65 protein-coding genes and 1 tRNA gene (1 of these 66 running past the window's edge) are annotated in these 57,671 nt (G+C 40.5%); 17 read left to right on the top strand and 49 right to left on the bottom strand.

The window, feature by feature from the left end; all coding sequences use genetic code 11:
• The 17 genes from L1765_RS06315 to L1765_RS06235 all read right to left on the bottom strand — a co-directional run.
• Window positions 1-473, bottom strand: the start of a protein-coding gene (locus L1765_RS06315; RefSeq protein WP_407942212.1) for a UDP-N-acetylmuramoyl-L-alanyl-D-glutamate--2,6-diaminopimelate ligase. 1,009 nt of this gene lie to the left of the window's left edge; 473 of the gene's 1,482 nt are visible here — the first part of the coding sequence; its start codon is at window positions 471-473; its stop codon lies beyond the left edge, outside the window.
• A 246-nt stretch (window positions 474-719) separates the two neighbouring features.
• A complete protein-coding gene (locus L1765_RS06310) occupies window positions 720-2,642 on the bottom strand; it encodes a stage V sporulation protein D (protein ID WP_236405817.1) in 1,923 nt (640 codons plus the stop codon).
• 155 nt (window positions 2,643-2,797) lie between these two features.
• Window positions 2,798-4,927: a PASTA domain-containing penicillin-binding protein gene (locus L1765_RS06305; protein WP_236405797.1), complete on the bottom strand. Its 2,130-nt coding sequence runs from the start codon at window positions 4,925-4,927 to the stop codon at window positions 2,798-2,800.
• Window positions 4,928-4,977: 50 nt separating this feature from the next.
• Window positions 4,978-5,340, bottom strand: a complete 363-nt coding sequence (gene ftsL / locus L1765_RS06300) for a cell division protein FtsL (RefSeq protein ID WP_236405796.1) — start codon at window positions 5,338-5,340, stop codon at window positions 4,978-4,980.
• A 49-nt stretch (window positions 5,341-5,389) separates the two neighbouring features.
• Complete coding sequence (rsmH, locus tag L1765_RS06295; RefSeq protein WP_236405795.1) at window positions 5,390-6,319, bottom strand: 16S rRNA (cytosine(1402)-N(4))-methyltransferase RsmH; 930 nt, start codon at window positions 6,317-6,319, stop codon at window positions 5,390-5,392.
• Between the two features lie 12 nt (window positions 6,320-6,331).
• On the bottom strand, window positions 6,332-6,763 hold the full coding sequence (mraZ, locus tag L1765_RS06290; protein ID WP_236405816.1) for a division/cell wall cluster transcriptional repressor MraZ: 432 nt from the start codon (window positions 6,761-6,763) through the stop codon (window positions 6,332-6,334).
• 184 nt (window positions 6,764-6,947) lie between these two features.
• Complete coding sequence (locus L1765_RS06285) at window positions 6,948-8,207, bottom strand: adenosylhomocysteinase (RefSeq protein WP_236405794.1); 1,260 nt, start codon at window positions 8,205-8,207, stop codon at window positions 6,948-6,950.
• Between the two features lie 60 nt (window positions 8,208-8,267).
• Complete coding sequence (gene bshC / locus L1765_RS06280) at window positions 8,268-9,893, bottom strand: bacillithiol biosynthesis cysteine-adding enzyme BshC (protein WP_236405793.1); 1,626 nt, start codon at window positions 9,891-9,893, stop codon at window positions 8,268-8,270.
• Between the two features lie 234 nt (window positions 9,894-10,127).
• A complete protein-coding gene (locus L1765_RS06275; RefSeq protein WP_236405792.1) occupies window positions 10,128-11,732 on the bottom strand; it encodes an MDR family MFS transporter in 1,605 nt (534 codons plus the stop codon).
• Between the two features lie 34 nt (window positions 11,733-11,766).
• The gene (locus L1765_RS06270) at window positions 11,767-12,204 is read right to left on the bottom strand and encodes a MarR family winged helix-turn-helix transcriptional regulator (RefSeq protein ID WP_236405791.1); all 438 of its coding nucleotides are present in this window, start codon (window positions 12,202-12,204) and stop codon (window positions 11,767-11,769) included.
• A gap of 143 nt (window positions 12,205-12,347) precedes the next feature.
• Window positions 12,348-12,668 (bottom strand): rhodanese-like domain-containing protein, encoded by a 321-nt coding sequence (locus tag L1765_RS06265; RefSeq protein WP_407942211.1) that lies wholly within the window; start codon window positions 12,666-12,668, stop codon window positions 12,348-12,350.
• 51 nt (window positions 12,669-12,719) lie between these two features.
• Window positions 12,720-13,499, bottom strand: coding sequence for a sulfite exporter TauE/SafE family protein (locus L1765_RS06260; protein WP_236405789.1), 780 nt, complete (start codon window positions 13,497-13,499; stop codon window positions 12,720-12,722).
• Between the two features lie 43 nt (window positions 13,500-13,542).
• Window positions 13,543-13,770, bottom strand: coding sequence for a sulfurtransferase TusA family protein (locus L1765_RS06255; protein ID WP_236405788.1), 228 nt, complete (start codon window positions 13,768-13,770; stop codon window positions 13,543-13,545).
• Window positions 13,771-13,787: 17 nt separating this feature from the next.
• Window positions 13,788-14,930, bottom strand: coding sequence for an MBL fold metallo-hydrolase (locus tag L1765_RS06250; RefSeq protein ID WP_236405787.1), 1,143 nt, complete (start codon window positions 14,928-14,930; stop codon window positions 13,788-13,790).
• A gap of 17 nt (window positions 14,931-14,947) precedes the next feature.
• Window positions 14,948-15,343 (bottom strand): DsrE/DsrF/DrsH-like family protein, encoded by a 396-nt coding sequence (locus L1765_RS06245; RefSeq protein ID WP_236405786.1) that lies wholly within the window; start codon window positions 15,341-15,343, stop codon window positions 14,948-14,950.
• Entirely contained in the window at window positions 15,344-15,937 is a 594-nt protein-coding gene (locus L1765_RS06240; RefSeq protein WP_236405785.1) for a sulfurtransferase TusA family protein, read from the bottom strand.
• Between the two features lie 465 nt (window positions 15,938-16,402).
• A complete protein-coding gene (locus tag L1765_RS06235) occupies window positions 16,403-16,630 on the bottom strand; it encodes a hypothetical protein (RefSeq protein WP_236405784.1) in 228 nt (75 codons plus the stop codon).
• A gap of 215 nt (window positions 16,631-16,845) precedes the next feature.
• Between L1765_RS06235 and L1765_RS06230 the strand changes: the two genes are divergently transcribed.
• From L1765_RS06230 to L1765_RS06210, 5 genes are all read left to right on the top strand, one after another.
• Entirely contained in the window at window positions 16,846-17,355 is a 510-nt protein-coding gene (locus L1765_RS06230) for a hypothetical protein (RefSeq protein ID WP_236405783.1), read from the top strand.
• 240 nt (window positions 17,356-17,595) lie between these two features.
• Entirely contained in the window at window positions 17,596-18,528 is a 933-nt protein-coding gene (locus tag L1765_RS06225) for a YuzF family protein (RefSeq protein ID WP_236405782.1), read from the top strand.
• Window positions 18,529-18,599: 71 nt separating this feature from the next.
• Window positions 18,600-18,803, top strand: a complete 204-nt coding sequence (locus tag L1765_RS06220) for a hypothetical protein (protein ID WP_236405781.1) — start codon at window positions 18,600-18,602, stop codon at window positions 18,801-18,803.
• Window positions 18,796-20,175, top strand: coding sequence for an arsenic transporter (locus L1765_RS06215; protein WP_236405780.1), 1,380 nt, complete (start codon window positions 18,796-18,798; stop codon window positions 20,173-20,175). The genes L1765_RS06220 and L1765_RS06215 overlap by 8 nt, the downstream gene beginning before the upstream one ends.
• 17 nt (window positions 20,176-20,192) lie before the next feature.
• Window positions 20,193-20,864, top strand: coding sequence for a DUF2642 domain-containing protein (locus tag L1765_RS06210; protein WP_236405779.1), 672 nt, complete (start codon window positions 20,193-20,195; stop codon window positions 20,862-20,864).
• A gap of 167 nt (window positions 20,865-21,031) precedes the next feature.
• On the opposite strand, the gene ahbD is transcribed toward L1765_RS06210, so the two are convergent.
• From ahbD to L1765_RS06170, 8 genes are all read right to left on the bottom strand, one after another.
• Entirely contained in the window at window positions 21,032-22,111 is a 1,080-nt protein-coding gene (gene ahbD / locus L1765_RS06205) for a heme b synthase (RefSeq protein WP_236405778.1), read from the bottom strand.
• 160 nt (window positions 22,112-22,271) lie between these two features.
• Window positions 22,272-22,415 (bottom strand): hypothetical protein, encoded by a 144-nt coding sequence (locus L1765_RS06200; protein ID WP_236405777.1) that lies wholly within the window; start codon window positions 22,413-22,415, stop codon window positions 22,272-22,274.
• Window positions 22,416-22,428: 13 nt separating this feature from the next.
• Window positions 22,429-22,809 (bottom strand): DUF3397 domain-containing protein, encoded by a 381-nt coding sequence (locus L1765_RS06195; protein ID WP_236405776.1) that lies wholly within the window; start codon window positions 22,807-22,809, stop codon window positions 22,429-22,431.
• A gap of 189 nt (window positions 22,810-22,998) precedes the next feature.
• Window positions 22,999-23,925: a ketopantoate reductase family protein gene (locus L1765_RS06190; RefSeq protein ID WP_236405775.1), complete on the bottom strand. Its 927-nt coding sequence runs from the start codon at window positions 23,923-23,925 to the stop codon at window positions 22,999-23,001.
• A 144-nt stretch (window positions 23,926-24,069) separates the two neighbouring features.
• Complete coding sequence (locus L1765_RS06185; protein WP_236405774.1) at window positions 24,070-25,608, bottom strand: acyl-CoA carboxylase subunit beta; 1,539 nt, start codon at window positions 25,606-25,608, stop codon at window positions 24,070-24,072.
• 12 nt (window positions 25,609-25,620) lie between these two features.
• Window positions 25,621-26,394 (bottom strand): enoyl-CoA hydratase-related protein, encoded by a 774-nt coding sequence (locus L1765_RS06180; protein WP_236405773.1) that lies wholly within the window; start codon window positions 26,392-26,394, stop codon window positions 25,621-25,623.
• 49 nt (window positions 26,395-26,443) lie between these two features.
• Window positions 26,444-26,656, bottom strand: a complete 213-nt coding sequence (locus L1765_RS06175; protein WP_236405815.1) for an acetyl-CoA carboxylase biotin carboxyl carrier protein subunit — start codon at window positions 26,654-26,656, stop codon at window positions 26,444-26,446.
• 76 nt (window positions 26,657-26,732) lie between these two features.
• Window positions 26,733-28,079: an acetyl-CoA carboxylase biotin carboxylase subunit gene (locus L1765_RS06170; RefSeq protein ID WP_236405772.1), complete on the bottom strand. Its 1,347-nt coding sequence runs from the start codon at window positions 28,077-28,079 to the stop codon at window positions 26,733-26,735.
• Between the two features lie 358 nt (window positions 28,080-28,437).
• Here L1765_RS06170 and L1765_RS06165 point away from each other — a divergent pair, with 358 nt between their 5' ends.
• On the top strand, window positions 28,438-28,911 hold the full coding sequence (locus tag L1765_RS06165) for an N-acetyltransferase (protein WP_236405771.1): 474 nt from the start codon (window positions 28,438-28,440) through the stop codon (window positions 28,909-28,911).
• Between the two features lie 86 nt (window positions 28,912-28,997).
• On the opposite strand, the gene L1765_RS06160 is transcribed toward L1765_RS06165, so the two are convergent.
• From L1765_RS06160 to L1765_RS06150, 3 genes are all read right to left on the bottom strand, one after another.
• Complete coding sequence (locus L1765_RS06160; RefSeq protein ID WP_236405814.1) at window positions 28,998-29,645, bottom strand: RsfA family transcriptional regulator; 648 nt, start codon at window positions 29,643-29,645, stop codon at window positions 28,998-29,000.
• A gap of 117 nt (window positions 29,646-29,762) precedes the next feature.
• A complete protein-coding gene (locus L1765_RS06155) occupies window positions 29,763-30,539 on the bottom strand; it encodes an enoyl-CoA hydratase/isomerase family protein (RefSeq protein WP_236405770.1) in 777 nt (258 codons plus the stop codon).
• An 89-nt stretch (window positions 30,540-30,628) separates the two neighbouring features.
• Window positions 30,629-30,970 (bottom strand): Spx/MgsR family RNA polymerase-binding regulatory protein, encoded by a 342-nt coding sequence (locus L1765_RS06150; protein ID WP_236405813.1) that lies wholly within the window; start codon window positions 30,968-30,970, stop codon window positions 30,629-30,631.
• A gap of 341 nt (window positions 30,971-31,311) precedes the next feature.
• Here L1765_RS06150 and L1765_RS06145 point away from each other — a divergent pair, with 341 nt between their 5' ends.
• On the top strand, window positions 31,312-32,019 hold the full coding sequence (locus L1765_RS06145; RefSeq protein ID WP_236405769.1) for a helix-turn-helix transcriptional regulator: 708 nt from the start codon (window positions 31,312-31,314) through the stop codon (window positions 32,017-32,019).
• 76 nt (window positions 32,020-32,095) lie between these two features.
• Window positions 32,096-32,329, top strand: coding sequence for a DUF2626 domain-containing protein (locus L1765_RS06140; RefSeq protein WP_236405768.1), 234 nt, complete (start codon window positions 32,096-32,098; stop codon window positions 32,327-32,329).
• A 94-nt stretch (window positions 32,330-32,423) separates the two neighbouring features.
• Here L1765_RS06140 and L1765_RS06135 read toward each other — a convergent pair whose 3' ends face one another.
• From L1765_RS06135 to L1765_RS06110, 6 genes are all read right to left on the bottom strand, one after another.
• The gene (locus tag L1765_RS06135) at window positions 32,424-33,587 is read right to left on the bottom strand and encodes a class I SAM-dependent methyltransferase (RefSeq protein ID WP_236405767.1); all 1,164 of its coding nucleotides are present in this window, start codon (window positions 33,585-33,587) and stop codon (window positions 32,424-32,426) included.
• Window positions 33,588-34,050: 463 nt separating this feature from the next.
• Entirely contained in the window at window positions 34,051-35,073 is a 1,023-nt protein-coding gene (locus L1765_RS06130; protein WP_236405766.1) for an HD-GYP domain-containing protein, read from the bottom strand.
• Window positions 35,048-36,307, bottom strand: a complete 1,260-nt coding sequence (locus tag L1765_RS06125; RefSeq protein ID WP_236405765.1) for a CapA family protein — start codon at window positions 36,305-36,307, stop codon at window positions 35,048-35,050. The genes L1765_RS06130 and L1765_RS06125 overlap by 26 nt, the downstream gene beginning before the upstream one ends.
• Before the next feature lie 360 nt (window positions 36,308-36,667).
• A complete protein-coding gene (locus L1765_RS06120) occupies window positions 36,668-37,867 on the bottom strand; it encodes a 4Fe-4S binding protein (RefSeq protein ID WP_236405764.1) in 1,200 nt (399 codons plus the stop codon).
• 290 nt (window positions 37,868-38,157) lie between these two features.
• A complete protein-coding gene (locus tag L1765_RS06115) occupies window positions 38,158-38,310 on the bottom strand; it encodes a cbb3-type cytochrome oxidase assembly protein (protein WP_236405763.1) in 153 nt (50 codons plus the stop codon).
• A gap of 206 nt (window positions 38,311-38,516) precedes the next feature.
• Window positions 38,517-39,149, bottom strand: coding sequence for an MBL fold metallo-hydrolase (locus L1765_RS06110; RefSeq protein WP_236405762.1), 633 nt, complete (start codon window positions 39,147-39,149; stop codon window positions 38,517-38,519).
• A gap of 94 nt (window positions 39,150-39,243) precedes the next feature.
• Here L1765_RS06110 and L1765_RS06105 point away from each other — a divergent pair, with 94 nt between their 5' ends.
• The gene (locus L1765_RS06105; RefSeq protein ID WP_236405761.1) at window positions 39,244-39,840 is read left to right on the top strand and encodes a hypothetical protein; all 597 of its coding nucleotides are present in this window, start codon (window positions 39,244-39,246) and stop codon (window positions 39,838-39,840) included.
• Window positions 39,837-40,625 carry a class I SAM-dependent methyltransferase gene (locus L1765_RS06100; RefSeq protein WP_236405760.1) on the top strand — a complete coding sequence of 263 codons (789 nt, stop codon included), beginning with the start codon at window positions 39,837-39,839 and terminating at the stop codon, window positions 40,623-40,625. The genes L1765_RS06105 and L1765_RS06100 overlap by 4 nt, the downstream gene beginning before the upstream one ends.
• Before the next feature lie 317 nt (window positions 40,626-40,942).
• Here the strand turns inward: L1765_RS06100 and L1765_RS06095 are convergent, their stop codons facing one another.
• On the bottom strand, window positions 40,943-42,274 hold the full coding sequence (locus tag L1765_RS06095) for a PhoH family protein (RefSeq protein WP_236405759.1): 1,332 nt from the start codon (window positions 42,272-42,274) through the stop codon (window positions 40,943-40,945).
• Between the two features lie 148 nt (window positions 42,275-42,422).
• Here L1765_RS06095 and L1765_RS06090 point away from each other — a divergent pair, with 148 nt between their 5' ends.
• The gene (locus tag L1765_RS06090; protein ID WP_236405758.1) at window positions 42,423-42,983 is read left to right on the top strand and encodes a YhcN/YlaJ family sporulation lipoprotein; all 561 of its coding nucleotides are present in this window, start codon (window positions 42,423-42,425) and stop codon (window positions 42,981-42,983) included.
• 38 nt (window positions 42,984-43,021) lie between these two features.
• On the opposite strand, the gene L1765_RS06085 is transcribed toward L1765_RS06090, so the two are convergent.
• The gene (locus L1765_RS06085; RefSeq protein ID WP_236405757.1) at window positions 43,022-43,474 is read right to left on the bottom strand and encodes a pyridoxamine 5'-phosphate oxidase family protein; all 453 of its coding nucleotides are present in this window, start codon (window positions 43,472-43,474) and stop codon (window positions 43,022-43,024) included.
• A gap of 108 nt (window positions 43,475-43,582) precedes the next feature.
• On the opposite strand from L1765_RS06085, the gene L1765_RS06080 reads away from it, so the two are divergent.
• Window positions 43,583-43,933, top strand: a complete 351-nt coding sequence (locus tag L1765_RS06080) for a DUF5665 domain-containing protein (protein WP_236405756.1) — start codon at window positions 43,583-43,585, stop codon at window positions 43,931-43,933.
• 42 nt (window positions 43,934-43,975) lie between these two features.
• Entirely contained in the window at window positions 43,976-44,143 is a 168-nt protein-coding gene (locus tag L1765_RS06075) for a DUF2197 domain-containing protein (protein WP_236405755.1), read from the top strand.
• 25 nt (window positions 44,144-44,168) lie between these two features.
• Here L1765_RS06075 and L1765_RS06070 read toward each other — a convergent pair whose 3' ends face one another.
• The 5 genes from L1765_RS06070 to L1765_RS06050 all read right to left on the bottom strand — a co-directional run bounded on the left by L1765_RS06070 (window position 44,169) and on the right by L1765_RS06050 (window position 47,315).
• A complete protein-coding gene (locus tag L1765_RS06070) occupies window positions 44,169-44,444 on the bottom strand; it encodes a hypothetical protein (protein WP_236405754.1) in 276 nt (91 codons plus the stop codon).
• Window positions 44,441-44,758 (bottom strand): YlaH-like family protein, encoded by a 318-nt coding sequence (locus L1765_RS06065; RefSeq protein ID WP_236405753.1) that lies wholly within the window; start codon window positions 44,756-44,758, stop codon window positions 44,441-44,443. The genes L1765_RS06070 and L1765_RS06065 overlap by 4 nt, the downstream gene beginning before the upstream one ends.
• Before the next feature lie 19 nt (window positions 44,759-44,777).
• Window positions 44,778-45,617, bottom strand: a complete 840-nt coding sequence (locus L1765_RS06060) for a deoxyribonuclease IV (protein ID WP_236405752.1) — start codon at window positions 45,615-45,617, stop codon at window positions 44,778-44,780.
• Window positions 45,618-45,764: 147 nt separating this feature from the next.
• Window positions 45,765-46,169 (bottom strand): DUF2203 domain-containing protein, encoded by a 405-nt coding sequence (locus L1765_RS06055; protein ID WP_236405751.1) that lies wholly within the window; start codon window positions 46,167-46,169, stop codon window positions 45,765-45,767.
• A gap of 126 nt (window positions 46,170-46,295) precedes the next feature.
• Window positions 46,296-47,315, bottom strand: a complete 1,020-nt coding sequence (locus L1765_RS06050; RefSeq protein WP_236405750.1) for an ABC transporter substrate-binding protein — start codon at window positions 47,313-47,315, stop codon at window positions 46,296-46,298.
• A 169-nt stretch (window positions 47,316-47,484) separates the two neighbouring features.
• Between L1765_RS06050 and L1765_RS06045 the strand changes: the two genes are divergently transcribed.
• Window positions 47,485-47,561 (top strand) — tRNA-Pro (locus tag L1765_RS06045).
• Between the two features lie 100 nt (window positions 47,562-47,661).
• Here the strand turns inward: L1765_RS06045 and L1765_RS06040 are convergent.
• Together L1765_RS06040 and L1765_RS06035 are read right to left on the bottom strand one after the other, a co-directional pair.
• Complete coding sequence (locus L1765_RS06040) at window positions 47,662-48,552, bottom strand: NAD(P)-dependent oxidoreductase (protein ID WP_236405749.1); 891 nt, start codon at window positions 48,550-48,552, stop codon at window positions 47,662-47,664.
• Between the two features lie 238 nt (window positions 48,553-48,790).
• Window positions 48,791-49,390: a hypothetical protein gene (locus L1765_RS06035; RefSeq protein ID WP_236405748.1), complete on the bottom strand. Its 600-nt coding sequence runs from the start codon at window positions 49,388-49,390 to the stop codon at window positions 48,791-48,793.
• Window positions 49,391-49,551: 161 nt separating this feature from the next.
• Here L1765_RS06035 and L1765_RS06030 point away from each other — a divergent pair, with 161 nt between their 5' ends.
• Window positions 49,552-50,193: a DUF1054 domain-containing protein gene (locus L1765_RS06030; protein WP_329609993.1), complete on the top strand. Its 642-nt coding sequence runs from the start codon at window positions 49,552-49,554 to the stop codon at window positions 50,191-50,193.
• A 346-nt stretch (window positions 50,194-50,539) separates the two neighbouring features.
• Here L1765_RS06030 and L1765_RS06025 read toward each other — a convergent pair whose 3' ends face one another.
• Window positions 50,540-51,499: an NAD(P)H-dependent flavin oxidoreductase gene (locus L1765_RS06025; RefSeq protein ID WP_407942210.1), complete on the bottom strand. Its 960-nt coding sequence runs from the start codon at window positions 51,497-51,499 to the stop codon at window positions 50,540-50,542.
• Window positions 51,500-51,808: 309 nt separating this feature from the next.
• On the opposite strand from L1765_RS06025, the gene L1765_RS06020 reads away from it, so the two are divergent.
• Window positions 51,809-53,284, top strand: a complete 1,476-nt coding sequence (locus L1765_RS06020; RefSeq protein ID WP_236405746.1) for an aminotransferase class I/II-fold pyridoxal phosphate-dependent enzyme — start codon at window positions 51,809-51,811, stop codon at window positions 53,282-53,284.
• An 86-nt stretch (window positions 53,285-53,370) separates the two neighbouring features.
• On the opposite strand, the gene L1765_RS06015 is transcribed toward L1765_RS06020, so the two are convergent.
• From L1765_RS06015 to L1765_RS06005, 3 genes are all read right to left on the bottom strand, one after another.
• A complete protein-coding gene (locus L1765_RS06015; RefSeq protein WP_236405745.1) occupies window positions 53,371-53,502 on the bottom strand; it encodes a GapA-binding peptide SR1P in 132 nt (43 codons plus the stop codon).
• A 205-nt stretch (window positions 53,503-53,707) separates the two neighbouring features.
• Entirely contained in the window at window positions 53,708-54,022 is a 315-nt protein-coding gene (locus L1765_RS06010) for a DUF3055 domain-containing protein (RefSeq protein WP_236405744.1), read from the bottom strand.
• Between the two features lie 225 nt (window positions 54,023-54,247).
• Entirely contained in the window at window positions 54,248-54,787 is a 540-nt protein-coding gene (locus L1765_RS06005) for a MarR family winged helix-turn-helix transcriptional regulator (RefSeq protein WP_236405743.1), read from the bottom strand.
• A 168-nt stretch (window positions 54,788-54,955) separates the two neighbouring features.
• Between L1765_RS06005 and L1765_RS06000 the strand changes: the two genes are divergently transcribed.
• A complete protein-coding gene (locus L1765_RS06000) occupies window positions 54,956-55,384 on the top strand; it encodes a DUF1885 family protein (RefSeq protein WP_236405742.1) in 429 nt (142 codons plus the stop codon).
• Between the two features lie 172 nt (window positions 55,385-55,556).
• Here L1765_RS06000 and L1765_RS05995 read toward each other — a convergent pair whose 3' ends face one another.
• Both L1765_RS05995 and L1765_RS05990 read right to left on the bottom strand, forming a co-directional pair.
• On the bottom strand, window positions 55,557-55,991 hold the full coding sequence (locus L1765_RS05995; RefSeq protein WP_236405811.1) for a CBS domain-containing protein: 435 nt from the start codon (window positions 55,989-55,991) through the stop codon (window positions 55,557-55,559).
• Between the two features lie 146 nt (window positions 55,992-56,137).
• Window positions 56,138-57,343, bottom strand: coding sequence for an alanyl-tRNA editing protein (locus L1765_RS05990; protein ID WP_236405741.1), 1,206 nt, complete (start codon window positions 57,341-57,343; stop codon window positions 56,138-56,140).
• Between the last annotated feature and the right edge of the window lie 328 nt (window positions 57,344-57,671).

Genomic DNA, 57,671 nt, shown 5'->3' with positions numbered 1-57,671 from the left:
TGAAGTTCAAAAACATCAGGAGTGGTATTTTTCACCTCTTCTGTTTCATCTCCGATTTTCATATGAATTGTCCCAATCAGGCCAGTTTTTTTGCCATACTCTCTGAAGATAGCTTCCAGTAAATAGGTAACCGTCGTTTTCCCATTGGTTCCGGTTACTCCAATCAAATCCAAATGGTGGGTAGGCTGACCAAAAAAAGTATCGGCAACAATAGCCATCGCCCTTCTGACATCCGGTACAATGATCTGTGTCACTGGCACATCCAGGATTCTTTCTACCATAAGAGCTTTTGCCCCTAAAGATACCGCCTGATGAGCAAACTGATGTCCATCCGTTTTAAAACCAGGGATACATATAAATAAATCTCCCTCTTTTACCTTTCGGGAATCTACTGCCAAACCTGTAATCTCTATTTCATTGTCATGAACGATTTCTTTGATAAACAAATGTTTCACTAAATCCATTAACTTCACGGTATCCACCCCGTTTCCCTCGAATCAACATTCTGACGTGCAATCATTCGTTTCACTTTTAATCACTTCATGACCTGAGGACTACTTTACTAAGAATAGAACTAAACGCTCATGATCCTTCGGGTCATGTAAGTTTAGTTCCATCTGTTTAGTCAGGGTAAAGTGGCGAAAAGCACAAGTATAAATTGTCGACATTGACACGACCTGTGCCCAGCCATTGGCCCATCTATTATTTTATACACCTTTTTATTTTTTGTCACCCAAATAAATCCGGATGGTTGATCCCCTCTCTACTTTTGTTCCCGGTTGAGGTGATTGATAGAGTATGGTATTTCCGCTGCCGCTTGTATCAATTCTAAATGTGAAATAGCTTTCTTGAAGCTTATGAACAGGAACCCCCCTGAGATCAGGAACCTCAACCAATGGAATTTCGCCATAACGGTATTCCTTTGGAATTTGTTCCTTTCTGGGTTGAACATCCAGATATTGCAAGACATCAACCATCATGTTTCTAACGATAGGTGCCGCCACCACACCACCAAATTGGATTCCTTTCGGGTTATCCACGGCTGCATAAATTACAACTTTGGGATCGTCTGCCGGGGCAAATCCGATGAAAGAAACAATATGCTCATTGCTTAAGTAACCTCCTCCAGGGGCAGGTTTTTGGGCAGTCCCTGTTTTTCCGCCCAAACGGTATCCGTCAATATAAGCACGATATCCTGTTCCCTTGGCAACCACACTTTCCAGGGCCTTCCTTACCTGAGACGATGTTTCTGGAGATATGACCTGACGAATCAGTTTAGGGTTATTCATTGCAAGAACTTCATCGGTCTTTGGATCATGCCATTCTTTTGCAATATAAGGTTGAAACAATTTCCCTCCATTGATCGCTGCAGAGACTGCCGCCACTTGCTGGATTGGTGTTACCGCCACCCCTTGACCAAAAGACGTCGTTGCCAGTTCGACAGGACCAATTCTCTCAGGCTTAAATAAAATCCCAGTGGACTCCCCGTTCAGATCAATCCCTGTTTTTTGACCAAATCCAAAGTTGCGGATATATTGAAAAAGCTTTTTTTCTCCTACCTTTTGTCCTAGGGCAACGAAACCAGGGTTACACGAATTCTCGACCACCTCCAAGTAGGTTTGGGAACCGTGTCCCCCTTTTTTCCAACATCTCAATGTAGCCCCGGCCACTTTGGCATATCCGGGGTCAAAAAATGTATCCTTCTCCAAATCGACCATCTTTTCTTCAAGAGCTGCGGCAAGAGTGATGATTTTAAAAGTAGATCCCGGTTCATAGGTCTTCCAAATAGGAAGATTCCGATTAAATATTTGACTGGGGTACTCTTGATAACGGGCAGGATCATACTCCGGCATACTGGCCATTCCCAATATTTCTCCGGTGTTTGGGTCCATCGCGATAGCCAAGGCATTATCGGCTCGATAAGTTAACATGGCCTGTTCCAATTCACGTTCCAAAATGAATTGAATGGTGCGGTCGATGGTAAGGAATAAACTATCTCCTTCCTTTGGAGGAGAATATCTCTCTTTTTGATCGGGCATCTCTTTTCCTTTGGCATCGGAAAAAAAGGAAACAGAGCCTTTTTTCCCTTTTAACCGTTCATCATATACTTTTTCGATTCCAGTCAATCCCTGATTATCTATGCCGGTAAATCCCAATACATGGGAAGCAAATGCCCCGTTGGGGTAATACCTCTTGTTTTCCTGGCTGATGACAATGCCGGGTAATCTCAGTTGGGCAACTTCCTTTGCTTTTTCTTCAGAAATCTTTCTTCCCTCTGGAGCAATTCTGACCATTAATTCCCTCTTGGTAATCAGCCGATAAACCTTTTCTTCACTCATGTTTAATACTCCGGCTAACTGACGGGCGGTATTAGCCGGATCCTTAATCTGAGCCGGTACAGCCATGACTGACGGCGCACTAATATTATAAGCCAGCAGTTCCCCATTTCGATCATAAATTTTACCCCTGATGCCTTCAAAGGGAATATCACGGGTCCATAAGTCTTCTGCTTTGTTTAATAACCACTGCCCTTTCACCAATTGTATATAGCCGAGCCTTCCGATGAGTATGAGAAATAATAGCATGCCTCCAATTAACACATAAAATATGCGTTTCCTTAGGGTTACATTGGAGACCCACACCATCGACCCCCCCCTTATCTCAACGTAATCAAAAACAACCCGTCTCCTTTTTACCCTATTCGAGACAAAGGGGAAATAGAACAAGCACCGACATCTATAGATGGATGGAACTACTGCATTTACTAAGGACAGCCTTGTGAGCTCCGTTAGTTCGATTACTCTTGCTCCGGCGAAATTCCTTTTGGAGCCATTTTTAATGTAATCATTAAGTTGTTCACCAAGGGGGTCCCTGGTGACGGACTCTGTTCAACCACATATCCATTCCCTTCAATGAGTGGCTTAAGCTGAAGAATTTGCGTCAATTGATAAACCTCCCTGAGGGATTTGCCCGTGAAATCAGGTACTGCCATTTTCTCTAATTCCTCCGTCAAAAGATATATTGGGGAGTTCTCAACAATTTGAGACCCTGATTGGGGGATCTGCTTTAACACCTGATTACCCCCGCCCAAAATTGTAGGAACCAAGTTTAACTCGATCAGTTTTTGCTGGGCAACCAATAGAGGTTTACCCTCCAATTGCGGAATGCTGATGATTTTTTCTTCAGGTGTTTCTTTCTCCACTACTTTGGGAGAAATACCTAAATATTGCAGACTATTTCTCATAACGCTTTTAAAGATGGGGGCAACCACATCCGCACCTTGGTAATATTCAACATCCGGTTCATCTACCACTACATAAACGAGCAGCTGGGGATCATCTTTTGGAGCATAACCGATAAATGAAAAAATGTATTGATCCTGTTTGTATTTTCCATCTTTTCCAATTTTTTGGGCTGTTCCTGTTTTTCCTACGACATCATAACCTTCAATATAGTACTTTTGACCCGTTCCTTGGGTCACAACCGTCTCTAAAATTTCTGTCACCTGTTTGGCAGTAGATGGAGAAATGATCTGACGATTCACCTTCGGCTTCACTTCTGTTTCTTCTCCGGTATTGGGATCCTCTATCTTTTTTATAATGGTAGGCTGTATCCACTTACCTCCATTGGCTACCGCCGATACCGCCGCCACCTGTTGGATTGCCGTGATTCCTATTCCTTGACCGAAAGAAATATTGGCCACATCAGCAGGATACGCTTGGCTTATATCCTTGACAAGACCAGGAACTTCATTCTCCAATTGAATATTTGTTTTTTTGCCGAATCCAAATTTATCAATGTAAGAAAATAAACGTTCTTTCTTTAATTTCTCGTAACCCAGTATGGCAAATCCGACGTTACTGGAACGCTGAACAGCTTCGAGAAAGGTAATTTTCCCCCATCCCTTTCCATTATTGTGATCAGGGATGATCGCTCCGGGAACTTTTAATCGGCCAGACTGATATTTCTCATCAGGATTAAATTCTCCCTCCTCAATGGCTGCCGCCAACGTAATAATTTTGAAGGTTGAACCCGGTTCAAACACACTGCTAACCGCAAAATTATTAAATTTTTCGTAGTCCCCTCCAAAGTTCCAGTACTCATTGGGATCAAAATCTGGTCTGTTAGCTAAAGCCAAAATTTCTCCCGTTTTCGGGTTTGCAACTATCACCGACATTCTTTTTGGCTTAAAATTCATTTCCGCCTCGTCTAACGCCTGTTCCGCATACTGCTGAATTCTTTGATCAATGGTGAGGAAAATATTTTTGCCGTCTACAGCAGGTTGAATATCCTCCACTCCCTCAGGCAATTCATATCCTTTTGCATCTTTAATAAATTTGTATCTTCCGGGAATGCCCCTTAATTCTTTATCAAACAAATTCTCAATGCCACTCACAGCTTTCCCATCAAGATTAACATATCCCAGTACATGGGAAGCAAAATTACGGTTGGGGTAATATCTTTTGTTTGACTCTATGAAAGATATTCCCTCTATGTTTAGAGCTTCAACTTTCTGAGCCGTCTCCTTGTCAATTTTCCATCCGCCTGGCCGAAGCTCCACTTGATATAAGTCTTCCCTGGTTAACAATTTGAGCAATTTTTCCTCAGACATGTTTAGGATAGGTGCCAACTTCCGTGCAGCTTCTAGGGGGTTTTTAACCCTTTCCGGATCTTTTTTGCTTATGGTGGCAACCACCGTATAAGCTTTTGAATTTTGCGCTAATTCACTTCCATTCCGATCATAGATAATCCCCCTTTTGGGCTCAATAACCGCATTTCTTTTCCACATTTCCTGAGCCTTTTGCGTCAACAATTCCGCGTTTACCGATTGAAGCCAAAATAACCTTGTCAAAATAATTAAAAATAAAACAGTATATAATATCCCAATAAGAATGCTTTTTATCTTAACATGTTGTCTGTATGACATGTCTTTCTCCCCTTAACCCGCTTGTTATCCCTATATATCGGCAAATCCTTCTATGGATGACCGATGATCTTCACCTGAGTTGATTGGGTCATTCCTTTTTTTTCGGCAATCTCCAATATCCTTTCCGGGGAGTTAAGTGCAGCTACCTTTAACTGCAAATTAGCGATCTCTTCGTTTACCGCTGAAATTTGTTTCTTTGTTTCTTGTATCTGATAATTTAATTCGGCGATCTGGGAATACCTTGACAAAACCATACCGGAAACAATGACAAAGAGAATGACCATCATGAGGTATAAAAGTTTTTCGCCAACGGGGACAGACCGGATGATGGTCACCCTTCTTTTCTCAGCTCTGCTTTTCCGTTTTTTCCCTTGAACAACTGCTAGATTTCCTTGATGCGAGTAATAATTCATAGTTAACACTCCCAAATGAGATATTATATAGAGGATGTTCTACAGGCCCTTATAGTTTTTCGGCAATGCGTAATTTGGCTGAGCGTGAACGGGGATTCATTTCCAATTCCTTAACACTTGGCAAAATCGGTTTTTTCGTAATGACCTTTAATTCCGGACGGTGATTACAAACACATTGGGGAAAATCAGGTGGACAGGTGCATCCCTGTGATTTCCCCTGAAAAATCTGTTTGCAAATTCGATCTTCAAGGGAGTGAAAAGTAATGACCGCGACCCTTCCGCCTTTTGCCAATAGTGAAATCGCACCCTGTAATGCTTCTTCAAATGCTCTTAACTCATCGTTCACGGCAATGCGAATGGCCTGAAATGTCCTCTTGGCCGGATGCGGTCCTGATCTTCTTGCGGGAGCGGGGATCGAATCTTTAATGATTTCCACCAATTGACCGGTTGTATATATCGGCGATTCTACCCTTTTGGTTACGATGTTTTTGGCAATTCTTCTCGAAAATTTTTCTTCGCCATATTGAAAGATCACATCTGCAAGTTGTTTTTCATCCCAAGCATTCACCACATCAAAAGCGGTTAAAGGGGAACTTTGGTCCATTCTCATATCCAAAGGAGCATCTGCATTGTAGCTGAAACCCCGTTCCTCCACATCCAATTGTGGAGAAGAAACTCCCAAATCAAAGATAACTCCATTTATTTCAGTCATTCCCAATGATTGAATCACCTGTTTGATATTGCGAAAGTTGCTTTTTATCAGGGTTACTTTGTCCATATGCGGAGAAAGCCTTTCTTTTGCCGCTGACAAAGCCGATTCATCCTGGTCAATGGCAATCAAACGTCCTGTTGTTAACTTTGAAGCGATGGCTAAACTATGCCCGGCCCCGCCCAAAGTACAATCGACATACACACCATTAGGCCGGATGGACAATCCTTTTACTGCTTCTTCTTTAAGAACGGTTATATGCTTAAACACGTAGTACACTCCCTAAAAGTTAAAATCAACGATCTTCTCGGCAATCTCATTAAAAGAATCTTCTGACTGTGAATAATAGGAATCCCAAACTTCCTTCGCCCAGATTTCAACACGATTGGAAACCCCAATAATAATACATTCCCGCTGAAGTTGGGCATATTGTCTTAAGTTTTGAGGGATGTTTACTCTTCCTTGTTTGTCAACTGCAGTTTCAGTGGCTCCTGAAAAAAACAGACGGGTAAATGCCCTGGCATCGGCTTTGGTAAATGGAAGAGCTTTTAATTTCTGTTCTAATTGTTCCCATTCATTAGGCGGATAAACAAACAGGGCATGATCGAGACCACGGGTGATCACGAAGTTATCTCCCAGCACGTCTCTAAACTTGGCAGGAATAAACAACCTACCCTTTTCATCAATATTGTGCTGGTATTCACCCATGAACATCTCCATCACCTCCACTGTGCTGTCTAAATCCACCACTTTCCTCCACTTTACTCCACTTATCCTTCTATTCGCTATCATAACAAAAAATCCTGCACCCCATGTGCAGGATTTTTAACAAATTCCAAATATACATCTTTAGACCTATGTCAACATTTTTTCGCAGGGCTTTTGGCGGATTGTGTCTCTATTCTTTCCAGCTTTCCAGATACTTTATCTGATCAGGTGTCAATTGATCAATGGATATCCCCAGTGATTCAAGTTTATACTGAGCTACTTTTTGATCCAACTCATACGGAACATTTATCACCTGATTGCCGATTTCTTTATAATGCTCATTCATATACGCCAAAGAAATCGCCTGAAGGGCGAAGGTCATATCCATAATTTCTGCAGGGTGTCCATCCCCAGCAGCAAGATTAACCAATCGTCCCTCCGCTAGAAGGTAAATTTTTCTTCCGTCCAGCAATTCAAATTCCTCAATGTTTTTTCGGACCACTCTTTTATTTTTAGCCAGCTGATTTAAGTCATTCTTATTTACTTCAATGTCAAAGTGACCGGCATTGGACAGAATGGCTCCATGCTTCATCACTTCCATGTGTTCTTTCCGAATCACATGCTTATTTCCTGTCACGGTAACAAAATAATCGCCATGCTTCGCAGCTTCATTTAGGGGCATCACTTCAAAGCCATCCATATATGCTTCAATGGCTTTGATGGGATCCACTTCAGTGACAATCACCTTGGCACCGAGGCCCTTAGCTCTCATGGCTACCCCTTTCCCGCACCATCCATACCCAACGACAACGACGGTTTTTCCGGCAACAACCAGGTTGGTGGTCCGGTTAATTCCATCCCACACCGATTGTCCTGTACCATATCGGTTATCAAATAAATATTTGCAGAAGGCGTCATTAACGGCTATCATCGGAAATTGGAGTTCACCTGATCTTTCCAGAGCCTTTAACCGTAGAATTCCTGTCGTTGTCTCTTCACATCCACCGCGGATTTGGGAAAGAAGATCCCTTCTCTCATCATGGAGAATGGTAACCAGATCACCACCGTCATCTATGATTAAATCAGGCTTGTTTTCCAAAGTCTTTATTAGCAAATCCTTATATTCATCCGGCTCAGGGTTATATTTGGCAAAAACGGTAATTCCGTCTTCCACCAATGCGGCGGCAATATCATCTTGAGTTGAAAGCGGGTTGCTTCCGGTAATCACCACATCTGCTCCACCTGCTTGAATGACTTTAGCCAAATAAGCTGTCTTTGCCTCCAAATGAAGGGAAATGGCTACCTTAATTCCTGAGAAGGGCTTTTCCTGTTCAAACTGCTCCCTGATACGGTTTAGTACAGGCATATGCTCCTTGACCCAATCTATCTTCAAATGTCCTTCAGGTGCCAGGGCTAGGTCTTTTACAATACTCGTTTGTACCGTCGTCATCAAAATTCCTCCTCGTCTATGATAATTCTGCAGTTATTATATCGGATTATATGCAATAATTTATAAATAAACAACCTTGTGAGTGCCGTTTGCTTCCATATTCATAGACATCAGTTGATGCAGCCAATCCTCCCCGTGCTTGTTAATATAGGAAAAGAGATTATATACCCTTTCTTGGGGTAGGCCAAGGGGAGTTAAAGCCCCTTCGATTTTGTCGAAGTGACGAAGAGTGGATTCGTGCTGCACCTTGAGGGCATCCGTGGCTCTCTTCTTAAGAAAATCCACCTGTTCAACAATTTTTTGCCAATTTTTCTCAGTCAAGGTCTCCAGACCACCAGGTATTTCCTTCACCTTCCCTAAAACAGGCTCATAAGCCTGTCTCATGTGATTCTTTGCCCATTCAAATGCCTGTTCCAAGTCATTGGCTGCAATCTGCTTCATAAACAATTCCTTCTTTTCCGACAAACGGTAAAAAGCATCTTCAAAGGAAAGCCCCAGCTTATCCAAGGATTTTTGGATCATTCCTTCCACAAGGGTGATGCTTATTCTAGGAACAAGAATCGGAATTTTCATTCCAAGGTCTTCGAACATTTTTTTATAAAGTCCCCAGTATGCAATTTCACCAGGACCAGCAACAAAAGCCAAGGTTGGAAACAGGAATTCCTGCATGAGTGGACGAAATACAACATTCGTACTAAGTTTTTCTGGTTCATCTTTGGCAATTCTCAGTAACTCATCTTTTTTATACCAATGCATTTCATCTTTTGTGTAAGCGCGGTCTCCATTCCAGGACAATAGCAATCTTTCCCCGTTTTCATAAATAAATAGATTGGCATTCCCTTCCCTTAGATCAACCTGAGCATGAAAGCCTGCCTTCTTCACTTGCTTCCCCTGTTCTAGTACTGATTGATTTAAGCTTGCTCCCTTATTAATGAGTACCTCAAAAAAAGAAGATTCTAATTTTCTTAAATTACAATCGGACGAATCAATTAGGACTAATCCGTAGGAACCAAAAAACCTGACCAGAAGGCGAGCAAAAAAACGGGTCAGCTTGTCTGACTCAATTGCCTCCTTCTTAAGAAAACCTTGCCATTCTTCCGTAAACTCCGTTGCATGCTGCAGGGAGAAGAACTGATCAATCAGATCGATTAGGGATTCTTTCGGAATTGAAAGATCTCCAATTGAATATTTCCCATCCGGTTCATAAGATAATCTTAATTTTTGAATTTGCTGCTGCTGATTTTGCAAATATACATGGTCCACTTCTGAATAATCATGATCCTCTCCTGCAATCCAAAACACAGGAATCACCGGTACTCCGAGGGAATCTTCCGCTCGTTTCGCGACCTTTAATATCGTGATTGCCTTATAAATGGTATATAGTGGACCTGTTAAGACACCAGCCTGCTGACCGCCCAAAACCACCAATGCTTTTCCGGTTCGTAAACGTTCTATATTCACCAATGCTGCATGATGATTACCGATTTGACCGTTATAAACAGCCAACACATCAACAAGCGACATCATATGCTTTTTTTTATTGTCTAACAGCTCATCTGCTCTTTTTTCCCAATCCTCGTTTAAAAACGGTGAATAATGATAAAACCTCCGGATCTCCTCAAAGTTTGTTATGTATTCCGCTCCCAGCGGAGTGATCTGGGATAAAAAAACCTCATCCATGCGCATGTAACGAACCCCTTATTATATAATTTATGATCTTTGATAACAAAAGTATACTTGTCATATAATTTGAACGGGATATGAGTAGACCGTAGGCGCCAGTAACACCCACGGCCCTGTACAATAGGTGCCCCAAAAGGGCATATTCTCAAAATGAGGAGCCAATTCTATTGCACAAATCCAATTATACCATAAAAGTGAAAAGCGATTGAGCTTTTCCCGTCCAAATAGACTGCTTTTCTAAGATTCTGTAGCCGGACGTTTTGCAGAAGCAATATCCTCCTCAATCTCTTTTGAGACATTTTCACGCAACGGAACCTCTCTCAGAAGAAGAGTTAAAACAAAAGAAATGACAATAATAATAAATCCGAAAAGAAATACATCATTCAAGGAATTAGAAAGGGCCTCCCGTACAGCAGCTAAAATTTGTTGAAAGACAGGTATCATTTCAGCAGGCAAGGTTCCTTGCATAGCATTTACCTTTTCCGGGTCCAGCAAAGCTTGTGGATGATTTAGCTCCGCCAATCCGGAAGAACTCATCAGTGGTGCAACCTCAGTAGGGATCGCCTGTTTCAATTCTTTGACCATACTTTGTGCCAAGACCGTACCCATAATAGAAACTCCGACGGTCCCCCCCAATTGGCGAAACAATTGATTGGAAGCCGTTACTACTCCCAATAAATTTTGCGGCAAAGCGTTCTGAACAGCCAGCACAAAAACAGGCATGGTAGTTCCCAGTCCAAATCCGGTAATAATCATATTTAAAACAACTTCACCATTGGTTGTATTCACATTCATCACAGACAATAGATATATCCCAACGCCCATCACAGCAACGCCAATCAGAGCTAAGATCTTATATTTTCCGGTTCGAGACGTAATTTGACCACTAATGGTACTAGCAGCTACCATACTCAACATCATAGGAGTTAAAATAAATCCTGATTCAGTCGCTGATGTTCCTAAAACTCCTTGTACGAAAAGGGGAATATAGATAATCGTTCCAAACATGCCGATACCAATCAGAAATCCCACCAAATTGGAGATGGCATAGATGCGATTTCTAAATAATGAAAGTGGAATAACCGGACTTTGCACTTTCTGCTCAGCGATGATAAATAAGATAAGACCTATAAAAGCTGATGCAAATAATCCGATAACCATATAAGAATTCCAATCATATTTGGTGCCGGCCCAGGAAAAGGCTAATAAGATTGGCACTAGAGTGATCACAAGAAACGTAGACCCCCAATAATCCACAACCCCCTTTTCACCTGAAGTTTTCGGAAACAGTTTCAGAATTAATATAAAGGCAAGGATACCGATGGGTAAATTCACCCAAAATACCCACTCCCAATTCCAATAATCAACGATATAGCCTCCGAATGCCGGACCGATAATACTGGATAATCCAAATACAGCACCCATCACCCCCTGCCATTTACCCCTTTCTTTCGCAGAAAATAGATCCCCAATTGCGGTAAACGACGTGGACATGATCATCCCGGCCCCTAATCCCTGAATTCCACGGTAGAGGATTAACTGAAAAATCGTTTGAGAGGTTCCTGATAAAAAAGAACCTAGGATAAAAATAAAAAGTCCTACCAACATAAACGGTCTCCGGCCATACATATCTGAAAGCTTGCCTACCAAAATGACGGTGATGCTGGAAGTTAACATATAAATGGTAAACAACCAACTATAGTAATCCATTCCACCCAATTCAGCAACAATTCGTGGCAAAGCCGTTCCAATAATCGTTTGGTTTAAGGAGGCAAATAGCATAGAAGCAACGATTGCACCCATGATGGTTATTTTTTGCCTTTTATCCAGATGATATAACATGAACTTCTTCCTTTCTATTATCAATTCTTCTCACTTATCCATTTTGTGAGATTGAGTGCTGAACTTTTTCAAAAACACGAAGAACGGTTTCCAGTTCACCTTCCTCTACCGTTTCAAACACTTTCTTGAGATACTCTTTCTTCAACTCATAAAAGTGAGCCATTGCTTCCTGCCCTTTTTCAGTAACAGAAAGAAGAACAATTCTTCTGTCCTCTTCAGAACGTTTTCTTTCCACCAAACCTTTAGAAACCAGCTTATCGGACAGTGCTGTAATATGGCTCAGCGATACATCAAATGTTTGAGCCAAATCAGACACTTTCAGCGGTCCATCTTGAACCAATTGATTTAATACAAAAAATTCACCACTGCTGATTTCCGTATTGATGGATTTTAGAAATTGGTGCCGAAACTGACGTCCAAATATACGAAAAGCAATTTCCAGTCGATGAATTAAATGATCACGGTCACTCATTTTAAATCACCCTGCTTTGACATCATATTTTCACCACTTCCAATTATTGTGCGTCTAGGAAAAAATAAATGTGATTGCTGACACAATCACATTTAGTTAACTTAGTTAAATATACATGATATGAAGTAAAAAAACAAGCCTTCCTATCTCCCAGTTTTTATCTCTCCTGTCCACTCCAGCATACCCCCTGCCATATTCACCACATGATACCCTTGCTGAGCTAGAAATTCACAAGCCATGCCGCTGCGATTTCCGCTCCTACATACGATAATGGTTTCTCTATTGGGGTCAATCTCCTTCATCCGGTAAGGAATTTCTGAGAGGGGAATATGTTTGGCTTGGGGTATATGCCCGGCCATCCATTCTTCGAGTTCACGTACATCCAAGATCTCAATATGTTCTTTTCTTTTCAACCGCTGAAGAATTTCTTCAGGAGATTGCTCTTTAAAGTTGGCTTGAATCATCATTTTACACCCCTTCCTTTCTTTTTTGTTCAAACCCAAAATTTCAGTATTTTAAGTTAATATCTCTATCCAAATTTTTATAACGGTTCCCACGATCAAAAGGGCCAAGATCCACTGTAATATCTTGGTATTTATTCTTTTACTGATTTTTGCTCCTAAAGGAGAGGCAATCGTGCTGGCAACCACCATAACAAGGGAGGGAACAAATAACATATGTCCACCCAAAAATTTCCCAACTGTCGAGCCAATCGATGAAATAAATGTGATAGCCAGTGAAGAAGCAATGGCTACCCTTGTTGGAATTTTTAACAGAACCAACATTACTGGTACGGTGATAAATGCCCCAGCAGCACCAACGATCCCTGATAAAACTCCAATAACTAAAGCAAAAAGAGCAGCCAAAAACTTGTTAAACTCCAGTTGAGTGTAATCTGCATCATCATTACCTTTTTTCGGCAAAAACATCAGGATTGCTGCAATCAGCGCCAATATTCCATATACAAAATTAATGGTGGAGTTTGGTAAGAATTTGGAACCATACCCCCCTATAAAGCTTCCGATAATAATGGAAATCCCCATATACAAAACAAGAGATTTATTGATATATCCCCCTTTACGAAAAGCAAACATTCCTGCCAAGGTGGCAAAAAACACCTGAACCGCACTGATGGCTGAAACTTCTTGGGCAGTAAATGCCATAAAACCTAAGGCAGGCGGGATATAAAGGAGCATCGGATATTTAATGATGGATCCGCCGATTCCTACCATGCCTGATATAAATGATCCTATAAATCCAATAAGAAATATAGTAATAATAAAGGTAAAATCCACGACGGACACCTCCAATAAAAGGAGAGTGTTGGTTCACACCCTCCTATTTTTTTCTGATCCAAAATTTTAAAACTCCACCTTCTTCTTTGTGATCCAACAATTCATGCCCGGTTGAGTTGGCCCATGCTTTTAAGTCATTGATCGCTCCTTTATCCGTTGCGTGAACTTCGATGACTTGATCCGATTCAGCATTGTCAATCGCTTTTTTTGTTTTCAAAATAGGCATAGGACATGATAAACCTTTCGCATCAACAATCACATCACTTTGCATTTTTCTCCCACCTCACCTTAAGAAGTATGATGAACTGCACAACGGTTTGGTCCGATTTCTAATTCCGTCGCTTCGTCTGCATCGACTCGCTTTACACCACGATTAATGGCAACAATATCTTCAAAATTTGGCGGTTTGGTCGAACTTTCAGCAGAAGTTGCGACCATTTTCGTGAATTCTTCTTTATCTGCCATTTGCATTTGTTCATTGCTCTTTCGAATATTCCCAAGAGTTTCCCCAACAATACCGTGGTCATTCATCTCCTGAATATCTGCAAAATGAGCTGGCAAGACCATAACATCATCTGCTAAATTTCTTATCTTGTTGAAAACCGTGTCGTATAAATCTAAGGCCCATTCATGGGCTTTACCTCCTAGATCCGGACGTCCCAATCCACCGACAAAAATGGTATCACCCGATAACAAAAATTTATTATTGACTAAAAATGAGACACTGCCCGGTGTATGTCCAGGTGTTTTGATGGCCAAAACCTCAAGTTCTACTCGACCAAATTTTATTTTTTCATGTTTTTCCAATGGCTCAAATGGTACTTGAGCTCCTTCGCTGGAATTAAGGTAATAGGTTGCACCAGTTCTTTTTGCTAATTCAGTTCCTCCGGAAATATGATCGGCATGGAGGTGAGAATCTAATATTCGGGTAATTTTTACACCTTCCTTTTTAGCAAGATCCATATATACTTGTATTTGTCTACCTGGATCTACTACAGCCGCTTCTCCAGAGGAAATGATCATATAAGAGAGGCAACCTTTAGCATAACGGTTGATTTGAAAAAGTTTCATTTTTTCGTCAAAGGCAACCATTGTTGGATAGTAAAATTCACTCCATGCAAGCAGGCCACCCTCTAAATGGGACACATCAAACCCTTTTGCCTGCAAAATTTCGGCAATATATTCGGAGGCACCACCTTTTGCACATACGACAACAATCTTTGCGTCTTTCGGTAAATTCTCATAATGGACTTCATTATCCTCATCTTCAATGATTTCAAAATATGGAACATTCACAGATTGGAGTTCTTTACCTTCAATTTTCCAATCGTTGTATTCGTCACGATTTCGTACATCAAAGACAAAAACTTTTTCTCCAGATGCAATCTTTTGGTATAATTGTTCCGGAGTAAGTGCCGGTATTTGCCCCATCATCTATGCTCCTTTCCTTAGAAAGTTAATGTAATATCAGCATCATAAGCAAAATCAAGGAATGTGGCTGCTCCACCAACTTCAATACCTTCGACAAAATCTTCTTCTTTCAAATTCATAACGTCCATCGTCATTTGACAAGCAATTAAGCGCACTCCCATTTCCTTGGCCATCTGCACTAACTCTTCAACCGTCGGAACATTTGCTTTTTTAAATCCTTCTGCAAAATGCTCTTTACCTGCAGGCAGAGGTAAAGCTTTGTGCGCATCTTTGTGAATCAAATTCAACCCTTCAAAGGTGAAAAATATTGTAACTTCAGCATCTGTTGCTGCTGCAGCAGTAGCAATGTTGAACACCTTGTAAGCATCAAAAATTTCTCCGTTAGCAGATATAATGGCTACTTTTTTAGACATTTAAATTCCCTCCTTGATTTTCTGTTCATATTTTTCCGTTGGTCCTGTCCATTCAGACATTCCTGGAACCACATTTTTTACATGTTTATAACCTTTTTCCGCAAGTATTTTGGCTGCGATATCACTCCGATTTGCCGTACGGCACACAACATAGATCTCGTCGTTCTGATTTAATTCATTGATGCGATCTTCTAGTTCGCCTAAAGGAATGCATTTAGCCCCGGGAATATGACCAAATGCATACTCGGCAGGCTCCCTCACATCAAGGATAGAAATTTTGTGATTCTGCTCCAACTTTTTTTGCAATTCTTCATTGGTAATCGTATGGGGGTATTTCATTTCTTCTTTGATTTCTTCTGGGCTTGCTTTTCTAAGATAGTGTTTAAAAACACCGTCTTCCTCTATAGTTCCTAAAAATTGGTGACCCGTACTTTTGGCCCACCCTTGCATGTCTGCCACAGATCCTTTATCTGTTGCCTGTACCTCAATCACTTGACCGGGCGCCATATCGTCCATCGCTTTTTTTGTTTTGACAATGGGCATTGGACAAGACAACCCTCTTGCATCCAATACTTTATCTACGGTAATCTCCATCGCTCACCTCATCCTTACTTGTTTTTTATTAACTTTCTTTTAGAATACCCAGAGATAAACAGAATATTTTTTCTGATAAACTCATACGTGCATTGATATTATAAAATTAATAAGATATGCACTATTTATATATTGTTAATACCCCCATGGGTATAATTATACTCAAATAATAATTATTGTAAAGGGTCCAGCAAAAAAAAGACCATTAAAACTACTAATGGCCTTATCCACTCATCGTTTAATGGCAACCAATTCAATCTCTTTTTGAACCACAACAACATACAAGAACATACAAGGAATTCATTAACTACTTCCCTACGCGAGATTCCGATAAAATAAGCTGAATCCAGCAGAATTTAATACTCCTGAGGTTTATTGATCTTACCCAAGGGCTTAGCGACGCTGATCTCCTACTTTTAGACAATCGGTGTACTGGAGCTGTTATCTTTTTTGCCTTTTTCATCCCTATTCTTTACTTTTCGCTTTATGACTTTTTGTTTTATTACCATTCTCCTGTTCTCTTTCTTCTTTGCTTTGTGTCTTTTTCACCTTTCCTTCTTTCCCTTTTTCCGCTATTACAGTGAATTCATGACCACATTCGGGGCATGTTGTTAGATAATTTTTCGGTTGTTGAGCTTTCACGTGATTCTTTTCTCGATGTACTTTTCCATGATTACCCTTTCTTCCAGGCATTTTTTTCACCTCCCTAGAACTAATTCAATATATGCTTTTGATTGTATTTTTGTCTAGACGACTACAATATTCTATTAAATATATTTGAATATAGAAGGTATACTCATGCGGAAATCGCTAAAATAGGGCGAATATACTAGAACACTAAGATTTATGACACGTATACATGTATTACTAATATCTTATGAATACAAATGGAAGGGGATAACTATCCTATGGAAAAATCATTAGATTTATCTTCTTTGCTCGGGAAGATCGTGAGGGTTGAAAGGGGTGGTCCAGAATCAAAGTGTGGGCGATTAATTTCTTTTAAATCGGATTATTTTGTTCTTTATTGTGAAGATGATGGTGAAATTATTTACTACCAAACCAATCATGTCAAGAGCATTAGCATAAATACCCAGGATTATTCCGACCAGACAGTATACTCTACCATTCAATATTTTGATCATGACAATCTTGTTGAAGTTTTACAGAATATGGTTGGTCGCTGGATACAGATTAACCGTGGAGGCCCGGAATGTATTCAAGGGGTATTAAGTGATGTTTTTGATGACAGTATTCTCTTGGTTGTAAAAAACGAAGTGGTTAAAATATTTACGTTCCACATTCGGAGTATCAGTTATGTAACAAATCATGAAAAAGATAAACTTTCGACCAAAGAGGTACAAAAAGATAACAAAGAAGATAAAAATGAAGATACCTCAAAACAAGAGGATAAATAAGATACTGATAATAACTTAAGTTACTGGATATAACGAATGAAACAATCGAATGATTACCAATCAAATCAAGTCCCAGAATGAATTGATAAAACATCTGGGGCTATCTTCATATTAGAAAGTCTCAAGCAAGATATCTGCGGAACTTTTTGAAATAAGGCATATGAACTAGAACAAATATGATAATCGGCAAGTATACATGCAGTATAAATAACCATAGATGATAATTGGAAGGTGTTGATAATGGATAAAGATTTAACTTTTTCAAATCTCAAGCATTTTATTGGCAGAGTTGTAGGTGTAGATCGAGTAGGTCATGACTCAGTATATGGTCGTTTAATCGCTGTTAAACCAGACCATTTGATTGTATATACCCTTGAAGAAGGGTTCATTTACTATCAAACAGAACATGTCAAAAGTATTACAACAGATAGCAAGGATTATACTGACCTTGAAATTCAGTATCTAGATGATATTCAACTTGATTACGTAGATGTCGAGGACTTTAATTCTCTTCTACAAACCATGCAACATCGCTGGGTACAGATTAATCGCGGAGAACATGAGTGCTTGCAGGGAGTTCTGTGTAATTATTCTAAAAGCTATATCGAATTAATTATGAATCATGAAATGATAAGAGTATTCAATAAACACATAAAAAATATAAGCTATGTCATGAAACCTGCCTATGAACAGTTATATAATGAACAGCAATCTTCTAATCAGGAGAACACTGAACAGTCCCATTCAGAACAACCATCAGACAATCAGGAGAAGAACAAAAAGAACGAAATAGAACAAACTTTTGTAAACTTAAAAGAGGATGAAAAAACTTCTATAGGACAGACAATCCCTGGAAGGCCATTAGATCAACAGTTGATCATTAACCAAACAAGGCCGATCTTATTCAAAAATCAAAAGAAAAAGAAAAAGCGATCTTCTATCCATCATGTAGAGATCACTTTGAAAATGAAGAAAAAAGGAAAACGGGAAAAGAACATTAAATTAGGGTTAAAAAATATTGGAACATTCATGCAAATCGGAATTATTCGCGATAAAAAAAGAAGTAATAATTGGGCAATAAAAAATATTAAGTTTTACAAAATAAAGAAAAAAAAGGAGAACCTCTTCTCTACTTTATGGTTATTGGATGAAGCGAAAATTGGACGTAAGTGAACCCCAAGAAATAGTGAAAAAGGGATTCTTGATTGTTCAAGAGGCAAGGACAGAGAGGAGGTAGAAACAGGGTGATTGCTGTATTATTTATTTTACTTTCCGGTTTTCTCTTATATTTACTTCTAAAGCCACCAACAATGATTATCCAGAAAAAACCTAAGATCTATCGTAAAGCAATTAAAGTTGGAAGCGTTAAGGTAGCTTCAGTGGTCATATCTAAGCCCCACCAATATATAAACACAGAATATATCAACGGGGCGGATTTAGATGGTTGACATCCAAACCGTTTTCACCCTTACAATTTTCTTTTTTACGATATTGTTCATCCTATGGAAACCTTTTGGAATTAACGAATATGTACCAACGTCTATTGGAGCTGCAATATTATTCGCTGTTGGTATTGTTCCTTTTGTAGACTTGTACCAGATATTCGGTATCGTAAGTGGAGCTTCAATAACCATTCTATCTACTATCATTATGTCTATCGTATTGGAAAGCATTGGTTTTTTTAAATGGGCAAGTATTAACTTAGCAAACAAAGCAAATGGGTCTGGAAACGTACTTTACTGGTACATCATTCTTCTTAGTTTCCTAATGACAATATTTTTCAATAACGATGGAAGTATTCTCATTACCACGCCAATTATTATACAAACTCTAACGCTGTTAAATTTGAAAACACATCAAAAAATCCCCTATTTATTGTCAAGCGCTTTAATTGCAACGGGTTCAAGTGCGCCCATTGGAGTCAGTAATTTAGCTAACTTAATCGCATTAAAAATTGTGGGCCTTGATTTAAATTCTTATGCGGCGATGATGTTTTTACCATCCATGGTTGGTATTTTCACCATAGCGTTTTTGCTTTTTGTTTATTATAAAAAAGATATTCCAAAAAGAGTACCGATTTTACCAAATGCCTCTGTTTTTTTAATAGACTCAGGACATTCAAACTCAAGTGTAAACCAAAAACTACATCCCTTAGCCGTTGATCTCAGTTCCCAACCTTCCCCCGATTGGAAAATGTTTAAAATTTGTATCATCATCGTCATTCTGGTTAGAATGAGCTTTTTTTTACTTGCCCCCCTAGGAGTCCCCACCGAAATTCCTGCAATCGCTGGAGCGATTCTTTTATTGGCAATTCGATGGTATCGAACGGGAGAAAGCATCCTTGATATTCTTAAGAAAACTCCATGGCATATCCTTTTATTTGCTTTTAGTATGTATGTAATTATTTATGCATTAAACAATGTAGGCTTAACCTCATTAATCGTTGATTATCTTGGGGAAAAAGTTTCTTCCGGAAATTTTAATGCGATTTTTATTATGGGGCTAATGCTTACAGTTTTATCAAATCTAGCGAACAATCTTCCCTCTATCATGATAGGAACATTATCCCTTACAGAAATGGGGCTTGATATACCCACTTTACAAGTTGCTTATTTAGCTAATGTGATTGGTGCTGATATCGGATCACTTATACTACCGATGGGAACGCTCGCTTCATTAATTTGGATGTTTATCCTTAAGCAAAATCATATTCCTTTTAGTTGGGGCCAATATATAAGAGTAACAATTATTATCATCCCAATTGGATTAATCATAAGTTTGTTAAGTTTATATTTGTGGGTTGACTGGATTTATTTCTAATAAGGAGGTGTGTCCAATTGATATTTTATAAACAATTCTTAGGAAAAGTAGTTGATGTAGAGATATCTGGTAATAAAAAAAGTACTGGGATTCTTATTGATACAGGTCAAGATTTATTAGTAATTTATAATGGTGAGCACTATCAATATATTCCATCATCTCATATACAACATTTAAAACCAAATACAAACAATAATTCCAATATCTCAAACCATACTGATCCCCCTTTTGACAACGAGAACGAGCTAACTTATCGGAAAGTGTTGAACAATGCGAAGGGATTATTTGTTGAGATTAATGTGGGCGATCAATTATCTATCCATGGTTATTTAATTAATATACTAACCGATTATTTCGTGGTATATTCCCCGGTATATGGATTAATATTCATTCAACTCTTTCATGTAAAATGTATTGTTCCATATCTTTATGATCAAATTCCTTATTCTATGGAAGGTCAATTCCTTCCCATCAATCCCTTGGCCAATATTTCACTGGTTAGAACATTTGAACAACAATTAAAAAAATTAGAAGGAAAATTGGTTGTTTTTGATATAGGTTTAAAAGAAAATAAGATCGGATTGTTAAGGAAGGTGGAAAATGGAATTGGTGAATTGGTTACAGCACGAGGTAAAGAATATTATTGGAATATACATCACTTAAAAACTGCTCATATTCCAAATGTTTGAAGCCCCCATGGCTAAATTCACGAAATTCCTGCGATGCAACGTTTTTCGTTTTTTAGCCAATAACAAGTGATATGCCCGGAACACTTACATCTAACGTTGCAAGTGTTCCGGGCACGAATCAAAAACTATTGACGCTTACATGACATGTCCTGGCAATGTCGTCAATCTTACCCCACCACTCCCTGAGGCTGGTATATGCAATAGGGCTCCTCCGCCAGCACATTGCCAGTTTCTGAAAAGGCTCTGGCCCTGCAGCCAGAGCATACATTGATAAATTCACAAACCCCGCATTTCCCTTCCAGAAGAGAAGGATTTCGTAGCTGTTGAAACAATGGAGATTCTTCCCATACCTCCTGGACACTTTGCTTCTTCAGATTGCCTGCTTCCATAGGAAGATAGCCGCAGGGCTGTACCTTACCCTTATGGGAAATAAAGCATACTCCTGTTCCAGCCAGGCACCCTTTGGTCATGGCCGCCATGCCGTGGGTTACCGGAGTGATTCTTTCTCCCCTTTCCTTGGCTTTCTGCCTCATAATCCGATAGTAATGGGGAGCACAGGTGGCTTTAATCTCCAATGAGGTGGTTCTCGATTGCTCATAAAACCATCCCAATACTTCTTCATATTGATCCGCAGGCAGCATTTGATCATCAGCAATCTGAACTCCACAACCCACCGGCACCAACATAAAAAGATGAAGGGCCACCACTTTTTGATCCAAGGCCAATTGGAAAATATCCTTTACTTCGTCTATATTATGCTTTGTGATTGTAGTATTAAATTGAACAGGAACCCCCTGTTTTTGAAGCTGAGCAGCACCCCTTAAGGCCGCATCAAAGGAACCGGGAATTCCACGGAATCCGTCATGGGTAGCCGCACAGGAGCCGTCCAAACTGATGGAAACCCTTTGAACTCCCGCTTCCTTCACTTTTACCGCTATCTCTTCATTTATCAAAGTTCCATTAGAAGCCAAGGCCACGTGTATTCCTTTGCTTGTCGCATAGGAAGCAATTTCAAAAATATCTGGGCGGTATAATGGTTCCCCCCCTGTCAGGACAAGAATTGGTTTTGCGAAAGAAGCGATTTCATCAATGATTCGGAAAGCTTCCTCTGTGCTTAATTCTTCTTCATTTCTTGTTGGCTGTGCGGTGGCCCGGCAGTGAATGCATTTCAGATTACACCCTTCCGTTAATTCCCAAAAAATAAGCCGAGGAACAAATTCCCCGCCCTTTAGCATCATATGATTCATTTACATCCTCCCCGAAGTGTACATTTATTTATTTTTCTACAGGGTCAACCTTCCCCAATTGAGCCTGTATTGTGAATAAACTCATTACTTATCTTAGCACAAAAAAGACAAAATGGACAGTATTATCCATCCCCTATGGTCAAGTCCGTATAAATAAAGACTAATCACCCATACTGCCCAGTTTAGAGAACATTGAAATGGTCCGATAAATAGACAGGGCCGATATCATCAAACCTATATCAAAGGGACCCAAGAAAATAGCCCCTAGAAGACCAATGACCAGTTGTTTCTGCTTCCGATCCATTTGACCACCTTATTTACAGATTGGCGTAAAACACGGCAATCCCTTTGCTGAACAAAATCAAATAAAGAATAGAGAGAAAGACAAACATTACTCTCCAGATCCCCTTGGCCAACCGGGGGAGATAAAGATTCCCCTTTAGTCTGTATTGAAGAAAGCCGAGGACAAGGCCGGAAACCAAAGTCAAAAGAATAAACCACCAGACAAATCCTTTCCACTGTAAAATCCGAAACATGGCGCCATCGGCACTTGCCAGAAATACCGTCGTCAGATTGATGGCCCAAGCATGTGATTTTTTCTTATCCCTGCTTCTCCAAAAAGTCAGGTAATATATCAAAGGATAGGACAAAAAAGGGATTGTAGCTAGTATGGCATACATATTTGCCAAAAATTCCATCTTGCCTCCCACCCCCTATAAAGGAAACTTACATCAGCTGGAGTATTATACTCTATCTGAAGTTTAGTTGTACCGCACAGGACGTGCCAACGTCGACAATACTGCAGGACGCTGCGTTTTTGTCGACAACTTTTCCAGGGGCTAACCGCCACTTATCCCCCACATAAGAAGTGGGAGTCTTAGTGGCGGTTAGCCATCGGATGAAGAATTTTTTGTCTCTTTCCCCAGGATCAGCTGGACCATCAATTCATTTGCCGGAGTACTGACTCCATATTGCTTCCCCTTTTTTACAATTACACCATTGATTTGCTCGATTTCTGTTTTCCTTCCTGAGCGAATATCCTGGAGCATAGATGACTCATTATGGAAAGTATTTCTACAAATTTCGGTAATGTCCTTCCAAAGATAGCTTAAATCATACCCTTCTTTTTTGGCCACAAGAGCCCCTTCTTCATAGATTTTTTTCATGATGTTTAAGAGATGGGGGTTAGACAATAATTCACCATTCCTGATTTCCATGATCCCAGTGACGGGATTTATAGCGCAATTAACCAACAGCTTCTTCCACATGGTTTCAACGATGTCCGGGCTCCATTCCAAAGACAGGCCTGAGGTTTGAAATAATCCCTCTAATTGAAGGCGATTCTCTTCAGGCAAATCCATTTCCATCCTGGTTATTCCCTCCCCTGTATGCTTCACCCGGTTTCTGCCTGTCTTTAAGGCCCCTTCTGTGGTGACCGCCATTGTCCAGCCACCCTCGGGGAAAGCAGATGCCAGCTTTTCCTCATGACCCATCCCATTTTGCATAGCGATAACCATTGTTTCATTTGTCGTTTTCCATCGTTTCACTGCCTCTAACGCCCCTGACAAGTGAAACTGTTTCACCGTTAAAAAAATATAGGAAATCTCCCTTGGTATGTGACATGTATCTTCCTGGTCATATACATAGGGAAAGATGATTTCTTCTGCCCCATTTTTCTCCAAAACGACCCCCTGATTTTTTATCAAATCTGCCTGTTCCTTCGTACGAGTGATCAAATAGACTTGATGGGATCTTGCAAAATGACTGGCCAACAGCATTCCGATGGCTCCTGCTCCGATAACGGCGATATTCATGCTTGTCCTACCTCCCTTAAGATCACCATATCATATATTTATTATTTTCGTAAAAAAAAAGCCTGATTAAAGTAAGAATAATACATCCTGTAAAAGGAAAAACTGCCTCTCGCCGAGGCAGTTGGACAAATGATCTATAGCTAATTAAACAGGATAGACCGGATGCTTTCTTTCACTAAAGATGAGGTGCTTATTCTTATACGCTTCATATCTCGCAATCAGTTCCTTTCTCAGGCCAGAACCGGATACAATTCCGTCAATTACCAATTCAGAAGCTAGTCGGTATATATTGATATCCTCCTGATACTCCCTCCGCTTCGCCATGACAAATTCCTGACGTTCCTTTGGATCTTCGATGGCATTAATTTTATTGCTGTAAACAGCATTCACCGCTGCCTCCGGGCCCATCACCGCAATTTGGGCAGTGGGCAGAGCCAAACAGCAATCCGGTTCAAAGGCAGGGCCAGCCATCGCATATAATCCAGCTCCATAGGCCTTGCGGACAATAACGGAAATTTTGGGAACGGTGGCTTCTGACATGGCTGAGATCATCTTGGCCCCATGCCGGATAATTCCCGCCCTTTCCACTTTTGTCCCAATCATGAAACCGGGAACATCGGCCAGGAATAGCAGGGGAATCTGAAAAGCATCGCATAGATTAATGAAACGGGTCGCCTTGTCGGCAGAATCGACAAACAATACTCCGCCTTTTACCCTGGGCTGATTGGCAATGATTCCAATTGGTCTTCCGTCTAAACGGGCCAAACCGGTAATTAGTTCCTGGGCAAACAATTTTTTAATTTCAAAAAAGGATCCCTCATCTACCAGGGCATCGATAAAATCATACATATTAAAAGGGGCATTTTGGTTAACGGGTACAATCTCCTCTATGGGCTTCGTCCCCGGTTTGGGTGAAACCCCTTCAATTACAGGGGGCTTTTCTTTATAGTTGGCCGGGAAATAGGTCAGATATTGGCGGCAGAGATCGATGGCTTCCTCCTCTGAAGAGGCCAGAATATCTCCGCACCCGCTGACAGAGCAGTGCATCCGTGCTCCCCCCATTTCCTCAAGGGTTACCTTTTCCCCGATGACCATCTCAGCCATTCTGGGCGAACCCAGATACATGCTTGCGTTTTTATCCACCATTACCACAATGTCACAAAAAGCGGGAATATAGGCTCCTCCCGCGGCTGATGGACCAAACAGCAAACAGATTTGCGGGATCATTCCCGAAAGCTTCACCTGATTATAAAAGATCCTTCCGGCTCCCCGCCTTCCGGGAAACATTTCAATCTGATCAGTTATTCTGGCTCCGGCTGAATCTACCAAATAGATGAGGGGCACTCTCATCTTCTCTGCCGTTTCTTGAATCCGAATAATTTTTTCTACGGTTCTGGCACCCCAGGAACCGGCCTTGACCGTACTGTCATTGGCCATCACACACACCGTTTGCCCATTCACTTTTCCAATAGCTGTCACCACTCCATCCGCGGGCAAATCTCCGGCCATGAAATTGGCAAACAGTCCGTCTTCAAGCATAAAATCATCATCAAACAATCGCTTCAAACGATCCCTGACAAATAATTTATGGCTCTCCCTTAACTTTTCGTGATACTTGGGATCCCCTCCACAATGTATCTGTTCCGTTCTTTCTTTTAGGATTTTTTCCAAGTTGTTGGACATTTTCTCTCCTCCTTACTCCCCTCGATAGACCGGTTTTCTTTTTTCTTTAAACGCGTTTAGTCCTTCCAATCTGTCCTTTGTGGGGATCGTCACCTGATAAGCATTGGATTCAATGGCCATTCCTGTCTGAAGATCCACATCATACCCATAATCAATAGCATACTTTGCCTGGGCTACAGCAATGGGGGCATTTTCGGCAATCTGTCTTCCCCATTCCAATGAGCGGTTAAGGATTTCTTTGCCGGATACAACATCATTAACCAAACCTACGGATAAGGCTTCATCGGCAGATATTTTTTTTGCGGTAAAAATATACTCCTTTGCCTTCCCTTTTCCTACAATGCGAGACATTCGCTGGGTTCCACCTGCACCAGGGATGATTCCCAGTGAAGTCTCTGTTAATCCCATGACAGCAGACTCAGCCATCACCCTCAGATCACAGGCGAGGGCAAGTTCAGTACCCCCTCCAAGGGCAAGCCCGTTAATGGCTGCAATGACGGGCTTGGGGAGCCTCTCTATGGAAGAGAATGTTTCCCGGATGGTGAAAATGAATTTCTGAACCTCCGCTTCTGAAAGCTCCCTTCTCTCCTTCAAATCGGCACCGGAACAAAAGGCCTTATCTCCAGCCCCTGTGATCACCAGAACCCTCACCCCTTTATCAAAGCGGATCAGGTCAAGCCATTTTTGGATGTCATATAAAACAGCGAAATTGATGCAGTTGTAAACCTCTGGACGGTTTAAGGTCATGATGCCGATGGGCCCCTGTTTTTCAAAGAGTACCGTCATCTCTTCATCCCCTTTTGTTATATGTTGGTAAATTATGAGTGAACGCTCGCTATTCTACCAGGAGCAAAACATCCCCTTCATTCACAAAATCCCCGATATTCACTTTGATTTCAGCAACTTTTCCGGCAACTTCCGATGCAATTGGCACCTCCATCTTCATTGATTCCAGCATGACCACATCCTGTCCGGCTGACACCTCATCTCCAGCATTGACCAACACCTGAATCACAGTACCTGCCATATTCGCTGCCACTTCTTTCATCATTCATCGTCCTCCCTTTGTTTTTCTTTCATTTTTACTGTATTATTGTTGCATTATTATTGGTTTATGATTTTAATTATTCACTTTGATTCATTTTTTGCACCAGTTGAGTGGTATAGTTTCCTTTCTGAAAATCTGAGAAGCCTAGTACTTCTCTCAGGAATGGAAGATTTGATTTTATTCCTTCTATCCGGTATTCATTGAGCGCCTTCTCTGCCCTGATCAGCGCCTCTTCGCGGTTGCTTCCGGAAACAATCAGTTTTCCAATCATCGGATCATAAAATGGTGTCACCTTGGTCCCCCTTGCTACTCCATCATCTACCCTTACCCCTTCAAACCAGGGCGGCCGATATTCTGTAATGGTCCCGGGGGAAGGATAAAAGGTTTTGGGATCCTCTGCGTAAATCCGAAATTCAATGGCATGTCCCTGTCGCCTCACATCTTCTTGCTGAAAAGGGATCGGCAATCCGCCAGCAATATCAATTTGCAACGCTACCAAATCAAGCCCTGTAATTTCCTCGGTCACCGGGTGCTCCACCTGCAACCTTGTATTCATTTCCAGGAAGTAAAATTGTCCCTTGCCATCCATGATAAATTCAACGGTTCCTGCGCCCGTATAATTCACAGCCTTGGCCGCCTTTACCGCAGTATCGCAAATTTCTTTTCTAATTTGGTCAGTAATAAAAGGGGATGGGGCCTCTTCAATTACTTTTTGGTGTCTCCTCTGTACGGAACATTCCCTTTCCCACAAGTGGACGACATTCCCATGCCCGTCTGCCACAATCTGTACTTCAATATGATGGGGATTTTCAATATATTTTTCTATAAATATCGAGTCGTTGCCAAAATAGGCCTTTGCCCTTCCTTTTGCAGAAGCAAACGCTTTTGTCAGTTCATCTCTTCCATAAACAAGTTGCATACCAATTCCGCCTCCACCAGCGCTGGCTTTTAACATGACGGGATATCCCATTTCTTCCGCAACAGCCAACCCTTGTTCCACACTTTCCAAGCCCCCGTCAAAACCGGGAACAACAGGAACTCCAGCTTTCTTCATAATGGAACGGGCGGTAATTTTGTCCCCCATGTCACGGATAACCCTGGAACTAGGGCCGATGAATAGGATCCCTTCTTCCTCGCATCGTTTAGCGAATTGTGCATTTTCGGATAATAGACCATACCCAGGATGAATCGCATTGACCTTACTTTCTTTTGCTTTTTCAATGATGATTTCCATGTTTAAATAGCTTTGGGCAACAGGGGGAGGCCCAATTAAAAAGGCTTCATCTGCCTCTTTCACGTACGGCATTTCAGCATCTGCCTCAGAATAAATCGACACGGTTTTGATTCCCCGCTTTTTGCAGGTTCTGATAATTCTTCTAGCTATCTCTCCCCGATTAGCAATCAATATGGATTCTAATTTCATTCAACCACCCCTAGGTTTAGAAGATTCTGTATTGTCTTAACAAAAAAATATTCTACATCTTCCGGAAAAAACCTTCTTTAAACTCCATATTTTTAAACTCCTCTTTTTCCCCAGATGCATTCCCCTCCTCCCATTTCTATAAATACGGAACTAAACATACATGACCCGCAGGGTCACAAATTGATATGAAAAGGTATTTTCATATCAAAGATTTACACGTCAGCTTGACGGAACTCCATTAGATTAGTATGTCTGATTAAAAATTAGTATATCAAATTAAAAAATTACGATATAATAAAGGCGAAGACTTGGTTGTTTGTGTATAATAGAATTAAGTTTGGATAAGGGGGCGATCACCTTGAATAAAAAAGAAGTAGTTAGACTTCACATTAATTACAAAACCTTAGAAGAGTTCCAAAAATTCCGGGAGTATGGATTGCAAGAACTCTCCATGTTGGAAGATCTACAGCAAAACTTTATTGAAAATGACAGCGATTCCCCATTTTACGGAATCTATGAGGGAGACACCCTAGTCGCCAGAATGAGTCTGTATCGAATAGACGGTAAATATGACAGATATTTTAAACCGGCCCAGGATTATCTTGAACTGTGGAAGTTGGAAGTTCTTCCTGATTACAGGAACCAAGGCTATGGATCGGCATTGGTGGAATATGCAAAAAGCCTCGGACACCCTGTAAAAACCAATGCCCGTTGTCGTTCAGAATATTTCTGGTCTACCTTAGGATTTAAACCGGTAAAATATAATCCGGTCAGGGACAGAGGAGAAAGTCCTTACGTATGGCTTCCGGAAGGAGTCAGCCTGCAAGACTGAGCTTCGGTGTATTGAACCAAACAAACCTCCAAACCACAACAAAGGTGGGATGGAGGTTTGTTTTTTATCTCGTCTTAAAGAATACACTATTTGTTTATTCTTTCCAGATTTCCATTTGGATCCATTTTAAAAGCAGTTTTTTCTTCCAAATCCTCGTCAGTCAATAATGCCATTTTTCTAGCCCGATCAATGATTCGAATTAACGTTTTGTAATCATCATTCACCATCTGATAATCAGTCTGTACATGATTGATCTGCTGGCTCATTTTTTTATTTTCCTCACGCAAACGGGTAATTTCTTCATCTTTTTGCTTACATTCACATTCCAGTTGCTTTATTCTTTTTTGCATTTCTATGACATCTGTTTTTTGCTGCCGTAGGAATCGAATCACTGTATCATAGGAAAATTGCTCTTGCAGTGCATCATCCTGCCTAGTAGGAATGTTGTTATTACTAGGTAACTGATTATCAATAGAAGAACTAGCAGAAGTATTTCTAATGGATTTCTTATTTCTTTTCCTTTGTGCTTTCGCTATCTGGATGGCTGCTTCATATTTTTTGCGGATCAAGCTGTTCCAGCGAAACCCGCATGCTGCAGCAGTTCTTGCCAATTTTTCACCAACCTCCTCAAAGGCTGCCAATTGGGTGCTCCCTTCGCGAATATGACGCAATGTTACTTCTGCTAGAAGCAAATCATCATCAGGTGTCCAGGCATCCTGCCTTGTGGTTGTCACATCAATCACCTTCCATACACGGTTGTTTTTTCTCATGATTCCTTAAATAATTTATGCGATTAATAGATTTCATAGAATGATTTTCTAGTATGGAAGTATATCCCAAAATATAAGATTTTAAACACGATCCGGGATTTTTTCGGCTAAAAAACGCTCAACCTCATGATGATGTATGGGAGTTTCCCATAAAGTCGCACATTGGTCAATCTCCATTTCCTTTAATTCTTCGAAATTGGTTCCTTGGCCCATTTGCTTAACTATTTTCATGTAAGCCAAAATACTTTGAAGAGGATGCTGGCTTATCTTTTTTGCGAATTCAATCAGATGTTCCAGAAAGTGATCAGCTGGAAATACTTCGTCTACCAACCCCATTTGTAAAGCTTTTTCAGCTTTGATCACTTCACCGGTTAAAAGTAGGGTTAACCCCTTGCTTAATCCTAATTTGTGAAGAATCCTCGTTCCACCCCCCCATCCTGTGGTAATTCCTAAGCCAATTTGAACAAATCCCAATTTTGCATGTTCCGAACAGAGGCGAATATGACAGGCCAATGCCAACTCACATCCACCGCCGACAGCTACCCCATTTATTCCGGCGATGATGGGTTTTGGAGATCTTTCAATGCTGCTGAGGATACCGCTCATTCTTTTCAACATCACAAGAGCCTCGTTCTTCGTTTTCAATCCATGAAACTCTTGAAGGTCACCTCCGGCTGCAAATGCTTTTTCTCCTTCGCCTGTAATCACAATCACTTTAACTTCATGATCCTTCCAAGCCTGCTGAAGAGACCCTTCCAACTCATCCATCATCTTAAAATTAATGGCGTTTCTTACCTCAGGACGATTTAAAGCGATGATTCCAATCCCATCAATTTTTTTGTAAGAAATGGTCTCCATCTTTTTTCCCCCGTCGATCTTTTTTGTTACAATTCTATCACAAATCGAACACAACAAACAGCCGCCGGCCTGATGACCGACGGCTGTCTTTAGGCAAGTAATTGCTCCATCATCGACTTATTATAGCCCACAATCAATTTTTCTCCATCCGTAAGAATCGGACGCTTTAGTAATCTGGGTTCTTCATGAATCATGGATAACAACTGAGTTACGGTAAGTTCCTCAATATCCACATCCAATTCTTTAAACTTTTGGCTTCTTGTTGATAAGATCTCATCAAGACCGTTGTTTGTCATCTTTATAATTTCAAGCAATTCTTCGACGGTAGGCGGAGCTTTAAATAAATGCCTTTCTTCGTATTTAATTCCTTTTTCCTTTAACCAAGCTTTAGTCTTACGACACGATGTGCAACTTGGATAGGTATAAAACATTAACTTGTTCACAAAAAGACCCTCCCTGCACCTGAATCTTTTATTCTCTGTTAATCATTTCCCTAGATTTATTCCTACCAAACCATAATGATTAGCGATTATCAAAGTGAAACTAAACAACCTTGACCCAAAGGGTCACAAATGATATGAAAATGTTTTATATCAAAGATTTATATGCCCGCAAGTGAGCTCGACATAAATAAAAGGATTGGATATTTTTTGATTTTAGTTAAAGTATATATCTGTGTTTTTACTATGTCAATAGTGTTAATATGAGGATTTACCGTTTTTCAGATTTATACTATAATGAGAGTAAATAATATGCGGAAGGGGTTTTTCGAGTGGAGAATGAAACCTTAAGAATAACAAGTGTATTGGCTGACCCCACCAGGTTTTCCATTTATCAATATGTGGCTTCAAGCCATCGGACAGTAACAGTTCAGGAAATTGCTGAGGAATTTAATATCCACCCTAATGTCGCGAGACTTCACTTAAGCAAACTGGAGGATATTGAGCTGTTAAAGTCCGAATCTGAAAAAACTGGTAAAGGCGGTCGCCCCAGCCGACTCTATTCTCTATCGGACCAAGTGATAAGTCTTCAATTTTCCCCAAGAGATTACCAGCTTCTGGCCCAGATTGCCATTGAATCCCTATTATCCTTAGGAGAAGCTGGTCAAAAGGCCCTTAAAGAGATGGGAAAAAGATTTGGTATTGAGGCAAGTAAACAGGCGCTGGCAAAGGAAAAGCAGCGCCCGGAGGACATGACAGTGGATCAAGCCCTGGCCAGTATTGAACGTCTTGTATTGGCACAAGGACTTTATCCTGAGTTCGAACGGATAGACGAGTCAACCATTCGTTTTCGCATTCACAACTGTACTTTTAAAGAAACCGCCTTGCAATATCCGCAAAGTATATGCAGCATGCATCATTCCCTTTTGGAGGGTATATTTGAGACCTATTTTGGGCAACTTGACTTTATAAAGCAGGATTCCATAATGACTAATTGCTCTACATGCGAATATACAATCGTACGCTTGCCGGTAAAATAGAGTTTACTTTCCAAAAAAGCTCATTTATAATTGACATGGAGCTTGTTCTGAATTGTTGACAAAGGAGGGGCGAGGAATGGGAAGAATGTTCCGAGTGTTGGGGTTCTGGACCTTAATCATAGGGTTAATGGCAATGTGGGGAAACCTTATCCCTATGGCTTTAATTTTCTTTGGTCAGACCGCCGTTTTTGTAGCGCTTAGCTATGTAAATTTATCTGAAAAGGCCTATTTATGGATATTTGCGGCTTATATGGTATTATCTTTTACCGGTTTTACCTTCTACAGCTTCTTTATAATGCCTCAGGGTTAATAAAGAACAAAGGAAAGGGGTGCATTAAAAGCACCCTTTTTTCTTTATTTCCGGTGTATTGCCATTCCCGGAGTTTACCAATACTCCCCAGACATTATTGTTCCCTGTTCCAGAGCACTGGTTTGTCTTCAAAAAGCTTCTCTCCTTGAATTCCTTTTCCTTGAATTAAAACCTTAAATATCAGGCCCATTCCTTCTGGAAAAATCAATTGCCGAATGGCTCGATTTCTTCTCATGCTCTCCCCTTGAAAAGGGTCCGTTTCATGGTGATCCTTTAATTTGTTCAGGATTCCCCCAGCCATCAAAAAATCTCCCTGTGTTCCATAATAAAGGGAAGAAAAGCCATGATCATTTCCCCATCTTTTTAGGGTAGAAAAATTGATATGAGCGGTCAAATCCTGCTCACCCACATAAATATAGGGATTATTCATCAGTTGATGCTTATAATAACCCCGCAACGTCCCATTTTTTCTTACGGGATGATAAAGCTCCTCCGCTTCATACCCGTAATCAATGGTTAATAAAATTCCTCGCTTCATCCATTGACTGATCGACTTGATCCATTCCTTCATATCCAAATTAATTTCTATCCGTTGACCATTTGAAAAAGTGATGTTTTCATCAGATATATAATGTAAGAGTTCATCTTTTTTTAGTGGTAATTTCCTTTCCACAAATCGGATGTTCTCTCCTTCTCCTTCATAATCCACATAGATTTCATAATATTGACCATGATGATATTCTACTAACTGCACAGGAAAAGCATCCAATAATTCATTGGAAAAAAAGACTCCCGTAAAATCGGGAAAAAGGAAACTTCCTTGATGAATATCTTTGATCCAAACAACTTTTTCGATATGAGAACTTAACCATTCCTTTTGCAGGCCCTTATGGTATTCACTCCTTTCAATGATGAAATACTGAACATCGTGATATAATTCAGGGTAGACCTGCTGCATGTGATCTAGAATCTGTCTGGCTAACCTGCCGTCTCCTGACCCCATTTCTGCAATCTGCTTCAATTCCCCATGGGTCCGTAACCAAAAATAGAAAATATCAGCCAACGTTTCACCAAAAACTGTGCCCACATGGGAACTGGTGTAAAAGTCCCCTTTTTTTCCGATTTTTGTTCGGTTTGTAGAATAATATCCATTCTCTTCATGGTAAAGGCTAAGTTCCATAAAACGATAAAAAGGAATCCCCTGTCCATCTGATTGATCAATTTCTTTTTTTATCTGTTTTATTAGTGCTCTATTCAAGATTAATCACCTAATATCATCTTGCCGTAATTTAGATGTAAAATCAAATTTTTCTTCGAAAAAATGATTTTACTATTGACATAGTGTTTATAGTCGATTAAAATGAGAATCGAACCATCCCACATCACAAAATAAGTGATGCCCTTGGGGAAACCATTCCCCCACCCTATAGGTTCAATGATTCGGAATTTTACCTCCCCCAAAAAACCTTCTGAAAAGAAGGTTTTTTCCATTTAAATCCATAGATGTGGAATGGGAGATTCACACGTTGGCTGGTCGAATTTGAGCAAGAAGTGATTCAGGTACCCTTTAAGTCTAAAGAACGGAATCCTCAAAAACACCTGGAAATTCCTTAGATGTAGTCAGTTTGAGAGTTAATTCCCATTCTTTATCCTCTTCACTGAACACGAACTTGAAGGCTGTCCTTAGTGAATACTCTTATTTCCATATCTTTAATACTGCTCTAAAGAATTTTTTCGATCTTAATTTGTCGATGTTTTCTTAAATCCATATAAACATTTCCCAGCTGAACTAATGGCCTTGTCGGCTCATCATTATAAACGAATACGACCTTTGCTGTTTCTCCAGTATTAAGCACCACTTGATCTCCAACGAAAAATTGGCAAATTCCATGAATAAATGGAAGTACAATTTGGGGGTCCATTTTATCATAGCTTAGTTCCCACAATATTTCAGAAACATGATAGGGGGAGTTGGCCTTCTGGTATGTTCGGTCAGAACACATGGCATCATACACATCTGCAACCGCAACCACCCTGCTGAAGAAATCGATATGACGGTCACGTATTCCCTTCGGATAGCCCGTACCATCTCTTCGTTCATGATGGTTCAGAGCAACCAAGGCGATTTCTTCACTGATCTTGTTATTCATTAGAAATTGATATCCATACTCGGTATGTTTTTTCATTTCTTCCTGCTCTTCGTCTGTTAAAGCACCCTGTTTGTTTAAAATATGGTTTGGGACAAATATTTTGCCACAGTCGTGTAATATACCGGCTAATGCCAATTTCATTTGTTCCTGTTTTGTTAATCCTAACCATTTGGCCAACATCCCTGAATATATGGAGACATTCATCAAATGTCGAAATGTATACTCATCCTGATTCCTCACCCGGCTTAACTGATGAACAATTCCGGTATCCTGCAGAATTTCTTCCAACAAAATGGTAGAGATGTCTATTAATGGTTCAATGGGGATTTTCCCGCTCGTTTTCGCTTGGTCAACAATTTGTTTCAACATATCAACCGAAGCTTCATAGGTCGCTTGAAACTGCCTGATTCTTTCCAGTTCAATTTGGCGGGAAGCCACCTCAATCTCAATTTCCATGATGTGATGTTTTCGAAGCATATAAATATTCATTTCATCCAACTCTGTACCCTTAGGCAAAAGTAAACGGCCGGTTTGATCATAAAGATCCTCAGCCAATATACTCCCTGGTTTAGCGTTTGAAATTGTTACCTTCATCCACGAAACCTCCTATCGTGATTTGATCTGACATCGAAGAAAGATGATCGATTATCTCGTTTTCCTTTGATTTTAACCTTTCATAATCCTTTAATGTTAGATACGGCAGAGTCTCCATTTCTTTCAGCAGCGAAAGGGGAATCACCTGGTATAGCCTTCGTCCACCTACCCATCCGCGATAAACCCAAGTAGGAATAAATTGAACCTTTTCTATCGTACTGATCCCTTCAGGAATTTTCTTGGTCAGAGTTAAATTTAAAATTAGGCCGTAATCGGTCCAATTCCCCCTTTGGTTAGAGATAAAATTTCCCATGGAATAAATAATGAAAGCCTTCTTTTCAACCCCTTCACTGTTTATGGCCGCTCTGATTTCAAACGGCTGCAAAACATGGGGGTGACTGCCTATAATAATGTCTACTCCCATATTGATCAACTCGTCAACAATTTCCTTTTGACGCTCATTGGGGAACAGTTGATATTCATCACCAAAATGTATGGATACGAGGGTGAAGTCCACTCCCTCTCTTTTTAACTGGTATACATCTTTTTTTATCTGTTCCATATTGATGAGATTAACCATGTAAGGACGTTTCTCAGGCAGAGGCAGACCGTTGGTCCCATAGGAGTAGGCCAAAATCCCCAGGGAAATGTTGTTTTTTTCTAAAATAAGAGGTTTGCTCCTCTCCTCCAAACTGCGAAATGTTCCGGTGTGTAAAAGGCCGTAACGATCAAGGGCTTCAATGGTTCTTTCTACTCCTTTTTCCCCGCGGTCCAAGGAGTGATTATTGGCATTGGTTACCGCTATAAAGCCTGCATTTGCCAACGCTTCCGCCAGGGCATCCGGTGAATTGAATCGAGGATAACCGGAATAGCCAAACTCTTCTCCGCTCAGCGTGGTCTCCAAATTGCCAATGACCCAATCCGCCCGTTTAAAGACGGGGCGAACCAAATCAAAAGATTCATGAAAGTCATAATCCTTCTCTTCCGCACGGTAAGCTGCCGTCAGCTGAGGGGAGTGCACGATAATATCTCCCACCGCCATCAAGTTTACCGTTTTCACTTCTGAATTTATGACGGACTCTGGTTTGACAGATTCATTGGTCTTCGCAGCTAAAACCGAACCTTTAGGCTGATTCAGCGTTTTAAAAGATTGGCAGGCAAATAGATTAAATATGCTAAAATTGATTACACTAATCAAAATAAGAATCCATCCAATGGATAAAAATCTTCTCATAAGCCATTCTCCGTAATTTCTTCTACTATCCTATTCGCCAAAAAATAAAAAACACCTTTTTACCTGCCATAAAGTAAAAGGTGTATGCGAAACAAAAAATAGAGAAGAAGGAACTAAAGAATTCACTAAGGACAGCCTTCGAGTTCGGACTCAGCTAAGGGGCTAAAGAACGGAAATTAGCCCTCAAACTGACTCCATCTTTGAAATACCTAGATGTTCTTGAGGGCTCCGTTCTTTAGACTTGAAGCGGACCTGGACACTTCTTGCTCGAACTCGACTAGCGGACGTGTGAATCTTTAGTTACACATCTGTAGAAAAATCTAAAGAATTCACTAAGGACAGCCTTCCAGTTCGGACTTCTTAAGGAATGGTAAAATTGATTCTTTTAGACTGCACAGAATCACCAGTTTGTAAATGAAGATAAAATGAATGCAATCCTTTTGAAATCAATTCAGGGGCTTGAATGGTAAGTCCAACATCTATCTTTCCGTTTTTGGGAATTTGAAAGGTGTCAGGATAGCGAAGGGCCACCCCTTCCTCCACCTCAGAGGCATACATTCGTAAATTTAGCTGCTTTGAACTATGATTTTCTACTTCAACATAGTAAGCCTGAATATAGCCTTGTTCAGTCAGGCTGGCAATTTTCCCACCGATCGGCTTTACTGAAATTTCGTAAGGGACATAGACAGACGCCCCATAAACCAGGAATCCACCTAGGATCATCAACAGCAGAAGTAGAAAACTGGATTGCCCTGCTAACAATTTTCTTCGATTTGCTTTTGATTCGTTTGTATTTTGTCCAAAGGAGTATGTGAGCAAAGAGGGTTTTTTAACTTTGGAAAGAACCAGCTGACAGGCAAGGACACAGTCACCGCAGTTGACACAGGTATCCAGTTGATTGGTTCTGGGATCCAAATTCATATGACAAATTCGGGTACATGCCTCACAATCCAAACAGTCTTCCCGGCGATCTTCAACAAAGGCGACTCTTAAGGTTTTATTGTCAGCTAGAATGGATTGAGCCATCCCGTAAGGGCAGGCATTTTGACAAAACTGATGTCTGATTTTATACACCAACATAAATAAAAGGGCAAATATCACAAAAAATATGGCGAAGGTTAAGTTCATATCCAATTCTAAAATACTATAAAAAATGAGTGAAGGAGTAATAAAATAACTTAAAAGTCCAAATGCAGCAGCAGCGGAAATGGTAAAGGCGAGAGCAAAAATAACAATCCCTTTAATGACCGGTCTTTTTCTGAAAAATCTCTTGGATTCTAAGCGATTGAGGAATTCTGAAGCGGTGTTGTGAGGACAAAGCCAACCGCAAAATACTCTTCCTAGCAGTTTACTGATCGCTAAGATAAATACAAGAATAAATAATATAAAAACAAGAAACAGATAAACTTGGGACAAGGATAACTCTTTTCCTAATACATAAAACTCCTTGTTTATGACATCAAGTCGTAAAATATCGAATAGTGGAACAAGAAAAAAAGCTGCCATCAACAATAATTGGGTAATGCTTCTCCATACAATCAGAGAAGATCCTTGTTTCATGTAGTCGCCCTCCCCCATTAATAAAACTTAAACATTTACCCTACCCAGTATTGTAATTATAGCAACTTTTTAATAATAATTGTTCTGATTTTATTATTCATTTTTGACAATTTCATGACGATTCATGTCTGACTTTTCTCTAGGTGTATTGAGTAAGTTTAAATCTCTTTATCACTATTCCCCGCTGTAGATTCTGTAAATAATAAACAGGAGGACCGGAATGAGAGTCCACCATATGATGTTGTAAATTAAAGCGGGAGAAGAAATCATCGCCATCACTCCTCGTTTTCCTAGTTATCGTCATCATCTAACATCCGGTATTTGATGCTCTCGTCAAACTGTCCGCTTTTTCTGGCCCAAGCCCATATAAGAATGGAAGAGCCAGTAAAGCTGATCATGACAATCAGAATGATCCATGCGCCTATAGTGAGTCCTAATAACACCTATCTCCCTCCTAATTAATGGAGAGACACGTTTCGTTTCATGCTGTATCTTCGGTTTTCTCCTTATTATTTTGCCGGTAAATCTATAGATGTGGAATTAAAGATTCACACGTCCGCTAGTCGTGTTCACCAAAGGAAGTGATTCAGGTCCGCTTCAAATCTAAAATACGGAGTCCCCAAAAACATATTTCCGTCTAAATATTTTTTTACCGCAGTAGTCCTGTGATGAAAGGGTTGATATCTTTTTCTACACCGATGGTGGTAGCAGGGCCATGTCCAGGATATACCTTCGTTTCATCGGGCAGAACCATCAACTTATCCTGAATGCTTGAAATAAGCAATTCATAATTTCCACCTTCCAGATCTGTTCTCCCAATGGACTGGGCAAACAAAGCGTCTCCGGTAAACACATGTTCCCCAAACAACAGGGAAATTCCGCCCGGTGAATGACCTGGTGTAAACAGCCATTCAACATTAAAAGAGCCGATGGTTAATGGACCTTCTTCAGATAACAAGACATCAGCAGGGGCTGTTGTCAAAGGTGGTGTAACCATACTCCAACGGGCAGAACCATTCTTATTCGGGTCTGTGAGCCAATCTGCCTCATTTTGATGAATGTACACCGGAGCTCCGGTTGCTTTTCTTACTTGATCCACTCCGCCCATATGGTCAAAATGGGCATGGGTTAGCAGAATTCCCTGTATTTTTAAGTCTTTTATTTTGTTCAACAGAAGCCCAGGATTCATGCCGGGATCAATGACGATTCCTTCCTTTTGTTCATTCGTTATTAGGTAAGCATTCGTCTGCAACGGACCCAACTCCAAAATTTCAATTTTCACAATCTTCCTCTCCTCCATTGAGAATTTTCTGTTGTTATTTTACACTAGATACGATGTAAAACCAAATTCAAACAGGTGAAAGGAGTTTTTCATCTTGTCATCCCATCCGTTATTTGATCTGCTGCAAGTGTACACCCATCACGGCGGTCCCTTTGGATGCTACATGAAACTGGACCCGATTATTCGCGAGCTTCATCCACTCGATTCAACTGGGGTAATAGAAAACCACGATTCCTTTAACGTTGACTCCATCCTATCCACCTTCGAGTTAAATAAAACCCTGCTGATTATCGATCTCCCCTTGACCACTTCTTTACATATGGCCCAATATATTCGGGATCGTTTTCAGGCTTATCCCATTTTGGCCCTGCCAAAGAACCTGAATGCTTTTCTTTCCGATGAAAACAGGCAAGAACTGCGGGGTCTTATAAAAGAAATCATTTCAAATCCGGAATTTTCCCCATCTACCTTTACCATGGTTTTGGCAAAGGAAAGGGAAATCACTCCGGAGGGATTGTTCATGGAAGATGATATGCCTACCCATGAAATTCTTCAATATCTCAAATATCAAAAGGCTGCCTATTTTTTTCAGGGAGAAATAGGAGAGGACATGCAGCGTTACCTTCGCTTCCTTCAGGGAAGAGGTTTTGAAGTGGAAGTATATCCGTATTTGGAGGAGGGATCCCGATGAAATATATGCCTGGTGAAAATTGGCTCACTGACGGTATTACAGAATCCTATCAATTCCCTTGGCTGATGCTGAGCACCTTTATTCATCCTTCCCGCCGAACCTTTTGGTATCCGCCGCGAATCCAGGATATCCAAACGCTAATGAAATTAGCGCAAACAGTTACAGGAAAAGAACAACCTGTTCTCCTTGATGTAGGTTCCGGAATCGGCTTAATGGCCTATCTATTCGCCAGAGAAGGCTTCGAGGTGATCGCTATCGACCAGAATGAATCGGTCATTGAACGCTCAAAGGTGTTATATAAACATCCAAGACTCCAATATCTGCAGAGGAATATGAAAGAAATGGAAGAATGGAAAGGTATGGTAGACGTTGTCTTCAATTCATGGATGCCAGCATTCTCTTTTTGGGGGAAATATTTATTTTCCCTTGATGCTCCCATTGTCTATTTGGTCGGGGATCCCGGAGGTGCTACCGGCGATTACAAATGTGACGAACAAAAGAAAAGTTACCGATTCTTCTTTCACTACCTAACTCCCAGTTGGCATGACCTATTAAGCTGGGTGAACTATCTTCAATTATATCCACTGACTGAGAAAGCGTTAAGTCATGTGATGAAGGCTACCAATCAGCATATCTGTTTTCTTCACCGACAGATTTCCGAACCGGAACAACTTCGAGTCCCTCCGGCTAAACCCTATCCTTGGGAAAATCAGTTGGATGCCTTGGGTCTCCTTCCCGGAACGAAGGTAAGTAATGGGGTTATTTGGTCCCTGTCAACTACCTGAGAAGCAAGCCCTTAAAACCGGAACTAATGATTTACACGCCTGCTTCTCGAGTTCGGCCCAGATGTGATTCATGTCCACTTCGATGCTAAAGAACGGAGCCATCAAAAACATCTGGGTATTTCAAAGATGGAGTCAGTTTGACGGCCAATTCCCATTCTTTAGCTTCTCCGCTTAGTACGAACTCGAAGGCTGTCCTAAGAAATTCTTTGATATGAAAATACCTTTTCATATCAATTTGTGACCCGTAGGGTCATGGATGTTTAGTTCCGTCTAAATGGGTATGTTAAAGATGACGCTATATTGAGGGCTTTTTGGTCCTACAACAGATCAGCTGCCAGCTGGGCAATATGGGAACGCTCCCCTTTTTCCAGATGGATATGGCCGCTTACCTTTTGCTCCTTAAATCGTTCAACGACATAGGATAAGCCGTTATTATATTTATCCAAATACGGGTGATCAATTTGATCCGGATCTCCCATGAGAACAATTTTGCTACCTTCCCCAACCCTGGTTAAAATGGTTTTTACTTCGTGCTTGGTCAGGTTTTGAGCTTCATCAACAATGATATATTGCTCAGGAATACTTCTTCCCCTGATATAAGTGAGAGCTTCCACCTGAATATTTCCCATACCAGACAATATCCGGTCCAAATCGCCATTTTGTTTGGTATTAAACAGGTATTCCAGATTATCATAGATAGGCTGCATCCAAGGACGAAGCTTTTCTTCCTTTTCTCCCGGTAAATAACCAATATCTTTACCTACCGGAACCACGGGCTTTGCCACCAGCAGTTTATGGAATTTACCCTCGTCTTCCTTTAGATGTAGCCCGCAAGCCAAAGAAAGAAGAGTTTTTCCTGTTCCTGCCTTTCCAGTCATGGTTATAAGAGAAATCCTCTCGTTTAAGAGAAGCTCAATGGCCATTTTCTGTTGTGCATTTCGCGGTCGAATTCCCCAAACCATCTGCTCATCATGATATAGGGGCTCAATCCATGTTCCTTCCCCGTTCACTTTCCCCAGTGCCGAACTGGATGATCCGCATTCATCGCGAAAAATGATAAATTGGTGCGGATAAAAGGCATTACGAGGAAAATAATCATGAACAGAAAGACGCCCTTCCTTATAAAAATATCCGATGATTTCCTGAGATATCGACACATTTACATATCCTTTATATAATTCATCATCCTGAATGACACGATCAGATAAAAAATCCTCTGCTTGAAGACCAAGAGCATCCGCCTTCACTCGAACCAACGCGTCCTTACTCACGATGATCACCGGACAACCATCGGGCTTCGCTTCCTCTTCCTCTCGCAAATTCATCGCCACAGCCAATATTCGATTATCATTACTGGCATCTAAAAATATATCCTGCATCTTATTAAAGGAACGATGATTTAATTCTACCCTTAGATTTCCTCCTGATTCCAGTTTTATCCCTGAATGAAGTTGACCATGAGAACGAAGGCTATCGATAAGTTTAGCTACATATCTTGCATTTTTTCCAATCTCATCCGTATATCGTTTTTTTGCATCAATCTCTTCTAACACAACAGCAGGTATGATAATTTCGTTGTCTTCAAAGGCAAATAAGGCACGGGGATCCTGCAGAAGAACATTGGTATCTAAGACGTAGATCTTCTTCAACTTTTCTCCTCCTTAAGGCAACATACCTTTTTGTTAAATCATATTCAATTGTCAATTTTTAGTTCAGTTTATGATACATCGAAAAAAGATATCACGGTTAAACTACAAATATATCTCTTAAACTCGTCAAAAGGACGGTGAAGAAAGAATGTTATATAAAACACTTGTGATTTCTTTTCTAACAATAATGATTCTCGGAGGTTGCCAACCAGCCAATAATCCACCAGCCAATCAGTCTGCACCAAAGCCAGAAGTGCAAAATATAAAGGACAAATCAAGGGTACAACAAACAGCCCCTAGAAGTACCAAATCTCAAAATGCACAAGATACTGCTGAAAGACTGGCACATCTTGCAACGAAAATTCCTCAGGTGAATGACGCAACGGCTGTAGTAGCCGGAAAATATGCCATTGTTGGCATCGATGTAGACGCCAATTTGGACAGATCCAGAGTTGGCACCATAAAATACGCCGTTGCTGAAGCGTTAAAGGAGGATCCCCAAGGGGCAAATGTTTTAGTTACCGCTGATGCAGATACGGTGCAAAGGATTAGAGAATTGGCGCAAGATATAAGAAATGGACGCCCAGTTGCGGGAATCGCAGAAGAATTGGCTGATATTGCCGGTCGATTAATGCTACAGCCCAGCAAGCAAGTAAAGGATCGTGAAGAGCCTCCCAATCAAAACAACCAACGAAGAATAAACGAATAAACGTTTAAAAATAAATTGAAAAGCCTAGTCATTGTTGACTAGGCTTTTAAAGCATCCATCACCTGCTTATCCAATTTGGCAGCAGCATCCGCATCATATGTTTTTTCGTAAGTTGGCTCTTGTGAAATACGGGAACCATAAAACATGATATCCCTAACTTCCTCAACTTTTAATTCAATCTTGGCCAAACGAAGGGGAACGCCCTCCATCTTCTCACTGGCGATGGCTGCAGAGCCGGAAATAGAATAGACTGAACCTGCAGAGAATATAGATAATGTTGCTCGATTATTATTTTTTATATTCTCAACAATTCGAGAGCGATTATCAACTGCTATGAAAACGCGTTGTATATCGGGGGAATAAACCCAAGATATTGCACTTACATTTGGACCTCCTGAATCTTTATCTATCGTGCTTAGAAGGGCAAATCGTTCTTTCTGCATCAATATGTAAATGTTTTCTGTTAAAGTCTGAGACACTTTTTCAGCCAAAACACCATTCCTCCTCTTATGGATTTTCACATAAACTATTCGTTTTAGTATACGACAATTCCTTCTCGTCAATGTGTAAAATTTGAATAGATAATGGGGGTTAAGAAAATGGATGAAAATCGAAATCATATAAAAAAAGTGATCGGTGAAATGGACAAAATCACGGAAAAACTAAACGAAGTCAATACCTTAAACCGCAAATTGGAATCTATTGCCATGCATTTGGAGCGGGCTAGAATTCATGATGTTTTACAAAATTTTAATCATCCGTTAAGGGTAATTGGAATCAATTTTTTGGTCGGCTTGTCCCGTGGTTTGGGATTAACCGTGGGAACAGCCATTATTTTAGGGTTCCTTGCGATATTTTTGAAACAGTTTATATCTCTTCCCATCGTTGGTGAATACATATCGGATCTTTTGGATTATGTTCAATATTATCAAGATTTTAAAGGGAGATAGTTCATGGTATACTTAGAGCATGACATACCATAGGAGGCATTTATGAGAGCACAATGCGTGTTATGTGATAAAATCGTTCACATTGAAAATGAATCTTTGTTAGCCAAGCGATTAAAAAATCATCCTCTCCTCACTTATCTGTGTTCTCCCTGTACGGAGAAAATCAATCACAAATTGCGGGAAAAACAAAGCAAAAAGAGCGTCGAATAAAGAGCTGGAATCCCATTCCAGCTCTTTATTCGCCATATCGTGGTTCCCCGTTGATTTGTTCAAGCAATACATCAATCATCTCTTTAGGAAACATTTGTAATTTTTTCTTTCCGTTAACTACATAATGAATGTGGTACATGGTATCATCTCTAGAAACTTTCAGTTCATTTACCTGATGATCCTCTTCCAGGATTCCCCTAAAAAAAGATTCCGTTTCCTTTGCTGCCTTATCATTTGGACGGTAATCAGCCACCACCTTAATTTGCAGCCAATTGAACAAGGTATCTTGCAAATTCATCATCTGTTCACCTCGTTGGCTCTATTTTGGTCACTATGCTGATTTTCTTGACCGTAAGATTCCGATTTGTTCCTTCGAACCCTGACGACAATGAGTAAAACCAATGCGACAGCCAAAGCAGGAACAATGGGCAGACCGAAGGCATAAAGCAAAGTTAATGGAATGACTCCGATCGCTAACAAGAAATAAATAATTAAAGATTTAAGCAGAGGAAGAGGACGGGCAAATCCCAATTTGTAAACTAAGGCAGTTAACACAAAAACCACCAGATACGCATTTTCCTCAATTAATTGATTTATGTTTTCTAACATAGCCATGATTCCTTCCTACCTTCCTTCATTGAACGACTCCCTTTAATTGGCGGAGATAAACCATTTCCTCACCATACTCTGCTTCATCTTCAACAGGAGTTTCCAGAATCACCGGCAGTCCCTCAAAAAAGGGATGAATCAGAAATTTTCGGAGAGCTTCAGAACCTATCTCACCCTGACCAATTTTTTCATGACGATCCTTTTTGCTGGCAAAAGGGGCTTTACTATCATTAAAATGAATGGCAGCCAAGTGATCCAAATATCCCGTCTCTTTCATTTTTTCCACAAAAGAATCAAAGGTATCACCATTCCACTGCCCCGCTGCAAAGGCATGGCAAGTATCAAAGCAAAATCCGATTTTCTCCGGATATTTACAAGATTCTCTTATAGATACAAGGGTTTCCAATTCCAGTCCCAATTCTGATCCCTGCCCAGCCGTATTTTCTAATAACAGCTTTGTCGGTCCTTCATATTCCTCCAAAATCACATCCAGAGTTTCAATCATTCGTTTAATACCGTACTCTTCTCCTTCACCCACATGCTTCCCGCAATGAACCACAGCCCCGATCGCCCCATAAGTTTCTGCAATATGAAGATCTTCTTTAATAGAGCGAATCGTCACTGCCCACAAATCTTCTTTAAAGGTAGATAAATTTGTAATATACGGAGTATGAGCCACTAATTGAATATCAAGTTCTTTCATGAAATCAACGCCTTTTTCAGCATCTATATAATCAATCTTCTTCGGTCTTAAGCCCCGGGGGTTTTTTGTAAAGACCTGAAGGGATTCAGCTCCCAGTTCATGGGCTCGCTGTACCGCTTGAAACAATCCCTTCGCTACACTGATGTGACAACCTATCTTCAATGATCTCACCTCATTTTATAAATTACCTTCAAGCAATCAAATTACCTTGTAAGAATTTTAAATTTATCTATCCTTGTGATCCATCTATGATTCTTTTCTCAATTCCCTTTCCTTACTTTACCCCCAAACAAAAAAAAGGACAACCCCTTAACGCAATAAGGGACGCCTTCCCATAAACCCATCCTCTAAAGTATGCCAATATTTAATCTCTTCTTCTCCCCATTTCCAACAAAGAAAAACCAATTCTCCTTGATGAAGGTAAGGAAAATCTACAAGTCCAAGCTCAATATCCTGAATAATACACCCCATATTCTTAATTCGGCTCATCCGTTGATGGAATTGATGAAATGATTCCTCATAAAGGGATTTTAGCCTTCTATATTCAAAGTGAACCACATTTTCACCTAAATTTTTATCCTGAATCTCCAACGAACACAATTGATCATGCAGCCTTGTAATATTTCTTCTTAGCTCACGCAACTGTATGATCAATTCCATGAGTTCAGGCAATAATCGATTTGCTTCTTCCAAAGTGAAAATCCGATCACTCATTTAAAAACCTCCAATATAGGATCCTCCATTGAATTCGACAAGGACCTTCACATTCCTTCTTCAAATCATGTAACAAAGGGTATTCCTGTTTGCCCAGAAATACCCTTATCCTATCCGCTAAAAATCCTATTTAAAAATTTCTACGGCCCGATTTTTTGTTTCATCGCTGATGGATATCTTAAACTTGTTAAGGGATGTTTCATTGATGACCAAATCCACATCTTTTGTTACTTCTACAGGGATATCCTTTGGATCTGTTCCATCTAATACCCGGGCAGCCATTTCTCCGGTTTGATAGCCTATTTTATAATAATCAATCCCATAGGTGGCAACGGCTCCTCGTTTTACCGTGTCCGTATCGGAAGCAAAAACGGGAATATTGGCCTCTTCTGCAACCTTTAAGACTGATTCAAAGGACGAAACCACCATATTATCTACCGGAATGAAATAAGCATCCACTTTCCCGATTAAAGATGCGGCCCCCTGTTGCACTTCGTTGCTTTGGGTTACTCCTTTTTCAATCACATTGATTCCCAAGGTCTCACCGGCTTTTTTAGCCATCTTTACCTGAACCTCTGAATTCACTTCTCCAGAGTTATACAGTACCCCAATATTTTTCACATTTGGCATAAATTCTTTGATCAGCTCAATTTGCTTGTCTATGGGATTTTGGTCAGAAGTTCCTGTCACATTGTACTTGGGATTTTGTAGATCATCTACTAATCCTGCAGCAATCGGGTCTGTGACAGATGCGAATACCACAGGAATATCTTTCGTACTTTGGGCAGCTGCTTGAGCGGTAGGTGTAGCAATGGCGATAATAATATCTTTTCCATCCGAAACAAATTTCTGAGAGATGGTTGTAGCCGTATCCCGGCTTCCTTGGGCATTTTGGTAGTCAATAGAAACATTCTTCCCCTCTTCATAACCTTTATTAGCCAAACCATCAATAATTCCTTGACGAATGGAATCTAAAGCGGGATGCTCCACAATTTGACTAATTCCTATAGAAAACACCTTATTCTCCTGTTGCTTCTGGGACAGATTATCCCCTGACTTCTCTACGGTTGTTTCTGTTTTTCCACATCCTACAATAACCAAAATTACAGCAAATAATACGAAAATACCTGCTAATACTCTTCTCATCTCAACTCTCCTCCTGCTTTCTCTTCTAATGCTCGTTTTCTGAAAATCTATGTTTTGAAGTATAGCAAAAAAATTATCATGCGTCTATAGATGAACTAAAACTCCATTTGGAAAATTATAGATTTGATTTTTTAGTCTTAAATATGATATTATTTATGTTGTTACGCGACGGAACGTGGCTCAGCTTGGTAGAGCACCTCGTTCGGGACGAGGGGGTCGCAGGTTCAAATCCTGTCGTTCCGACCATTTTTTATTTGTTACATTTTCCATAATTTTTATTATTTTTCATTTATTACATATGTGACTATAGAAAGCTTAGTTCAGGTAGACGTTTCAATGCACCCTCTTATGGAATTCTTTTTACTTCCACACCCGCCTTTTCTTCTAATGGCCGAATGATCGCCGCAACATCCAATCCTCCATATCCCCATTCCATAGCTTCTCCAATGATTTTCTCACTGAGATTTCCTAATTCAAGGGGAACTTCCAGCTGCTCTCCCAATTGGGTGGCAATTTTCATATCTTTATGAAGCAATTGAATACTAAATCGCTGGTTAAAGTCCCGATCCTGAATTAAATCGATTACCCGGTCGATCATGAAACTGTGGCCCGTGCTTACCTTAACGATTTGTCTCATGATTTCAGGATTGATTCCCGCTTTTACTCCCAATACAAATGCTTCTGACAGGGCTGCGGTATGGATGCCTACCAGCATATTATTCATCAGCTTAACAACCGAACCACTTCCGACACTCCCAACGTGGAAGATATTTTTACCCATGGCTTCAAAGACGGGAACGGCTTTGTCGAAGATTTCCTTGTCTCCTCCACACATGATGGTCAATGTACCGGCATGGGCTCCCATGGGCCCCCCGCTAATGGGTGCATCCAAAAATCCAACACCCATTTCTTTAGTCAAGTAATACAATTTCCGGTTCAACCCTGGAGATACGGTACTGTGGTCAGCCAGCACCATCCCTTCCCTTGCTCCAGCCAGAATTCCCCTCTCCCCCAGATACACTTCCTCCACAGTATCCGGCATGGGCAAACAGGTTAAAACCACATCTGCTTTGGATGCCAAATCAGCTGGGTCCTTTGCTTCAATTGCTCCTAAACCGACTGCCTCTTCAATGGGCTGGCGACTGCGGCTGACTACAAATACCTCAAAACCATTTTTTATTAAATTTTTTGTCATTGGCAATCCCATTGTTCCTAATCCGATAAAGCCTACCTTCATCAAATATCCCCCCAATTTCTCTATTTTTCTACATAAAAGGAACTAAGAATATAGCGATTTACGCCACTTCTCACTTCTCACATCTAACTTTTAGACACCGTCCATACAATTGGGATTCTTCACTTTCACAAAAAATCCTTCCAAAAGAACCATATTAAAATGAAAAAGCAGCCATCCCCAAAGGACAGCCACCTGTTATTGCCTGAACTTTATCCAATGGCTAACCGCCACCAAGACCCTATGCTTCCAATAGCAGCATTTCCATTCTTAATTCCTTCAACCGCTCCTTACACCGACTTATGGTTTCCTGATCTTCTTTCATCAACGCTTCATGAAGGGTTGCCAATTCATAATCGATTTCCATTCGTAACACAGGGATTCTTTGTTCCGCATCTTCTCTCTTAAAGGCTTCCACCATCTGTTCCATGGTTACGGTACACCCCTTTTCAAATAAAACTTTTCGCTTTGAACCATTGATTTCGACTACTTTAACCGGGATCCCAAATTGAAAGTTTTGTATCAAAATTTGCCCTTCATGAAACAGTTTGACGATGGCGTGCCCTTTGTGTTCTTCAATAAAATGTTGTATGATATGGGCAAAACGGGCATCCTTAACAATATAGTGGTGATTATTCATCTTGTAATAATCTCCAACCTGACGGAAAGAGAGTTCATGTACTTGATAAGCTGTCTGTACATGAAGGGATACTTGCTTCTCCCCCTGGTTCCAAACAACCGACAAACCATGGTCAATAAACAATTGAACTAACTGTTGTAAATGTTCCTCGGTAAATCGCAAATCTAAATCACTGTACTCAATCTCATAGGTATTGTCCATGGAATCCACTCTCCTTTCTTGTATTTTAAAAAAACAGGTACTCGTCCACAGAAAGTTATAAAATTCAGACTGTTATAATTATTTGTTGTTTTATATTATTATTCATAGTACAAAAAAGCAATACCTAAAATATTGGATTTTCTAAGCCCAAGGTATAAGGAGTGATACCGTTGACCTTTCAAGGATTTAAGTCAAGTGATTTTGACACTTTCACCATCCAAGGACTGGATCCAAGGATGGATGCTATCAAGGAAAATGTTAGGCCTAAACTAATGGAAATAGGCCAAGAGATTGAACCTGTACTTACCACCATTGGAGGAGAGCCGTTTTATTTCCATGTAGCCAAACATGCAAGAAGAACCGTAAATCCTCCAAATGATACATGGGTAGCATGGGCAACCAACAAAAGAGGATACAAGATGCTGCCCCATTTTCAAGTGGGACTTTGGTCAACTCATTTGTTTATCTGGTTTGCCATCATATATGAATCCCCCAACAAATACGTTTTCGCTGATAAAGCCTTAAACAAATTACATGATCTCATGAAGCAGATTCCAGAGGAATTTGTTTGGTCCACCGACCACACCGTTCCTGATGTGCATAAACACAGCGATCTATCTATTAATGACCTTCAACAAATGCTGGAGCGGTTAAGGGAAGTAAAAAAATCTGAAATCCTTTGCGGCATCACTTTGAATAGGAACAACCCAATAGTGTATGATGGTGACCTGCTGCTAAAAAAGGTTGCGGATACCTTTAAAACATTATTTCCCCTTTATCTGTTGGCTCAATCCTCATCCTGAATAAATTTTTTCTAAAATAACATCTATATAGACGAAACTAAACTTACATGACCCGAAGGGTCACAAATTGATATGAAAAGGTATTTTCATATCAAAGAATTCACTTAGGTTAGCCTTCGGGTTCGTTCCCAGCGAAGAGGCTAAAGAATGGAAATTAGCCCTCAAGCTGACCCCAACATTGAAATACCCAGATGTTTTTGAAGGCTCTTTAATTTCACATCTATAGCGCATAAAAAAAGGTTCCTTCTCCCTTCAGAGCTAGGAACCTTTTTTCATGTCTCAGGATTATGGATCATTTCAAAATCATCTTTATGTTTTTGTGTCTCTATTGACGTCAGATTCAAATTTAAAGATTTTTCAGCCACTTCTCCAATACTTCTTTGGTTTCCTTTTCTATTCTTTCAAAAAGTTCCTGTACCGTTGGAATATCATCAATTAAACCAATTGCCTGTCCAGCCCATCCAAATCCGGCTTCTTCATCACCTAGGTAAATATATTTTCGATTGGTCTCCCCGCTGATCAATTCCTTTAATCCTTCATACCCAACTCCTTGTTTTTCCAGATCGAGAATCCTTGTAGTCAAAGATGTTGCCAGGGCCCTTCCCGGGGCACCTAAACTTCGTTTAATGACCACCGTATCTGATTCACTTCCCTCGACAATCGCTCTCTTGTACTTTTCATGGGCATGTACACATTCCTTTGTAGCAATAAACCGCGTACCCATTTCCACTCCCTCTGCACCAAGGGCTAATGCAGCCATTAACCCATAGCCATCAGCAATTCCTCCGCTGGCAATTACGGGAATGGATACAGAACGAACCACCTTTCTCGTAAGAACGATGGTTCCTGTATCATCCCGCCCTAAATGACCTCCGCCTTCATGACCAACAACCATCACTGCATCGGCTCCCAATTCTTCCGCCTTCTGGGCTTGACGAACAGCGGCTACAAGGACAAGCTTCTTCACCGGATGATTCTTCATCCGGTCAATCAAAGGTTTCGGATTCCCACCTGTAATAGAAATAACCTGCACTTTCTCTTCCAGGGCAACCTCTAACATCTCCTCATAGGGACGGCCATGTTGACCGATGGCAAAATTAACACCAAATGGTTTGTCCGTCAAAACTTTTACTCTCCTAATCTCTTCCCTTAGATGCTCCGGCGAAGGCAAAGTCATTGCAGTGATCTGTCCCAACCCTCCTGCATTGGAAACCGCCGCGGCAAGATCAGAATATGCCAAATAAGCCAGACCGCCCTGAATCACCGGAAAACGAATTCCTAATAACTGAGTCACCCTAGTTTTCATTTTCAAACCACTCCTATCCGTTTTTAATCTCGTCAACTAGTTTCTCCCCATCATATTTCCCTTGCCCGTAACCAATAATATACAGAAAATGAATTCTCCAAAATTCCTACAGATTCCTTCCTCGAACCGAACAAGAGGTAAAATAATTTTATATATAGACGGAATCACTTCTTGTACGAACTCGATTAGCGGACGTACAAATCTTTAGCTCCACATCTATAGATAAAAATTCCCCTTGTTCCTAGAGATTCAATCTGCTATACTTCATTTTGTTTTATTTTAATTGATTTTTCATGGAGGAGATGTTCTGTGAACCGACAAGAAAAAACCCCTCTGTTTACCGGTCTGATTGAACACGCAAAAAGAAACCCAATCCAATTTCATATTCCCGGTCACAAAAAAGGGGTAGGGATGAATCCGGAATTTCGCCAATTTATCGGCGATAATGCCCTTTCCATTGATTTAATCAACATCTCCCCGTTAGATGATCTTCACCATCCGCATGGTATGATTCGTGAAGCCCAAGAGCTGGCCGCTGAAGCATTTGGAGCAGATTACACCTTCTTCTCGGTCCAAGGAACCAGCGGAGCAATTATGACCATGATTTTGTCCGTATGTTCACCGGGAGATAAAATTATCATTCCAAGAAATGTTCATAAATCAATTCTTTCAGCCATTATTTTTTCCGGCGCCACGCCTATTTTTATCCATCCGGTCATGGATCCCCATTTGGGAATCATGCACGGAATTACCACGGATGCCGTAAGAAAAGCGCTAGAACAGCATCCTGAAGCAAAAGCTTTGGTCGTCATCAACCCGACGTATTTTGGAGTGGCCGCTAATTTAAAAGAAATCGTTGAACTGGCACACCAATATGAAATCCCTGTCCTTGTTGATGAAGCCCATGGTGTCCATATCCATTTTCATGATGAACTTCCCTTGTCAGCCATGCAGGCCGGTGCAGACATGGCCGCAACCAGTGTTCACAAATTGGGAGGATCCATGACCCAAAGCTCTGTCTTAAATGTAAAGGAAGGATTGGTTTCCGCAAAACACGTTCAATCCGTCATCAGCATGCTGACCACCACTTCTACTTCCTACCTTCTGCTGGCCTCATTGGATACAGCCAGAAAACAATTGGCTATTTATGGAAAAGAGATGATATCCAAAACCATCAAACTTGCCAAAGAAGCGAGAAAAAGAATTAACGAAATACCGGGACTTTATTGTTTTGGCGAAGAAATCGTCGGCAGGGAAGCCATCTACGACTATGATCCTACTAAGTTAACGATTCATGTTAAAGACCTGGGCGTTACGGGGTATGACGTGGAGAAATGGCTGAGACATCATTATAACATTGAAGTTGAACTGAGCGATTTATATAATATTCTTTGCATCGTTACCCCCGGGGACAGCGAAGAAAGCATCTCAATTCTAATACATGCTTTAAAGGAGCTCTCTACAGAATTCTTCTTGAAAAGAGATGCAATAAATCTTGCCAAAGTCCATCTGCCCAAAATTCCCGTATTAGCGATTTCGCCTAGGGATGCCTTCTATGCAGAAACAGAAGTGGTTTCCCTTGATGATGCCAGCGGACGGATTATGGCGGAATTTATTATGGTTTATCCACCAGGCATCCCCATCGTCATGCCCGGTGAAATCTTGTCTGATGAAAACATCGACTATATCCGTGAGAATATTGATGCAGGACTTCCCGTTCAAGGGCCCGAGGACGAAACCTTTCAAACGGTAAAGGTAATCAAGGAGTTTAAGGCAATAAAATAGATTATGTAAAGAAGCCATTGGTAATTAGTTGATCGATACCAATGGCTTTATTTAACTTATTCCACACTATGCTCTCTATCTTAACTTTATCCCTCAACTAAAACCCTTTTTTGTTCATGGCTGCAGCAATTTTCACAAACTCCGTATAACGTGTCGGCTTTATGGGACTCAAAATGCTCAATAATACAATCACACTGTTGACAAACAATAGTACCCACTATTTCCACCCTCCACCATTATAGTAGTGATTTCAACATCTATTATTTATTATTATTATGTCATTTTTATAGTAATATGTTACACTATTTGTGTCAATAGGCAAAAAATTAGATAAAAAATAGCAAACGGCAACATCCCTTGATGGTGTTGCCGTTTGCTAGCTTTCATCTTCAATTGTTTCACCGAACAACGTGATAAACCCTCCTAATATTGGGCTTCTAGTGGCATAACAGGTAAGTTTTTTTCAAAGAAAGACGCCAGTTTATCAGCCTCGCTAAAATCTTCGATACGGAAAATTCGTTGAATGTGTGCAGGATCCCTCGCTTCTTCTGAGCAAAGGAGAACTGCCCTCCCTGTCTGCATGCAAATCACCAATGGTTTCCCAAAAAACTGATTGCTGTAGACAATACCGAAGTCATACCTAACATGATCCGATAAAAATCCAATAAATCGCACTTGAGTGGTCTCCGACTCGTCATAAAGATGTTCAAATCCTTGATAAGTTAATTCTTTCTCCATACAATCCCTCCGTTTATAAAAATTAGATAGCAAGCATTATTATACCATAACAAATCAATTTTTGCGATAAGAATTTTTTTAATACTACCATATATGATGTGCGCCTAATGATATTTTCCCCATATGAGGAAAAACCAAACCTCAAAAAATAAAAGCCTCAATGAGCAGAAAAAACTGAAGCTTTTCGATAAATAAACGATTATTGTGTTGGTTCAGAAATATCTTTCAATTTTTACAATAATTTTTCATTTCATCAAGGGCATCGATGGTTTCTCGGCTTTGGTTTACCCAATCCACCCTTTCCACACCATGAAGTTCTTCGGCTAAAAATCTTAAACATTCAAAAAATAATTGACGTACTCCTGGACTATATCTCTTTTCCAATTCTTCCATTGCCTTTACCACACGAAATGCTGATGGTGCACTATCTCGACTGGCAAAGATGATTTCTTTCCCTTTTCCAGTCAAAAATACATTGACCACCCTTCCATCTGTATCCCTTTTATCTATTTCAACTAATCCTTTTTCCATTAATTTTTTTACATGAATAACAATAGAAGAAGGATGCCAGAATGTCCACTCTGCAATTTGGGTAATGCGCACGCCTTCAAAGCAATAAACGATCCAAAGAATATTCAATTGAATGGATGAGTCTAAGCTCAGTTTCTTTGCTTCCTTATCCCAGTCCTCCTTTATCACCACATCAACAGCACGAAAATAATTTAAAATTTCATGAATTCTTTGAGTCTCCCCTTTTTTATCCATCAAACATTCTCCTTTATACTTTTTACTTTTAAAGGTGATTATATATTAAGTTTCTCTCTGTGTCACTAACGTTACAAAAAATTCTGTCTTTTTGTGGGCTCAGTTGCCAAAATACAACCCCAATGATAATATTGAATGTGAAATGGAAATGTATAGGAGTGAGTGGGAATGGGAAAAAGTGCCTATATTAAGTTTGTTGAAGGTTCTTCTCAACAAAAGGCAACGGTAGATGACGTGAAAGACATGTTAAATCAATATATTGAAAGAACCTCCAAAACCGGAGATCAGTTATCTTGGCACTATGGAGATACGGCTTTCCCCTATACCCTAGAGGAAAAACCGGAAGGACGGGGAAAATGGTTCTATCTGAAAGGAAAAGATCCCAAGCTATATAAATATATCATTATAGGTGTAGGCTCAGAGCAGGTGGAAGCCGATGGAGAGGTACAACATTACATACAGATTGTTCTTCCAGAAGGTTCAACCGCCGGGGATAAAGGAAAAGCTAACGAATTTTGCAAATACATGGCTAGATATTATAAGGCTGAGCTTCACTTATTTAACGGTCGGGTCATGTATTTCAACCCGAGAAAATAATTCCAATATTGAAGAATTATATATAGCGGTACTAAGGAATTCACTTAAGACAACCTTCGATTTCGTACGAATCAGTGAGGCTAAAGAACGGGAATTAGTAATCAAACTGACTCCATCATTGAAATGCCCAGATGTTTTTGAGGGTTCCGTTCTTTAGCCTTGAAAATGTAATTTATTGAATGTTTCGGGGTTGTTCGGAACGATGCTCCCCAGTTGTTTCCGATATTTCACTGATGACTTGTCCGGATTGCGAGATAAACTCTTCTTCCCTGGCTATGTCTGCCATGGCAACAATACCAACCAATTTCCCATTTTCAGTTACGGGCAAACGACGAATCTGGTTGTCTGCCATTAGTTGGGAAGCTTCCTTGACAGTCATATCAGGTCTTCCGACTACCAAGCTGTTGCTCATCACCTGTTCCACAGATGCAGAACCTTCTCTTTTTTCAGCCAATCCACGGATGACAATATCCCTGTCAGTAATTAATCCAATCACATGATTAGCTTCATCTACCACCGGAATAATTCCGACGTTATGATCTCTCATTTTTACCGCTACTTCATACACATTATCCTTTAAAGTAACGGTTTCCACATTTGTAGTCATGATCTCTCGAAGTGTTTTCACGTCATTTCCCTCCTTTTCGTCTGTAATATTTCCTAACTCTATTTCACTTATGCATGATTTCCTGATAAACATCTAAGTCCAATAATGTTTTCCCTAACCACCATGCATGACACAATATAGCCCGCCTAAAGATTTTCCATTATCCATTTTTTCGCAAATTTTAAAACGTCCTGAACCGAGGCTGCCGTAAATCCAAGTTGAGCGAATATCCTGCTTCCACCGCCCCTTCCCTGTGTCATTTCTAACAGATGATCGACTAACTCTCTCATGGATAAGGATATATTTTCACTGCACGCAGCTATCAAACGGTTCAATTGCCCTTCCGAAGCAAAAATTACCACATGGCCGGGTTCTTCAATGATGGTTTTGGCCAATTCTTTCATATCCTGAAATGGCTTATTTATCCATTGATGAAGATGAAGAGTAACGGAACTTATTTTTTCACCCTGTTTGATCCATTGTTTTGCCTCTTGACGTATGAGGGACTCTTTTAGATGCCTGTTTTCCCTCACATATTGCTCATATTCCCCCTTCATACGAACAAGGGATGGAACAACGTCATAGGGGTTGGTCCTCAGTAATTTCGCTGCTTCAAATAACAAATCCTGAAACTGCCGGGCGATACGCATAGCCCTCAATCCACAAACAAAGGTTAGGCGAACATTCCCTTTATAAGGCTCCCATCCTATGATTTTAATCAAGCCCACCTCGCCGGTTCGATAGGGATGGGTTCCGGAACATGCCGATAAATCAAACTGATCAATTTCAACCAAACGAACGATGCCATCCATGCTCGGCAGCTTCGCCCGTATCTGTTCATCCACTTCTGTAACAGGCATTAATCTCGTCTCGATATGCCGGTTTTCCATCACAATTTCGTTGGCTCTTAATTCAACCTTTCGCACATCATCGACATTAATCTGCGATGCCTTTAAATCAACGGTTACCCACTCCTTGCCAAGGTGAAAACCAATCGTTTCAAGGGACAAAAGTTCCTGAAACGCTGCGGATAAAATATGCTGCCCGCAGTGCTGCTGCATATGATCCATCCGACGGGAGAAATTGACGTGACCTTCTACAGTCCCTTTATGTTCTAAGTTTCCCTTCAACAAATGAACAATAGATTTTCCATCCTTGTACACATCAATAACTTCAAAGCCATCAATCATTCCTGTGTCATTGGGCTGTCCTCCTCCGGTAGGATAAAAAGCTGTTTTGTCCAGAATTAATTCCGTATGTCCATCTTCCCTCCTTGTCTGTGAGAGAACATTGGCTGTAAAATGACTTTGGTATGGGTCCTCTTCATAGATCCTTTTTGTAGCAAACGCCATTCAACCATCTCCTGATTTTTCCTATTCTTAATAGGCGGACGAAGATTTTTAATATCAATTATTCTGCATCACGAAAGAAAGTCCTTCCTGCAATCAGGTTTGTTTTGTCCAAATTTGTTGTCAAGCGTCAGTGAAAATGTCATATTAAAACGTCAGTGATTCTGTCACTTTTTTAGATGTTCTTCATCCCTTGAGGGATGCTAGCTTGTATCGCTCATTTCATCAAGGGTAAAGGCAAAGCCCTCGCTGTCGCTCGCCCTTGATTTCATTCACGATACAAGCTATTAGGGCCATTAAGGGATGAAGGATGACCTATCTGTTGTAACAG

The organism is Microaerobacter geothermalis, from assembly GCF_021608135.1.
Lineage (GTDB): Bacteria > Bacillota > Bacilli > DSM-22679 > DSM-22679 > Microaerobacter > Microaerobacter geothermalis.
Note: the sequence above shows the minus strand (reverse complement) of the source record. Positions and strands in the feature narration are given on the sequence as shown.

Coding starts and splice junctions, on each gene's coding strand:
- L1765_RS06270 (WP_236405791.1), bottom strand. CDS start 12,204: ATGAGTGACCGTGATCATTTAATTCATCGACTGGAAATTGCTTTTCGT.
- L1765_RS06050 (WP_236405750.1), bottom strand. CDS start 47,315: ATGAGAAGAGTATTAGCAGGTATTTTCGTATTATTTGCTGTAATTTTG.
- L1765_RS06170 (WP_236405772.1), bottom strand. CDS start 28,079: ATGAAATTAGAATCCATATTGATTGCTAATCGGGGAGAGATAGCTAGA.
- L1765_RS06010 (WP_236405744.1), bottom strand. CDS start 54,022: ATGGAGAAAGAATTAACTTATCAAGGATTTGAACATCTTTATGACGAG.
- L1765_RS06250 (WP_236405787.1), bottom strand. CDS start 14,930: ATGGGGCAAATACCGGCACTTACTCCGGAACAATTATACCAAAAGATT.
- L1765_RS06265 (WP_407942211.1), bottom strand. CDS start 12,668: ATGATTCAAGCCAACTTTAAAGAGCAATCTCCTGAAGAAATTCTTCAG.
- L1765_RS06245 (WP_236405786.1), bottom strand. CDS start 15,343: ATGTCTAAAAAAGTAGCCATTATATCTGCTAACGGAGAAATTTTTGAT.
- L1765_RS06240 (WP_236405785.1), bottom strand. CDS start 15,937: ATGGAGATTACCGTAGATAAAGTATTGGATGCAAGAGGGTTGTCTTGT.
- L1765_RS06025 (WP_407942210.1), bottom strand. CDS start 51,499: ATGAAAACTAGGGTGACTCAGTTATTAGGAATTCGTTTTCCGGTGATT.
- L1765_RS06140 (WP_236405768.1), top strand. CDS start 32,096: ATGGGAAGAATGTTCCGAGTGTTGGGGTTCTGGACCTTAATCATAGGG.
- L1765_RS06005 (WP_236405743.1), bottom strand. CDS start 54,787: ATGGATAAAAAAGGGGAGACTCAAAGAATTCATGAAATTTTAAATTAT.
- L1765_RS06275 (WP_236405792.1), bottom strand. CDS start 11,732: ATGTTATATCATCTGGATAAAAGGCAAAAAATAACCATCATGGGTGCA.
- L1765_RS06200 (WP_236405777.1), bottom strand. CDS start 22,415: ATGGATCGGAAGCAGAAACAACTGGTCATTGGTCTTCTAGGGGCTATT.
- L1765_RS06190 (WP_236405775.1), bottom strand. CDS start 23,925: ATGAATATCGCCGTTATCGGAGCAGGAGCCATCGGAATGCTGTTGGCC.
- L1765_RS06175 (WP_236405815.1), bottom strand. CDS start 26,656: ATGAAAGAAGTGGCAGCGAATATGGCAGGTACTGTGATTCAGGTGTTG.
- L1765_RS06055 (WP_236405751.1), bottom strand. CDS start 46,169: ATGAGTGATCGGATTTTCACTTTGGAAGAAGCAAATCGATTATTGCCT.
- L1765_RS06180 (WP_236405773.1), bottom strand. CDS start 26,394: ATGACGGTACTCTTTGAAAAACAGGGGCCCATCGGCATCATGACCTTA.
- L1765_RS06125 (WP_236405765.1), bottom strand. CDS start 36,307: ATGAGAAGATTTTTATCCATTGGATGGATTCTTATTTTGATTAGTGTA.
- L1765_RS06225 (WP_236405782.1), top strand. CDS start 17,596: ATGGATAAAGATTTAACTTTTTCAAATCTCAAGCATTTTATTGGCAGA.
- L1765_RS06195 (WP_236405776.1), bottom strand. CDS start 22,809: ATGGAATTTTTGGCAAATATGTATGCCATACTAGCTACAATCCCTTTT.
- L1765_RS06000 (WP_236405742.1), top strand. CDS start 54,956: ATGGGAAAAAGTGCCTATATTAAGTTTGTTGAAGGTTCTTCTCAACAA.
- L1765_RS06230 (WP_236405783.1), top strand. CDS start 16,846: ATGGAAAAATCATTAGATTTATCTTCTTTGCTCGGGAAGATCGTGAGG.
- L1765_RS06065 (WP_236405753.1), bottom strand. CDS start 44,758: ATGGCTATGTTAGAAAACATAAATCAATTAATTGAGGAAAATGCGTAT.
- L1765_RS06150 (WP_236405813.1), bottom strand. CDS start 30,970: ATGTTTTATACCTATCCAAGTTGCACATCGTGTCGTAAGACTAAAGCT.
- mraZ (WP_236405816.1), bottom strand. CDS start 6,763: ATGTTCATGGGTGAATACCAGCACAATATTGATGAAAAGGGTAGGTTG.
- L1765_RS06100 (WP_236405760.1), top strand. CDS start 39,837: ATGAAATATATGCCTGGTGAAAATTGGCTCACTGACGGTATTACAGAA.
- L1765_RS06090 (WP_236405758.1), top strand. CDS start 42,423: ATGTTATATAAAACACTTGTGATTTCTTTTCTAACAATAATGATTCTC.
- bshC (WP_236405793.1), bottom strand. CDS start 9,893: ATGCGCATGGATGAGGTTTTTTTATCCCAGATCACTCCGCTGGGAGCG.
- L1765_RS06285 (WP_236405794.1), bottom strand. CDS start 8,207: ATGACGACGGTACAAACGAGTATTGTAAAAGACCTAGCCCTGGCACCT.
- ftsL (WP_236405796.1), bottom strand. CDS start 5,340: ATGAATTATTACTCGCATCAAGGAAATCTAGCAGTTGTTCAAGGGAAA.
- L1765_RS06155 (WP_236405770.1), bottom strand. CDS start 30,539: ATGGAGACCATTTCTTACAAAAAAATTGATGGGATTGGAATCATCGCT.
- L1765_RS06215 (WP_236405780.1), top strand. CDS start 18,796: ATGGTTGACATCCAAACCGTTTTCACCCTTACAATTTTCTTTTTTACG.
- L1765_RS06120 (WP_236405764.1), bottom strand. CDS start 37,867: ATGAAACAAGGATCTTCTCTGATTGTATGGAGAAGCATTACCCAATTA.
- ahbD (WP_236405778.1), bottom strand. CDS start 22,111: ATGAATCATATGATGCTAAAGGGCGGGGAATTTGTTCCTCGGCTTATT.
- L1765_RS06075 (WP_236405755.1), top strand. CDS start 43,976: ATGAGAGCACAATGCGTGTTATGTGATAAAATCGTTCACATTGAAAAT.
- L1765_RS06080 (WP_236405756.1), top strand. CDS start 43,583: ATGGATGAAAATCGAAATCATATAAAAAAAGTGATCGGTGAAATGGAC.
- L1765_RS06040 (WP_236405749.1), bottom strand. CDS start 48,552: ATGAAGGTAGGCTTTATCGGATTAGGAACAATGGGATTGCCAATGACA.
- L1765_RS05995 (WP_236405811.1), bottom strand. CDS start 55,991: ATGACTACAAATGTGGAAACCGTTACTTTAAAGGATAATGTGTATGAA.
- L1765_RS06070 (WP_236405754.1), bottom strand. CDS start 44,444: ATGATGAATTTGCAAGATACCTTGTTCAATTGGCTGCAAATTAAGGTG.
- L1765_RS05990 (WP_236405741.1), bottom strand. CDS start 57,343: ATGGCGTTTGCTACAAAAAGGATCTATGAAGAGGACCCATACCAAAGT.
- L1765_RS06235 (WP_236405784.1), bottom strand. CDS start 16,630: ATGCCTGGAAGAAAGGGTAATCATGGAAAAGTACATCGAGAAAAGAAT.
- L1765_RS06130 (WP_236405766.1), bottom strand. CDS start 35,073: ATGAAGGTAACAATTTCAAACGCTAAACCAGGGAGTATATTGGCTGAG.
- L1765_RS06305 (WP_236405797.1), bottom strand. CDS start 4,927: ATGTCATACAGACAACATGTTAAGATAAAAAGCATTCTTATTGGGATA.
- L1765_RS06185 (WP_236405774.1), bottom strand. CDS start 25,608: ATGTCCAACAACTTGGAAAAAATCCTAAAAGAAAGAACGGAACAGATA.
- L1765_RS06255 (WP_236405788.1), bottom strand. CDS start 13,770: ATGCAAAGTGATGTGATTGTTGATGCGAAAGGTTTATCATGTCCTATG.
- L1765_RS06035 (WP_236405748.1), bottom strand. CDS start 49,390: ATGGACAATACCTATGAGATTGAGTACAGTGATTTAGATTTGCGATTT.